At 45.4% G+C, this 44,898-nt stretch carries 45 protein-coding genes and 1 riboswitch; of the genes, 31 read left to right on the top strand and 14 right to left on the bottom strand.

The genetic code is table 11. From position 1 onward, the window contains the following. Positions 1-252: 252 nt before the first annotated feature. Genes murI through gmk form a run of 6 tightly spaced genes read right to left on the bottom strand, consistent with a single transcriptional unit; the run spans position 253 to position 6,733 of the window. Positions 253-1,047 (bottom strand): glutamate racemase, encoded by a 795-nt coding sequence (murI, locus tag HPC38_RS08240; RefSeq protein WP_208120813.1) that lies wholly within the window; start codon positions 1,045-1,047, stop codon positions 253-255. After that, entirely contained in the window at positions 1,044-1,538 is a 495-nt protein-coding gene (locus HPC38_RS08235) for a chorismate--pyruvate lyase family protein (protein ID WP_208120812.1), read from the bottom strand. The genes murI and HPC38_RS08235 overlap by 4 nt, the downstream gene beginning before the upstream one ends. Next, complete coding sequence (gene recG, locus HPC38_RS08230) at positions 1,525-3,606, bottom strand: ATP-dependent DNA helicase RecG (protein ID WP_208120811.1); 2,082 nt, start codon at positions 3,604-3,606, stop codon at positions 1,525-1,527. Before recG ends, HPC38_RS08235 begins: the two co-directional genes overlap by 14 nt. 7 nt (positions 3,607-3,613) lie before the next feature. Further along, positions 3,614-5,743, bottom strand: coding sequence for a bifunctional GTP diphosphokinase/guanosine-3',5'-bis pyrophosphate 3'-pyrophosphohydrolase (spoT, locus tag HPC38_RS08225; RefSeq protein WP_208120810.1), 2,130 nt, complete (start codon positions 5,741-5,743; stop codon positions 3,614-3,616). A gap of 23 nt (positions 5,744-5,766) precedes the next feature. Beyond that, the gene (rpoZ, locus tag HPC38_RS08220) at positions 5,767-6,051 is read right to left on the bottom strand and encodes a DNA-directed RNA polymerase subunit omega (RefSeq protein WP_208120809.1); all 285 of its coding nucleotides are present in this window, start codon (positions 6,049-6,051) and stop codon (positions 5,767-5,769) included. A 55-nt stretch (positions 6,052-6,106) separates the two neighbouring features. Further along, entirely contained in the window at positions 6,107-6,733 is a 627-nt protein-coding gene (gmk, locus tag HPC38_RS08215; RefSeq protein WP_208120808.1) for a guanylate kinase, read from the bottom strand. Positions 6,734-6,971: 238 nt separating this feature from the next. Between gmk and acs the strand changes: the two genes are divergently transcribed. Next, positions 6,972-8,939, top strand: coding sequence for an acetate--CoA ligase (gene acs, locus HPC38_RS08210; protein ID WP_208120807.1), 1,968 nt, complete (start codon positions 6,972-6,974; stop codon positions 8,937-8,939). A gap of 57 nt (positions 8,940-8,996) precedes the next feature. On the opposite strand, the gene HPC38_RS08205 is transcribed toward acs, so the two are convergent. From HPC38_RS08205 to ubiK, 3 genes are read right to left on the bottom strand one after another with little or no spacing between them, the layout of a single operon-like run. Continuing rightward, positions 8,997-9,683, bottom strand: coding sequence for a metallophosphoesterase family protein (locus HPC38_RS08205; RefSeq protein ID WP_208120806.1), 687 nt, complete (start codon positions 9,681-9,683; stop codon positions 8,997-8,999). Continuing rightward, the gene (nadR, locus tag HPC38_RS08200) at positions 9,684-10,949 is read right to left on the bottom strand and encodes a multifunctional transcriptional regulator/nicotinamide-nucleotide adenylyltransferase/ribosylnicotinamide kinase NadR (protein WP_208120805.1); all 1,266 of its coding nucleotides are present in this window, start codon (positions 10,947-10,949) and stop codon (positions 9,684-9,686) included. 17 nt (positions 10,950-10,966) lie between these two features. Then, positions 10,967-11,287 carry a ubiquinone biosynthesis accessory factor UbiK gene (gene ubiK, locus HPC38_RS08195; RefSeq protein WP_208120804.1) on the bottom strand — a complete coding sequence of 107 codons (321 nt, stop codon included), beginning with the start codon at positions 11,285-11,287 and terminating at the stop codon, positions 10,967-10,969. Between the two features lie 106 nt (positions 11,288-11,393). Continuing rightward, positions 11,394-11,524, top strand: a riboswitch (FMN riboswitch). 78 nt (positions 11,525-11,602) lie between these two features. Between ubiK and ribB the strand changes: the two genes are divergently transcribed. Next, positions 11,603-12,262, top strand: a complete 660-nt coding sequence (ribB, locus tag HPC38_RS08190) for a 3,4-dihydroxy-2-butanone-4-phosphate synthase (RefSeq protein ID WP_208120803.1) — start codon at positions 11,603-11,605, stop codon at positions 12,260-12,262. A gap of 38 nt (positions 12,263-12,300) precedes the next feature. Here the strand turns inward: ribB and cgtA are convergent, their stop codons facing one another. The 4 genes from cgtA to rplU form a co-directional block, all read right to left on the bottom strand. After that, positions 12,301-13,470: an Obg family GTPase CgtA gene (gene cgtA / locus HPC38_RS08185; RefSeq protein ID WP_208120802.1), complete on the bottom strand. Its 1,170-nt coding sequence runs from the start codon at positions 13,468-13,470 to the stop codon at positions 12,301-12,303. Further along, positions 13,467-14,420 (bottom strand): DMT family transporter, encoded by a 954-nt coding sequence (locus HPC38_RS08180; protein WP_208120801.1) that lies wholly within the window; start codon positions 14,418-14,420, stop codon positions 13,467-13,469. The genes cgtA and HPC38_RS08180 overlap by 4 nt, the downstream gene beginning before the upstream one ends. 120 nt (positions 14,421-14,540) lie before the next feature. Next, positions 14,541-14,798 (bottom strand): 50S ribosomal protein L27, encoded by a 258-nt coding sequence (gene rpmA, locus HPC38_RS08175; RefSeq protein ID WP_208120800.1) that lies wholly within the window; start codon positions 14,796-14,798, stop codon positions 14,541-14,543. Positions 14,799-14,815: 17 nt separating this feature from the next. After that, positions 14,816-15,127 carry a 50S ribosomal protein L21 gene (gene rplU / locus HPC38_RS08170; protein WP_208120799.1) on the bottom strand — a complete coding sequence of 104 codons (312 nt, stop codon included), beginning with the start codon at positions 15,125-15,127 and terminating at the stop codon, positions 14,816-14,818. Positions 15,128-15,357: 230 nt separating this feature from the next. Between rplU and ispB the strand changes: the two genes are divergently transcribed. The 7 genes from ispB (at position 15,358) to coaD (ending at position 22,780) form a co-directional block, all read left to right on the top strand. Further along, positions 15,358-16,350, top strand: a complete 993-nt coding sequence (gene ispB / locus HPC38_RS08165; protein WP_208120798.1) for an octaprenyl diphosphate synthase — start codon at positions 15,358-15,360, stop codon at positions 16,348-16,350. Beyond that, on the top strand, positions 16,350-17,072 hold the full coding sequence (locus HPC38_RS08160; RefSeq protein ID WP_208120797.1) for an epoxyqueuosine reductase QueH: 723 nt from the start codon (positions 16,350-16,352) through the stop codon (positions 17,070-17,072). The genes ispB and HPC38_RS08160 overlap by 1 nt, the downstream gene beginning before the upstream one ends. A 117-nt stretch (positions 17,073-17,189) precedes the next feature. After that, positions 17,190-17,711, top strand: a complete 522-nt coding sequence (locus HPC38_RS08155) for a hypothetical protein (RefSeq protein WP_208120796.1) — start codon at positions 17,190-17,192, stop codon at positions 17,709-17,711. Between the two features lie 77 nt (positions 17,712-17,788). After that, the gene (locus tag HPC38_RS08150) at positions 17,789-19,360 is read left to right on the top strand and encodes a glycosyltransferase family 2 protein (protein WP_208120795.1); all 1,572 of its coding nucleotides are present in this window, start codon (positions 17,789-17,791) and stop codon (positions 19,358-19,360) included. After that, complete coding sequence (gene waaA, locus HPC38_RS08145; RefSeq protein WP_208120816.1) at positions 19,360-20,649, top strand: lipid IV(A) 3-deoxy-D-manno-octulosonic acid transferase; 1,290 nt, start codon at positions 19,360-19,362, stop codon at positions 20,647-20,649. The genes HPC38_RS08150 and waaA overlap by 1 nt, the downstream gene beginning before the upstream one ends. Continuing rightward, entirely contained in the window at positions 20,642-22,291 is a 1,650-nt protein-coding gene (locus HPC38_RS08140) for a sulfatase-like hydrolase/transferase (RefSeq protein ID WP_208120794.1), read from the top strand. The genes waaA and HPC38_RS08140 overlap by 8 nt, the downstream gene beginning before the upstream one ends. A gap of 6 nt (positions 22,292-22,297) precedes the next feature. Further along, positions 22,298-22,780: a pantetheine-phosphate adenylyltransferase gene (gene coaD, locus HPC38_RS08135; RefSeq protein WP_208120793.1), complete on the top strand. Its 483-nt coding sequence runs from the start codon at positions 22,298-22,300 to the stop codon at positions 22,778-22,780. Between the two features lie 3 nt (positions 22,781-22,783). Here coaD and mutM read toward each other — a convergent pair whose 3' ends face one another. After that, positions 22,784-23,596, bottom strand: a complete 813-nt coding sequence (mutM, locus tag HPC38_RS08130; protein WP_208120792.1) for a bifunctional DNA-formamidopyrimidine glycosylase/DNA-(apurinic or apyrimidinic site) lyase — start codon at positions 23,594-23,596, stop codon at positions 22,784-22,786. 67 nt (positions 23,597-23,663) lie between these two features. Here mutM and trmL point away from each other — a divergent pair, with 67 nt between their 5' ends. The 22 genes from trmL to HPC38_RS08020 all read left to right on the top strand — a co-directional run. Further along, positions 23,664-24,140, top strand: a complete 477-nt coding sequence (gene trmL / locus HPC38_RS08125; protein ID WP_208120815.1) for a tRNA (uridine(34)/cytosine(34)/5-carboxymethylaminomethyluridine(34)-2'-O)-methyltransferase TrmL — start codon at positions 23,664-23,666, stop codon at positions 24,138-24,140. Positions 24,141-24,245: 105 nt separating this feature from the next. Next, positions 24,246-25,511 (top strand): DUF2254 domain-containing protein, encoded by a 1,266-nt coding sequence (locus tag HPC38_RS08120; protein WP_208120791.1) that lies wholly within the window; start codon positions 24,246-24,248, stop codon positions 25,509-25,511. Positions 25,512-26,211: 700 nt separating this feature from the next. Further along, positions 26,212-26,880 carry a TfoX/Sxy family protein gene (locus tag HPC38_RS08115; RefSeq protein ID WP_208120790.1) on the top strand — a complete coding sequence of 223 codons (669 nt, stop codon included), beginning with the start codon at positions 26,212-26,214 and terminating at the stop codon, positions 26,878-26,880. A 168-nt stretch (positions 26,881-27,048) separates the two neighbouring features. Next, a complete protein-coding gene (glpA, locus tag HPC38_RS08110) occupies positions 27,049-28,701 on the top strand; it encodes an anaerobic glycerol-3-phosphate dehydrogenase subunit A (RefSeq protein ID WP_208120789.1) in 1,653 nt (550 codons plus the stop codon). Next, entirely contained in the window at positions 28,691-29,965 is a 1,275-nt protein-coding gene (gene glpB, locus HPC38_RS08105; protein ID WP_208120788.1) for a glycerol-3-phosphate dehydrogenase subunit GlpB, read from the top strand. The genes glpA and glpB overlap by 11 nt, the downstream gene beginning before the upstream one ends. 1 nt (position 29,966) lies before the next feature. Beyond that, positions 29,967-31,226, top strand: coding sequence for an anaerobic glycerol-3-phosphate dehydrogenase subunit GlpC (glpC, locus tag HPC38_RS08100; protein WP_208120787.1), 1,260 nt, complete (start codon positions 29,967-29,969; stop codon positions 31,224-31,226). 103 nt (positions 31,227-31,329) lie between these two features. Continuing rightward, positions 31,330-32,118 (top strand): DeoR/GlpR family transcriptional regulator, encoded by a 789-nt coding sequence (locus tag HPC38_RS08095; RefSeq protein WP_208120786.1) that lies wholly within the window; start codon positions 31,330-31,332, stop codon positions 32,116-32,118. Beyond that, positions 32,108-32,779, top strand: coding sequence for a DNA-3-methyladenine glycosylase I (locus tag HPC38_RS08090; protein WP_208120785.1), 672 nt, complete (start codon positions 32,108-32,110; stop codon positions 32,777-32,779). Before HPC38_RS08095 ends, HPC38_RS08090 begins: the two co-directional genes overlap by 11 nt. 111 nt (positions 32,780-32,890) lie before the next feature. Further along, on the top strand, positions 32,891-33,331 hold the full coding sequence (locus HPC38_RS08085; RefSeq protein WP_208120784.1) for a hypothetical protein: 441 nt from the start codon (positions 32,891-32,893) through the stop codon (positions 33,329-33,331). 80 nt (positions 33,332-33,411) lie between these two features. Continuing rightward, the gene (gene mioC / locus HPC38_RS08080) at positions 33,412-33,849 is read left to right on the top strand and encodes an FMN-binding protein MioC (protein WP_208120783.1); all 438 of its coding nucleotides are present in this window, start codon (positions 33,412-33,414) and stop codon (positions 33,847-33,849) included. A 340-nt stretch (positions 33,850-34,189) separates the two neighbouring features. Continuing rightward, the gene (gene mnmG / locus HPC38_RS08075) at positions 34,190-36,082 is read left to right on the top strand and encodes a tRNA uridine-5-carboxymethylaminomethyl(34) synthesis enzyme MnmG (RefSeq protein ID WP_208120782.1); all 1,893 of its coding nucleotides are present in this window, start codon (positions 34,190-34,192) and stop codon (positions 36,080-36,082) included. A gap of 2 nt (positions 36,083-36,084) precedes the next feature. Beyond that, positions 36,085-36,702, top strand: coding sequence for a 16S rRNA (guanine(527)-N(7))-methyltransferase RsmG (gene rsmG, locus HPC38_RS08070; protein WP_208120814.1), 618 nt, complete (start codon positions 36,085-36,087; stop codon positions 36,700-36,702). A gap of 211 nt (positions 36,703-36,913) precedes the next feature. Then, positions 36,914-37,294 (top strand): ATP synthase subunit I, encoded by a 381-nt coding sequence (locus tag HPC38_RS08065; protein ID WP_208120781.1) that lies wholly within the window; start codon positions 36,914-36,916, stop codon positions 37,292-37,294. A 21-nt stretch (positions 37,295-37,315) separates the two neighbouring features. Further along, the gene (gene atpB, locus HPC38_RS08060) at positions 37,316-38,113 is read left to right on the top strand and encodes a F0F1 ATP synthase subunit A (protein WP_208120780.1); all 798 of its coding nucleotides are present in this window, start codon (positions 37,316-37,318) and stop codon (positions 38,111-38,113) included. 52 nt (positions 38,114-38,165) lie between these two features. After that, on the top strand, positions 38,166-38,420 hold the full coding sequence (gene atpE, locus HPC38_RS08055) for a F0F1 ATP synthase subunit C (protein WP_208118608.1): 255 nt from the start codon (positions 38,166-38,168) through the stop codon (positions 38,418-38,420). Positions 38,421-38,472: 52 nt separating this feature from the next. After that, positions 38,473-38,943 (top strand): F0F1 ATP synthase subunit B, encoded by a 471-nt coding sequence (gene atpF, locus HPC38_RS08050; RefSeq protein ID WP_208120779.1) that lies wholly within the window; start codon positions 38,473-38,475, stop codon positions 38,941-38,943. A gap of 13 nt (positions 38,944-38,956) precedes the next feature. Next, positions 38,957-39,490: a F0F1 ATP synthase subunit delta gene (atpH, locus tag HPC38_RS08045; RefSeq protein ID WP_208120778.1), complete on the top strand. Its 534-nt coding sequence runs from the start codon at positions 38,957-38,959 to the stop codon at positions 39,488-39,490. Between the two features lie 12 nt (positions 39,491-39,502). Then, entirely contained in the window at positions 39,503-41,044 is a 1,542-nt protein-coding gene (gene atpA, locus HPC38_RS08040) for a F0F1 ATP synthase subunit alpha (RefSeq protein WP_208120777.1), read from the top strand. A gap of 25 nt (positions 41,045-41,069) precedes the next feature. Continuing rightward, a complete protein-coding gene (gene atpG / locus HPC38_RS08035) occupies positions 41,070-41,936 on the top strand; it encodes a F0F1 ATP synthase subunit gamma (RefSeq protein WP_208120776.1) in 867 nt (288 codons plus the stop codon). A gap of 19 nt (positions 41,937-41,955) precedes the next feature. Then, positions 41,956-43,335: a F0F1 ATP synthase subunit beta gene (gene atpD, locus HPC38_RS08030; RefSeq protein ID WP_208120775.1), complete on the top strand. Its 1,380-nt coding sequence runs from the start codon at positions 41,956-41,958 to the stop codon at positions 43,333-43,335. A 32-nt stretch (positions 43,336-43,367) separates the two neighbouring features. Continuing rightward, positions 43,368-43,796 carry a F0F1 ATP synthase subunit epsilon gene (locus tag HPC38_RS08025; RefSeq protein ID WP_208120774.1) on the top strand — a complete coding sequence of 143 codons (429 nt, stop codon included), beginning with the start codon at positions 43,368-43,370 and terminating at the stop codon, positions 43,794-43,796. 608 nt (positions 43,797-44,404) lie between these two features. Continuing rightward, positions 44,405-44,898 (top strand): hypothetical protein (locus HPC38_RS08020; RefSeq protein WP_208120773.1); only part of this gene is annotated, 494 nt, incomplete at its 3' end.

Raw genomic sequence — 44,898 nt, 5'->3', positions numbered from 1 at the left:
CCACACAGATTGTCTGATATTTTGTTAAAGAACGTTTTGACATCAAAGTCAAGGCTTAGAATTATATAAGATATTCTCGCCACAGATCAAGCAGTTTTTTCAATTTTTTGATCTTTTCTGACCGCACTTTGCATTGCCGTGCGTCAGTGGGTGCGAATTATAGTGCCTAGCAAAACTTTCGCAAGTGTTTTTTTACAAAAAAATATTAAGTGCGGTTTTTATCGCCAAACTGGCGAAAAACCGCACTTTGTGTCAAAGCGGGAGATGGCGCAGCTGCTTAAAGCCCATTTGCGCTAAGCACTCCCGCAATGGCTGCTCGTCGCCAAGCACTTGAGTGTAATATACACAATTTTCACCCGCAGAATAAGGCTGTTGATCTTTGAGAAGATATTGCACCCGTGCGGCGATAGCTTTGCCTGAATCGATGAAATGCTTAACCTGTGGCAAGGCTTGTTGCAGTTCTTGTCTAAGGAAAGGAAAGTGGGTGCAGCCGAGAATCACCGTATCCAGTTGAGTCTTATCTGCCCAATCACGCACCGCACTTTGCACTTGCGCTTGAGTAACTCGCTTGCCGTGCAATTTATCTTCTGCCAACTGCACTAATTCGGTGGAACCTAAACGCAGTACGTCGCAATCAAGCGCAAATTGGTCGATCAACTGTTGCGTATAAGGGCGCTTGACCGTGCCTTTGGTGGCAAGCAAGCCAATTTGTTTGGTTTGCGATAATTTTGCGGCGGGTTTGATCGCAGGCACAGTGCCCACAATGCTAACGTCAGGAAAGGCGTGACGCAGCGTGGGAAGCACCACTGTGCTAGCGGTGTTACATGCAATCACGATAAGTTTAAGCGAATGAGTTTGCATAATGCGCTGACAAATCGCTAAAGTGCGGTCAATGATCGCCTGTTCGGGCTTTTCGGAATAGGGGAAAAAGGCGTTATCACTGCAGTAGAGATAATGCCACTCGGGCAAGAGGGCTTGGATTTCTTGGTAGATAGTCAAGCCACCCACGCCAGAGTCAAAAACAAGGATGCTGTTAGACTGTGTCATGCGGTAAAATCAAATTCAGGCAGAAAAAGCTCGCTGACTAGCAACGACTGGTGCGCCAGCATAAAGCAGGAGCGGCGAGCATACATGCTCTCTATTCTACCCCATTGCAGCGCGCCACGCACGCTATTGTGTTGAAATAAAAACTCGCCCAGCGGCGTTGTATTTAGTGCTAATAGGGGTGGAAAATGTTCGCTTGTTGTCAAAGGGATAACCGTGCGGGCGGCAACCCAAGGTGTGCCGTCGCCCAATAAAGTGACCTCGCGCACCCAATATTTTTTGTCTTTTGGTAAAAGTGCGGTTTCCTGCGGCAATATGGCGCGCTGCCAGCCCTCACAGCGCACATCAACGGTGAATTGACCGCACTTTTGTTTGAGCAAGGCAGTCAGTGAAGGAGTTGAAAAAAGCCAGTGTTGCACCGCGCATGGCAATGCGTCGCCGCCTATGTTGTGAGCTTGCCAGTGAATATGTGTAAATGAATTAAACATTGCCATAGATTGTTTTATCATCCAGCCAACGCTGAATCAGCGGCTGCGCTAGTTGTGGGTAGCGAGCCAGGAGTGTTTTAGCGTTGTGCTGCACCAGTGGGATCAGTTTACGATCGCGCATAAGATCAGCGATTTTAAACTCCGCGATGCCCGTCTGTTTCGTCCCAAGCACTTCCCCAGGGCCGCGAATTTGCAGGTCTTTTTCAGCAATCACAAAGCCATCTTGCGTTTCACGCATCACTTGCAGGCGCTGTTTAGACACCTTGCCCAGCGGCGTTTTATACAACAAAACGCAGTAAGAATCGACGCTGCCACGCCCCACGCGCCCGCGTAGTTGATGCAGTTGCGAAAGCCCCAAACGCTCGGCATTTTCAATGATCATCAAGCTGGCATTCGGCACATCGACCCCCACTTCAATCACGGTGGTCGCGACCAATAAATCCAGTTCATGCGCCTTAAATTGCTGCATAATGGTATGTTTTTCTTGCGCTTTCATTCGCCCATGCACCAGCCCAATGCGCAACTTAGGTAACGCACGCTGCAGATCGTCGGCGGTTGCCTGCGCTGCTTGCGCCTCAAGCACCTCACTTTCCTCAATCAAAGTACACACCCAATAGGCTTGGCGTTTGTCACTCTCGCAGGCAAGGCGGACGCGCTCGACAATCTCGTCACGACGCTGTTCGCTGACCACAATGGTTTGAATCGGGGTGCGCCCAGGCGGCAACTCATCAATAATGGAGGTGTCCAGATCGGCATAAACCGTCATCGCCAAAGTGCGTGGAATGGGGGTGGCAGTCATAATCAATTGATGCGGATAGGTGTTATTTTTCAACCCTTTTTCGCGCAGCATCAGCCGTTGATGCACGCCGAAGCGGTGCTGCTCATCGATGATCACCAGTGCTAAATCCGCAAATTCCACCTCATCTTGAAATAAGGCATGAGTGCCGATGACCACTTTCGCGTGACCGCACTTTATCTCTGCCAGTGCCTGAGCGCGCGCCTTGCCTTTCACTTTGCCCGCCAGCCAGCCAACCGTGATGCCCAGTGGTTCAAACCAACGGCGGAAGTTTTGCGCATGCTGCTCGGCGAGAATTTCGGTTGGCGCCATCAAGGCCACCTGCTTGCCGTTTTCCACCGCCACCAGTGCCGCCAGCGCCGCCACCAGCGTTTTACCCGAGCCGACATCCCCTTGCACGAGGCGCATCATCGGCTCGCTTTGCACAAGATCATGCAAAATCTCTTGGCTCACGCGCGTTTGCGCGCTTGTTGGTTGAAATGGCAATTGCGCCAAAAAAGGTTGGCTTAGTGCCATCGTTGCACAAAGTGCGGTTGCGTTGAGTTTGCGCATATGTGCGCGGCTTTGCAGCATCGCCACATTGTGTGCCAGCAGTTCTTCATAAATCAGCCGCTGCTGGGCTAGCAATTGCCCTTCTTCAAGCTGCGCGAGTGACACACTCGGTGGCGGACGGTGGAGAAATAACAATGCGTCTTTTAACGGGATAGGGTGCGGCGTCAATTCCGCTGGCAGCAATTCATGCACGGGTGTACTGATAAGCAATTTGAGCGCTTGATCGGTTAACTTGCGTAAGCTCGCTTGGCGCAGCCCTTCCGTGCTGGGGTAAATCGGTGTGAGAGTTTCCTCTAGCACTAATGGCTCATCGTTGTGGATAATTTGAAATTGTGGGTGGAGCATTTCCGCCATAAAGCGCCCACGTTTGATTTCACCAAAGGCTTTGACGCGTGCGCCCGCTTGCAAGCTGTTTTTCATTCCCGCATTAAAATTGAAAAAGCGCAGCATCAATTTACTTGTGCCATCAGAAATCACGCAGGTGAGCATGGCGCGCCGCCCAAAGGTGACGTCAGTGCTTTGCACAATGCCTTCGACTGTGGCATAGGTGTCAGGGGTAATATCACAAAGTGCGGTTACGCGCGTGCGGTCTTCATAGCGCATCGGCAGGTGAAACAACAAATCTTGCACATTGTGAATACGCAATTTGGCGAGCTTGTTGACCATTGCCACGCCCACACCTGAAAGTGCGGTCAGTGGCACGGCATCTAACAATTGACCCGCCATAACTTACCTATTCATTAATATTACGCACAATCTCGATCACGCCTGTCACGTTGGCGAGCTTTTTGATCACCACATTGAGCTTATCCACATTATGCACCGAGATTAACAGCGTGATGAAATACACTCTCCCTTCTTTTTCCTCTGTGGCAATGCTTTTAATGTTGCTGCCTGTACGAGCAATAGCATTGGTCAAGCGCGCTAAAATGCCTTGTTGATTCACGGCCTCAATGCGCAGCTCAGCATCAAATTCGACGATATTTTCGCTCTTTTCCCATTCAACGGGGGTAAAATGCGCTGGTTCATTTTGTTTTTCATGAACGATATTCGCACAGGATTCATGATGCACTACCAGCCCTTTGCCTGGGCTAACAAAGGCTACAATCGGATCGCCAGGAATCGGGTGGCAACATTTCGCACAGCTGATCAAAAGCCCCTCTGCGCCTTTGATGACCAACCCTTCCTCTTTGCTGTTATTCGGAATGCCGTCTGTGTCGATCTCTATTTTTTCACCCAGCAGTCGGTGCGCAATTACCGCACTCATGCGGTTGCCTAGGCCAATTTCCGCCAATAAGTCATCAAGATTGGCTAAGTGTAGCTCTTCGAGCAAGTCTGTCAGGCGCTGCCCGTCAATATCGGCGAGTTTATAAGGCGACAGCGAATGTATCAACTGACGCTTACCCAGCGTGATGGATTCATCACGTCGTAAATTTTTCAAGGTTTGGCGGATTTTCGAGCGCGCTTTGGCCGTCACCACAAAATTAAGCCAGCCCGCACTTGGGCGCGCGTAAGGTGAGGTGAGAATTTCCACTGTTTGACCACTTTCCAAAGGCTGAGAAAGCGGATAAGGCACACGATCGACTCGCGCACCAAAACAAGTTTGCCCAATATCTGAGTGGACTGCAAAAGCTAAATCCACCGCTGTGGCACCCGTCGGCAGCTCAACAATGCGGCCTTTTGGTGTGAACACATAAATTTCATCTGGGAACATATCGGATTTCACGCTGTCGATAAATTCCTGCGAGTTACCCGCACTTTGTTGTAACTCAATCAAACTTTGCAGCCAGCGTTGTGCTCGAATTTGCACCGTGGTGCCTTTGCTTTCTGCGCCTTCTTTATACATCCAATGGGCTGCCACCCCCATTTCTGCCATTTGATCCATGTCTTCGGTGCGGATTTGCACTTCCACTGGCACTCCGTGTGGGCCAATCATCGAGGTGTGCAACGATTGATATCCATTGGCTTTTGGCACCGCAATGTAATCTTTCACCCGCCCTGGGCGCGGTTTATACAGCCCGTGCATTTGCCCAAGCACCCGATAACAGGTGTCCACACTATCAACAATGGTGCGAAAAGCGTAGATGTCCATAATCGAGTGAAAACGCTGCTCTTTAAGGCGCATTTTTTGGTAAATTGAGTAAAGATGCTTTTCTCGCCCAAACACCCGTGCGTGAATGCCAGCCTCGGTTAGCCGCCCACGGATTTCATCGGCGATACTTAAAATCATCTCTTTACGGTTGCCACGCGCCGCTTGAATCACCTTTTGCAGCACGTGGTAGCGGTTCGGATAAAGCGCCTCAAAGCCGAGATCTTCGAGTTCGTTTTTGATATGTTCAATCCCAAGACGGTGTGCAAGGGGGGCATAAATTTCTAAGGTTTCACGAGCAATCCGTCGGCGTTTTTCGGGTCGCAATGCGCCAAGGGTGCGCATATTGTGCGTGCGGTCGGCAAGTTTGATCAATACCACGCGAATATCTTTGGTCATCGCCAAGATCATTTTGCGGAAATTCTCCGTTTCCGCCTCTTTGCGGGTGCGGAATTTGAGCTTATCAAGCTTTGATACGCCTTCCACAATTTCCGCTACGCTTTCACCAAAAAGTGCGGTCAGCTCTTCTTGCGTGATGGGAGTATCTTCAATAACATCATGCAACAATGCCGCCATCACCGCCTCGTGGTCGAGTTTCATCTCCGCAATGATAGAGGCCACGGCAACGGGGTGTGTAATGTAAGGCTCGCCACTCGAGCGTGTTACGCCCTCGTGGGCATCGCGTGCCACGATATAGGCTTGACGCACCAGCTCAATATCATCGCTTGGCAAGTAGCCTTGAATAATGCGATTTAAACTTTCAAAAAGATACAATCGACACCTACTTTTATTGCCAATTATGCTTCGTTTTCGTTATCCGCCGACAACAATGACACAGCTTGCAATTCAACGGCTTCTTGTTCTAACTGTTCAAAGCGTTCTTGTTTGTTCATAATTTCATTATTGATCAAGCCCTCTTCAATTTCACGCAGTGCGATCACGGTTGGCTTATCATTTTCAGGTGCCACCAAAGGTTCTTTGCCACTGGTTTGCAACTGACGCGCACGGCGAGCTGCGGTGAGGATCAAGTCAAAACGATTACCAATTTTTTCTACTGCATCTTGCACTGTAACACGTGCCATATCTCTTCTCCATTGAGGTCATTATTTTTTAGGATCTTATATCATACTAAAGCTGTTATGATTTCGCTAGCAATTGTGCAATTAAAGCGGCATGATTTTTTTGTTGTGCCGCGAGCGTAAGTTTTTCCGCCTGCAAAATCGCCTGCAATTGCCCTAACGCTTGTTGGAATTGATCATTAACCACGACATAATCATATTCTGCATAATGACTCATCTCAGCAATGGCTTTTTCCATTCGTTTGGCAATCACCTCCTCGCTATCTTGCCCACGGCGTTGCAGGCGCTGTTCAAGCTCGGCTAATGATGGCGGGAGAATAAAAATGCTTTTACACGCGAGCATTTTTTCACGTACCTGTTGCGCGCCTTGCCAATCAATATCCAAAAATACATCCATGCCTTGAGAGAGGCTTTCTTCAATCATCGGTCGTGAGGTGCCATAGTAATGATCAAACACTTGGGCATATTCCAAAAAGTGATCTTGAGCAATGTGCTGCTCAAAACGGGCCACGTCGCAAAAATAGTAATGCACGCCATCCACCTCGCCTGGTCGCGGCGCACGCGTGGTGTGTGAAACAGAGACTTTGGCCTTACCTTCACCTAAATTATTGAGCAATGCCGCGATAAGAGACGATTTACCCGCACCACTCGGCGCTGAAATGATGTATAACTGACCGTATTGCATAATGTATCCTAACTTGCTTGTCTTGTGCGCATTATGCCGTGAAATGAAGAAAAAATCAGTTAAAATCCGCCTGCTGACCGCACTTTTGTGTGTTGAAAGGGCAAATTTGCGATAATTTTTTCAAAAATGTGATCTTTATCTTTAACATTTTATTAACACATCTTGCAGCATGGATATACTTTCGATACTTTAAACGTACAAAAGATCAGCAAACCGCACTTTTATAAAGGAGATTACGATGCAACATTTAGACGCCATGCTTAAAGAGAATCGAATCTTTAAACCCAGTGATGAATTCAGCCAACAAGCCAACATCGGCAATTTGCAGGACTATCTAGCCCTGTGGGAGTTTGCCGATAAAGACTATTTACAATATTGGGCCGATTTAGCGCGCGATTTAATCACATGGAAAAAGCCGTTTATGACCATTTTTGACGACAGCAATGCGCCATTTTATCGCTGGTTCCCTGATGGCAAGCTCAACGCCAGCTATAACTGCCTTGACCGCCACCTACCAGACAAAGGGAATAAAACCGCACTTATCTTTGAATCGGACTTTGGGCAAGTGACCACATGGACGTATGCCCAGCTGCACAACCGTGTGTGCCGCTTTGCCAATGCGTTACGCGAGTTAGGTGTCGGCAAAGGCGATCGCGTGGTGATTTATATGCCGATGATTGTAGAAGCAGTCATCGCAATGCAAGCCTGCGCGCGCATCGGTGCCATTCATTCGGTGGTGTTTGGGGGCTTTTCTGCCAGCGCTTTGCGTGATCGCATTGAAGACGCACAGGCTAAATTGGTCATCACCGCTAATGGAGGGCTGCGCGGCGGCAAGATTATTCCACTCAAAGACACTGTGGACGAAGCGCTCGAAATGGGCTGCGACAGTGTGCAAAATGTGGTGGTGTATTACCGTTTAAACATCGACAACCACTGGCAAGCAGGGCGTGATTTGTGGTGGCACGAACTGTCGAAAGGCCAGCCCGATTTTTGCGAACCCGAGTGGATGGATTCAGAAGACCCGCTATTTATTCTCTATACCTCAGGCTCCACTGGCAAACCAAAAGGCATCGTACACTCCACCGCTGGCTACCTGCTCGGCGCGATTAACACCTTCCGAACGGTGTTTGATAACAAGCCAGACGATATTTACTGGTGCAGCGCGGATGTCGGTTGGATTACTGGGCATTCATACGTTTGCTACGGTCCGCTTGCCAACGGCGCAACACAAGTGATTTATGAAGGCGTACCGAGCTACCCTGATCCTGGGCGCATCTGGCGGATGATTCAGCGCCACAAAATCACGGTATTCTACACCTCCCCTACACTGATTCGCTCACTCACCCGCGTGGGAGATTGGATTCCTAACAAATACGATCTCTCCTCACTGCGCCTGCTCGGCAGCGTGGGTGAGCCAATTAACCCCGCGGCGTGGATGTGGTTTTATCAGGTCATCGGCAAAGAGCGTTGCCCGATTGTGGACACATGGTGGCAAACCGAAACTGGCTCGATTATGCTCTCCCCACTACCTGGCATTAACTCATTAAAACCGGGTTCCTGCACCTTGCCACTGCCTGGCATTATGGCCGATGTGGTGGATGACGACGGCACCCCTGTGCGTGATGAAAGCGGTGGCATGCTGGTGATCAAGCGCCCATTTCCATCTATGTTACGCACCATTTGGAATGATGATGAACGCTTTAAGAAAACCTATTTCCCAGCTACACTCGGTGGAAAATACTATGTAGCAGGCGATAGCGCCCACCGTGACGAAGACGGCTATTTCTGGATTCTTGGGCGCACTGATGATGTCTTGAACGTGTCAGGCCACCGCTTGGGCACCATGGAAATTGAATCGGCTTTAGTGGCCAACCCACAAGTCTCTGAAGCGGCGGTGGTGGGTAAACCGTGCGAGCTAAAAGGAGAAGCTGTCGTGGCCTTTGTGGTGCTTAACACGCCATTGCCAGACAACGATGACGAGGCCAAGTCCTTGGCGGAAGAGCTTAAAGCATGGGTATCAAAAGAAATTGGCAAAATCGCCCGCCCAGAAGACATCCGCTTTGCGGAAAACCTGCCAAAAACCCGTTCGGGCAAAATTATGCGCCGCTTGCTGCGTGCCATTGCCAAAAATGAGGTGATTTCGCAAGACATTTCCACATTGGAAAACCCGCACATCATCGGCCAGCTGCAACGCCAAGTGTTGTAAAGGCCAAAGTGCGGTCAACTCAAAGTGCGGTTTGACCGCACTTTGCTTTTTTAAGGCTTATTCCCTGTCGTCCACACCGACGAGTAAAAACTCGCCCTCTTGGGTGGCAAGGCTACGAAAGCCGACGTTAATAACATCAAACGGATCGCGGCTCGGATGCGCTTGGTAATCAAAACTGTCGTGATGATGCCCATGAAAGAGCTTTTTCACACCCATGTGTTGCGCCAACTGGTTAATCACCTGAAAGCCCGACGGATGCGGCTTGGGCGCTTCATGGCAAACCAGAATATCCGCCTGCTGGCGCTCAAGTGTTTCAATATCCGATAAAAAAATCGATGTGCGGTGGCGCAGTGGCAAGCCGCCTTGCCAAATTTTTTCCTGCGGGCAATATTGGCAATAGTGAATCGGGTCAAAAAAGAGCGGTTTATTCGGTGGCATCCACACTTGCCCGCGGAAAACGCCCCCGAGACCGGCCACGCGCAGGCCTTGAATTTCCACCACTTTGCCATGCAAATTGCGCTCACGCCAATGGCTGCCCCACAACGCCTCAAATGCCTGCACGGTTTTGCTGTCGTGATTGCCGTGGATAAACCACAAATCACAGAACTGCCCCAGCTCATCAAGCACGCTGCAATCGCGCAGCTGTAAGTCGCCAAGAATAATCAAGGCCACACCAGGCTGCGCTTTCACAAAAGACAGCAAGTGAGTGTAACTGCCATGAGGGTCGCCAGCAAAAAGTAACATCTAAGATCCTTTCACTTCGTCGTGATGCAACTGCGGTAAGTCTTCGTCATTCAATATTTTTTCCACAATCGCTTTGGCCGCATCATAACGTTCCAAATAACTTGGTGAGGTGATTTCAATGTACGGCACTTGGTATTTATCCAACAATTTTTTCAGCAAATCTTGAAAGCGCTGACGGGATTTTTTGTCGCCAAGGCTACGCAAGCCATCATCCACCCATTTGGTGTTATTGGAAAGCAAAATGGTGATGTCGAACGGATATTCTTTGATCATCGAATCCAAAAATGGGTGCGCTTTGCCTTCATATTGAATACAAAATGCCTGCGTGGTAATGAAATCGGTGTCCACAATCGCCACTTTGTGCGCGTGGCGCAAAGCGTAGTCCACATAACGCAAATGCCCGATAGCCATTAAAGGATAATCCGAAAATTGCATAGCTTGCTCATTGCCACCTAGCTGTTCAAACACATATTCACGCCCATATTCCCACGCCGATGTCGTATTAAATACTGTCGCCAATTTATTCACCAATACGGTTTTACCGCTGCTCTCACCACCTAAAATGGCGATGGTTTTGGCAAAGAATGGGCGCACTTCTTTTGGAATAAACTTCCAATAATGGAATGGATGGTTTCGAATTTTAGTCGCTGACACATTAAAAAATTTGCGTTCAGGATCCACCAAATGCACTTGCAAACCTAAATATTTCTCATAAGGGGCTTTATCTTGCGGTTCGCTGCTAAACACCATCGTTGGGCTGACATTTTTCTCTTTAAACAGCTGCTGCACACGTTGCGACCACGCCTCCCAACCATTCGGATAGCTCGGCAGCCCATCTTCCACCAGATGATGAATAAAAATGTGTTTTTGTTGGTATTTAAAAATCTGTTGCATCCAGCGTAGGCGATCTTGCGCCGTTGGCATTTTTTTCATTTTACTGTCATAAAACAGCTTGAGATCGCGCTCGCTTTCAGTGCATACCACCACATGAATTTCATCGACTTTACTAAAAGCCTCAAAAATCATATTAATGTGGCCTGTGTGGACAGGGTAAAATTTCCCAAAAATCACCCCCACTTTTTTATCCACCTGCGCGGTGATATTCAGGGCTTTATGCAGGGCTTGCAGCTTAATCGCACTGGGATTTTTGATTTTGCCACTGACAAGTTGATTGAAGTAAGCGCGCGTTACACCTGCTTGCTCACAGACTTCGTTCACTTTTAAGTTAAGCTGTTTGCGCTTTTGTTGTAAATAAGCAAATGACATCGCACACTCCTTAAGGTTTAATTGTCGCTCGACGCAGTTTCATTAAACACCGCTGGCGCAGGCTCTGAACTGCTTTCTTGTTCGGCTTGGGTTTTACCCAGCGCGCGTGAAAGTTCATCCACTCGCAACTCAAGTGCGGTCAGCTTTTCACGCGTGCGCACCAGCACTTGCGTTTGCACCTCAAAATCATCTCGACTAACCACATCAAGTTTGGTCAATTGTGCTTGGATCACCTGTTTAATTTTATGCTCCATATCTTCACCAAATGCTTTAATGCCCTTCGGCAGCGCATCGTGAATTTGCTGTGCAATCTGCTCCAATTTTTTCGGATTTAGCATAAACATTCCCCTTTTTCTCAATTTCAATGCTATATGCTCCATTTTACGAAATTGCCACCCTAAAGGGAAATTTTTTATCCATAACACACAATTTGGCGTATAATAATCTTGTTCTCAGGGCGGGGCGAAATTCCCCACCGGTGGTACAGCCCACGAGCGCTTAAGCCGAGCTTAAGGTCAGCAGATTCGGTGTAACTCCGAAGCCGACAGTGATAGTCTGGATGAAAGAGAACACAGTTGCCTGTGTTACGCACACCCGTTGTGCGCCTATCATCACGCCCTGATTCTAGTAACTTAACATTTAAGGATATTACTATGAATCAGCTTATTCTTTCTCAATTCGGCTCAAGTGAGCAACGTGTTTTACGCGCAATCGACGCATTTCGACAAGGTCAAGGCGTGCTCGTACTCGACGATGAAAATCGCGAAAATGAAGGGGATCTTATTTTCCCAGCGCAAACCATCACCAACGCACAAATGGCGATGTTAATCCGCTACGGCAGTGGCATTGTCTGCTTATGTCTCACAGAAGAGCAGTGCCAAACCCTTGAACTTTCCCCCATGGTGGCTCACAACACCTGCGTCAACCACACCGCATTTACCGTCACCATCGAGGCCGCACAAGGTGTCACCACAGGGGTCAGCGCGCAAGATCGCGTCACCACAATCAAAACCGCCATCGCTCGCAATGCCAAGGCAAGCGACCTCAACCGCCCAGGGCACGTTTTTCCCCTCAAAGCACAAAATGGCGGCGTGCTGACCCGCCGTGGGCATACTGAAGCATCGGTTGATCTCGCACGCTTAGCTGGCCTAACACCTGCTGGCGTGATCTGTGAAATTACCAACGACGACGGCACCATGGCGCGCACACCAGATATTATCACCTTCGCACAACAACACGGCTTTTGTGTATTGACAATCGAAGATCTAGTGCAATACCGCCTTGCCCACGATACCATCTCTCACTCAGCTTAAGTGCATATTGTGATCAATAAAAGTGCGGTTTTTTAGGGTTATGGTTTATAGATAATTTCAACACCTTCTTCGTCTTCATCGGACCAATCGTCCCAGTCATCGTCGTCATCGGTTTGGTGGGCAACGAGTTGTTCTTGATGATAGTCGTCCCATTTGAATTTGACTTCATCAGGTGCTTGTTCAGTTTGCATTTGTTCGCGTGGGTGTTCGTCTAAGAATTGCATAATATCCCAACACAATTGCTTAATGTTATCACCGCTGGCAGCAGAGATTTTGTAGGTTTTTTCCGCCAGACCTAGACGTTCGGTGATGTCTTGGACTTTGGCGTTGAGTTCATCGGCAGGCAATGTGTCGATTTTATTAAACACTAACCAACGCGGTTTTTCTGCCAATTTTTCGCTGTATTGTGCCAGTTCTTGCTCAATAATAGTGATATTTTCCGCGGGATCGCTTTCATCAATCGGGTTGATGTCAATCAAATGAATGAGTACGCGACAGCGCTCTAAATGTTTCAAAAAGCGAATGCCAAGCCCCGCACCGTCGGCTGCACCTTCAATAAGGCCTGGAATATCGGCGATGACAAAGCTGCGGGTGTCATCCACGCGCACCACGCCCAAACTTGGCACAAGCGTGGTAAACGGATAATCTGCTACCTTTGGCTTCGCAGCTGATACAGCGCGGATAAAGGTGGATTTACCCGCATTTGGCAGCCCTAGCATACCCACGTCTGCCAGCAGCATCAGCTCAAGCAATAAATCTCGTTTTTCCCCTTCGGTACCGTTGGTTTTTTGCCGTGGCGTGCGATTGACAGAGGATTTAAAACGCGTGTTGCCTAAGCCGTGATAGCCACCTTTTGCCACCAGCAGCCGCATGCCGTGTTCGGTTAAATCACCGACAATTTCTTTGGTGTCATTGTCGATTGCGCGTGTGCCGACAGGCACTTTTAAGGTGATGTCATTGCCGCGGTGGCCTGTGCAGTTAGCACTACGCCCGTTTTCGCCACGCCCAGCGCTGAAACGTTTTTCAAAGCGGTAGTCAATTAAGGTGTTGAGGTTTTCGTCGGCTTCTAAATAAATATCGCCGCCGTCGCCACCATCACCACCATCAGGGCCACCTTTCGGAATGTATTTTTCGCGGCGAAAGCTCACACAGCCGTTGCCACCATCGCCTGCTTCAATGCGAATCAGGGCTTCGTCAATAAATTTCATCTTTTCTCCTTTGCTCGATGATGGCGAGCATGCCATTGCATTTTGTTGCCTAAAACGGAATAGAGGGCGCCTGCGATCACCACCAGTGCGCCGATGTAGGATGTCATATTTAAACTGGATTGGCTAAAGGTGCTCGGGGCAAGGTAATGTGCCAGTGCGCTAAATAAAATAGTAAAAAGCGGGGTTAAGGTGATAATTGCGCTGACTTTGCTCACTTCCCAACGATTGAGGGCTTCGGCATAGGATCCATACGCCACAAGTGTGTTTAAACATGCATACGCCAAGCAACACAGCTCAAACACAGGTAAGCGCGTGATTTCATGGGGTGCGGCCATTGGGGTGATAAGCAGTGCGGCGGTGGCGTAGTAAATCAATAGGATCTGTTGTGAATTGAGCCGGCGCAGCATTACTTTCTGCGCCAGCCCATAGCCAACCCATACAACCGCTGCGCTGACGGTAAAAATCACGCCAATGGTGTAATCCGTTAAGCTGGTAAAAAGTTCAAACAGTTTTTGGTTAAAAAACAGCAACAACCCAGCGACCAAAAGCAACGCGCCGATTTTTTGCGGTGTGCCCATGGTTTCTTTTAAAAATAGGCTGCTCGCGATCATCATTAAAAACGGTGAAATTTGCCCCAATACTTGTGTAACATCAGGCGAGACGTATAAAAGTGCGGTATTAAACAGTACAAAATTCGCCCCGAGTGCAATGCCACCGAGCAAAATCAGCCAGCGATAGCTGCCTTTAAGCAGCAAGATAAAATTGGGCAGTTTTTTCAGCAGGGCTAAAATCACCAGTAAGCCGAGCGTGGCCGCCATAAAACGGAACCACACAATAGTGGTGCTGTCCATAAGCCGCACTACCTGCTGCAATGCCAGCGGCAAGCTGCCCCAACAGGCGGCGGTAGTGAGCGCGAGGAAAAATCCACTGATCGGTCTTGATGGTGTCATAGGTTTACTCAATAACATGTTTTTCTTATTGTACTGAACTCTTATGCTTTCGTAAAAGGCAAAGTGCGGTTAAACAAAAAACCCCGCAAAAGTGCGGGGTTTTCAATTCGAACCGTTAAATTATTCCGTTACAATACTGACAAATTTACGGTTTTTGTCGCCTTTCACTTCAAATTTAACTTTACCATCTGCAGTTGCAAATAGGGTATGGTCACGACCGATGCCAACGTTGCTGCCCGCGTGGAATTTAGTACCACGTTGACGAACAATGATGCTACCGGCTAAAACTGATTCACCGCCAAAGCGTTTAACACCAAGACGTTTGCTTTCAGAGTCACGACCGTTACGAGTTGAACCACCCGCTTTCTTATGAGCCATTTTCGATCTCCTCTAAATTAGGCACTAATACCAGTGATTTTCACTTCTGTGAACCACTGACGATGACCTTGTTGTTTACGACTGTGTTTACGACGACGGAACTTAACGATTTTGATTTTTTCGCCACGACCGTGTGCCACTACTTCAGCCACTACTTTGCCACCACTGACTAATGGGGCACCAATTTTTACATCTTCACCATTAACGACCATCAACACTGAGTCAAACTCAACGGTTTCCCCCGTTGCAATATCAAGTTTTTCTAAACGAACGACTTGACCTTCGCTCACACGATGTTGTTTGCCGCCACTTTGGAAAACTGCGTACATATAAAAAACTCCGCGAAAGTTGGCAGGAATAACGATTTAGTTTTCACTGCGCAAATTAAAATTCATATAGGGTGCGGATTTTACGCAAAAATCATGCAAATGGCAAGCAACTATTTTAGAGAAAGCGAAAAAAGATCCTTTTTCTTGCGATCCATTTTAGAATTTAGCGGTTTTCAGGTACAATCAAGGCAAATTTATCAATACATTATAGTAATAGTAGACAAACACTTATGAGTGAACAATCAAAACGCCTTGACATGGCAGCGATCCAGGCACTGTGTGCCAGTGATATGCAAGCCGTCAACGCGCTTATTCTCGCGCAGATGCGCTCCGATGTTGCACTGATCAACCAGCTTGGGCATTATATTATTGGTTCTGGCGGCAAACGCATTCGCCCAATGATCGCTGTGCTGGCGGCGCGCGCACTGGGTGTGAGTGGACAAGCGCATATCACGGCGGCGACCTTTATTGAGTTTATTCATACTGCCACGCTGTTGCACGATGATGTGGTGGACGAATCGGATATGCGCCGCGGGCGCGAAACTGCCAACGCCTTGTTTGGCAATGCCGCGAGCGTGTTGGTGGGCGATTTTATATATACGCGCGCCTTCCAGCTGATGACCGCACTTGATGATTTGCGTATTTTAAAAGTGATGTCGGACGCCACCAACGTGATCGCTGAAGGGGAGGTGCTGCAGTTGATGAATTGTAACGATCCTAATACGACGGAAGCGAGTTATATGCAGGTGATTTACAGCAAAACCGCCCGCCTGTTTGAAGTGGCAACTCAGTGTGCAGCGATTTCCGCTGGTGCTGAAAGTGCGGTTGAAAGCGCACTGGCAGATTATGGGCGCTACCTTGGTACCGCGTTCCAATTAGTGGACGATGTGTTGGATTACAGCGCCGATCAAACCCATTTAGGCAAAAATATTGGTGATGATCTCGCCGAAGGCAAGCCCACCCTGCCGCTGCTGCACGCTATGCACCACGGCGATGAAACTGAGCGTGAGATGATTAAAAGGGTCATTGAGCAAGGCAACGGGCGCGACAAGCTTCACGCTGTGCTCGGCGTGATGCAAAAGTGCGGTTCGCTAACATACGCCACGGCGCGCGCGCACGAAGAGGCACAAAAAGCGGTGGATGCCCTTGCGATTTTGCCCGAAAGTGAGTATAAAAATGCGCTTATTTCGTTAGCTTACCTTTCCGTGGACAGAACTTACTGATGAACACTCAACAAACACAAAGTGCGGTTGAATCCGTACGCGCAAAGCGGCGCAAACAGAAAAAAGATCCAAACGCCCCTTTTGTGCGCGAAAAATTAACCTTGCCTGATGGGCATACTCGTTTATTGTTGCACTCTTGCTGCGCGCCGTGCTCAGGTGAAGTGATGGAGGCGATCCGCGCTTCTGGGATTGACTTTACCATCTATTTCTATAACCCGAATATTCACCCGCTAAAAGAATATTTAATCCGCAAAGAAGAGAATATTCGGTTTGCCAAAAAATTTGGTATTCCGTTTATTGATGCCGACTATGACCGCGCCGAGTGGTTTGAGCGTGCCAAAGGCATGGAAGATGAGCCTGAACGTGGCATCCGCTGTACCATGTGCTTTGATATGCGTTTTGAAAAAGCCGCACAATACGCCCACGAACATGGCTTTCCTGTGTTTACCAGCTGCCTTGGCATTTCACGTTGGAAAGATATGAATCAGATCAACGGCTGTGGACACCGCGCGGCGGAAAAATATGACGACGTGCAGTATTGGGACTACAATTGGCGAAAAGGCGGTGGCTCGCAGCGGATGATTGAAATCAGCAAGCGTGAGCGCTTTTATCAGCAAGAGTATTGCGGCTGCGTCTATTCTCTGCGTGACACCAACCGCTGGCGCGAGGCGCAAGGGCGGCAGAAAATTGAGATTGGTAAACTTTATTATTCTGCTGATTAAAACTTTTGATAAAAAGTGCGGTCAAAGCAAGTAACGCTTTGACCTAAATGAGAAAAAGTCGTAAACTAAAAAAATCTACTTGCCCATTGGGGGCGACACTAAAATGAGGACATTTAAATGAAACGTTTTTATCAATTTTTAGCGATGATGTTTGCAGGCCTAGCCTTAGTTGCTTGTGATAAGGCAGACACCAAAAAAGCTGAAGCACCAGCTACTAATACTCAAGCTGATGTACAAGCTGATTTACAAAAAGATTTGGCGGCATTTGACCAAGCCACTGAGCAAAATGGCAACTTGGCGCAAATTCAAACCTTGCAATCAGATTTGCAGGCAGCGAAAACCCCTGAAGAACAAGCTGACATTTTCAAAAAAATCGCGGCTAAATACGAAGAAATTAAAGCCAGCGTTGAAGGCTTGGATGTAAAAACTGACGACGGCAAAGCATTGAAAAACCAATTCGTCTCTGGCTTTGGTGATTTCATCAAATTGATGCAAGATTCTGCCAAATATGTGATTGAAAAACCAACTGAAGCGCAAGCGAAAGAATTAATGGCGTTACAACAACAAGCCACCGAAAAACTCTCGCAAGCCGCGCAAAGCATCAGCGAATTAAAAGCGAAAGTACAAGAGAAAAAATAAGTTCTTTTAAATATTCAAAAGCCCCTAATAATGCTATACATTACTAGGGGCTTATTATTTGTGTCGAGAGAGATTAAATGACAGACAAACTTCCCATCAGTGTGACGATGTTGGTGAAAAATTCCGAAAAATACCTTCATCAAGTATTGACCGCACTTTCGCCTTTTGATGAAGTACTGCTGCTGGATAACGGCTCAAGCGATAATACATTAGCGATTGCGAGTGAGTTTGCCAACGTGCGCATTGAGCACTCCCCCTTTATCGGCTTTGGCCCACTGAAAAATCGCGTCGCCGAGCTTGCCAAGCACGATTGGATTTTAAATATCGACAGCGACGAAGTGCTGCCGAGAGCATTAATCGACGAATTAGCCCATCTTACACTCGACGACCCAACAACAGTGTATGCTCTCTTACGCCTCAACCACTACCGCGGGCGCGTGATTAAAACTTGTGGCTGGTATCCTGATTATGTCAAGCGCCTGTATAATCGCACTTTGGTGCAATTTAACGACAATCAAGTGCATGAATCTTTGATGCTACCAGCGCACGTGCAAACCGTACGCCTACAGCACAGTTTTGATCACTATTCTTTTGCTGGTAGCGATGATTTGATCCAAAAAATGCAGCAATACACCGCACTTTTTGCCCAGCAGCAAAAACACAAAAAACACGCTGGACTTGCCAGTGCCATCAGCCACGGCATAGCGGCTTTTTTCAAAAATTATGTGTTGAAAAAAGGCTTTTTAAGTGGCCGTGATGGCTTTGTCATCAGCGCAGCCAATGCGATGGGTGCGTATTATAAATACGTTAAACTGGCTGAAGCAAATGAGAATTTGACGGTATCCCTTATCATCACCACTTACAACCGTCCCGATGCACTACTGGCGGTGCTAAACTCGGTATTGCAACAGACGGTCATGCCGTGTGAAGTGATCATCGCTGATGATGGCTCAGACGAGCGTACGCGCGATGCTATTGCGCAAATCCAACCGCACTTTACTATTCCGCTCATTTACAGCTGGCAACCCGATGAGGGCTTTAAACTCGCACAATCGCGTAATTTGGCACTGGCAAAAGCGAAGGGGGATTATGTCGTAGTGATTGATGGTGATATGCTTCTCTCGCCGGCGTTTATTGCTGACCATATCGCACTGGCACAAAAAGGTGTATTTGTGCAAGGCTCACGTGTAGTGCTGCCTGAGACCAAAACACAATCTATTTTACAAAAGCCAATGCATTACCCTCACTTGAAGTGGTATCACAAAGGGATTGAATCACGCGTTGAAAAACGCCTCACCGCTATTCATCTACCGTGGCTAAGCCGCCTATTGTTCAAGCCAAAATTGGGGTCGTTTAAAGGTATTCGCGGTTGCAATATGGCGTTTTTCCGTGATGATGCGCTAGCGATTAATGGTTTTAATAATGACTTTGTCGGTTGGGGGCGAGAAGACAGTGAATTTGTTGCTCGGCTTTACAATAACGGCATCAAGCGCCGCGACGTGCGCTTTGCCGCCATCGCTTATCATCTCTGGCACCATGAAGCCAAGCGTGACGCACTGCCTGCCAATGATCAACTACTCAAGCGCGCCATGCAAGAGGGACTCACCTACTGCAAAAATGGCGTGGAACAATGTAAGGACAATGCATGATTTTTCGCTGGGTTTATACCGCACTTTTATATTGCCTGCAGCCGTTGGTATGGGTTTATTTGCTTGTGCGCAGTCGCAAAAACCCAGCCTACCGCGCGCGTATTGCTGAGCGTTATGGCTTTTATGGCAAGGCGGCTGCACCACGCGCAGGTGGCATTTTAATTCATGCTGTGTCGGTGGGGGAAACGCTGGCCGCCGTGCCGCTGATCAATGCGTTGCTGCAAGATTATCCTCATTTACCGATCACCATTACATCAGTCACGCCAACAGGCTCTGCGCGGGTGAAGGCGCTTTTTGGTGAGCGTGTGGCGCACTATTACCTGCCCTACGACCTACCCGATGCCATGGCGCGGCTGCTGAATTTTATTCAACCTAGGCTATGTTTGGTGATGGAAACGGAAATTTGGGCGAATTTTATCCACCAAGCGCACAAGCGTGATGTTCCCTTTATGATCATCAATGCGCGCCTCTCGGCCCGCTCGGCTCAGCGCTATGGTTATTTCAAAACCGCGCTAGCCAGTGTGTGGCAGGAAATCAGCCTAATTGCCGCGCAAGATGAGCAAAGTGCGGTGCGTTATCGCGCATTGGGCGTGGATGAGGCGAAAGTGAAAACCCTCGGCAACTTAAAATACGATTTTCAGCTGGAAAGTGCGGTTGCAGAAAAAATTCACGCATGGCGCAAAGCGTGGGCGTTGGGTGCGCGAAAGGTTTGGATTGCAGGTAGCACTCATCAAGGCGAGGATGAACTGTTACTACAAGCGCACCGCACTTTGCTACAAACTTTTCCTGATTTGCTGTTGATTTTGGTGCCACGCCACCCTGAACGTTTTGAACAGGTGGCTGAACTGATTGCGCGTGCGCAACTCAACATGGCACGCTTAAGCGCCCACCAATCCCCAACGGCTGAGACTCAGGTGATTTTAGGCGACACCATGGGCGAACTGGTGCCACTTTATGGCATGGCGGATATTGCCTTTGTCGGCGGCAGCCTACAACCTATCGGCGGACATAACCCGCTTGAACCGCTGGCATTTAAACTGCCTGTTATCAGTGGCGAGTACGTGTTTAATTTTGTGGATGTGTATAATAAACTTAGTGCTTTAAATGGTGTTATTATTGTTAAAAGTGATTCTGATCGGATCGCAGCATCTATCCGTACTTGCCTTAGCCAACCAGATTTTACATTACAATTAAGTGAGAATGGCTATCAGGTTTTGATCCAAAATAAAGGGGCATTAAGGAAAATTTTATCAAAAATTGATCTCTATTTGGATAAAAAATATGCTTGAGAATTTCTCTTTTTCAACGGTTGTTCTAGTTGTTGCATTGCTTTTGAATGTCATTTTTATCGTAAAAACACATTCAAAATCAGCTTGTTATATTTCTATTTTATTATGGTGTTTTATTTTTTCTATTATTTTATCTATTTCCTCAGGAATGATGTATTCCATTAATTTTACATCATTTATTTTTATAATATTTATGTTGCTTCATCGTTTAAAACTACACTATTACAAACAGCCATTATTGGCTACAGACTTTATTATTGCAGCGGATGTTAAAAATTGGGAAACGATATTTCATTATAAACTGTTAATTGTCAGTATGTTAGGTATTTTAGGACTGTTTATTTATGCCATGTTATCTTTCTGGGGGGATACATATTATTTCTTAAATCACTTTTTAGGGATAGGACTAGCGATATTATTCTTTTATTTAATCAATCAATACAGTGAAAAAAAGTATGTTCATAGACTGTGGATGAAGGATTTTCCAGAATGTAAAGATGTTTACTTTAATATCGTTATGTCTTGGAGGAGTCTCTTTTTTAAGGCACCTCAATATAATGATAGCAGTGCTGTTTTTATTAAAGATTTACCCAAGAAAGCAAGTATTTCTATCAATAAGATAAAGCCAGATATTGTGGTTTGGTTGCAAGAATCAACCTTTAATCCTATTAACTATGCAATAGACATCCAAAATAGACCAACTATTAATATGTTTCAACCTAATGATATGAGTGTTTTTACTTCGTATGTTAGAGTGCCGACATTTGGCGGGGGAACGTGGAAGTCAGAATTTGCATTCTTGACAGGGGTTGAACCTAATCATTTTGGCGTATTAGAGAATGCTGTTTTCTATTCTGTTGTATCTCATATTAAAATGGGATTGGTTCAAAATTTACACGATCAAGGCTATTTCTGTGTTGCATTAACGCCATTTACCAAAACAAATTATAATGCAAAATTTGCCTATGATCATCTTGGATTTGATTTAATTCTCCAACCTCAGGAACTTGGTTATCCAGCACCTATTACCAAAAATTTATGGGATATTAGTAGTGAATATATGGCTAGTTGTGCTCATAAAATTATGAATAAAGGTCATCCTAAGTTAAAGGATATTTCACAGCCTATTTTCCTCTATCTTTTAACCATGAAAGAACATGGCCCTTATGATAAAAAAGCACAAAATGATTATCACATTAAAAATGAAGGTATGCCATCGGGATTAATTGGGCAGTTAAATGATTATATTCATAGAATCACTTTGCTAGACAAGGCTATGATGAAATTTGAGCAAGTTATGATGGATAGGGATCGTCCTTTTGTTTTAGGCTATTTTGGCGACCATCAACCGCACTTTGATTATCATATTGATTATAATTTAAAGTATGCTAAGCCAGACTACATCACACAATGCCAAATTAAAACGAATATTCCTTTTGCAGATAAACAGCAAGGCGGCTGCATATACCTTTCTCAATTGGGTGGCGTTATTCTGGAAGTAGCAGGCGTTCAACCAAATGATTTTTTTCATGCTAATATATTTTGGCGGAAGAAACGGGTAGAATTGGATGACGAACAGCGTAAAGCATTTGATTTAAGCTACTATCATTACATCTATCATGATTTAAACATTTTGAAATAATATTTTATGCAAACAACCGTAATTTACCCAGGTACATTTGACCCGATTACTAATGGGCATTTCGACATCATTACTCGTGCAGCAGCGTTGTTTCCACGCGTGGTGGTGGCGGTGGCGGCTAGCCCGAGTAAAAAGCCGCTATTTAGCCTTGATGAGCGTGTTGCGCTGGTGCAGCAATCCTGCTGTGAGCTTCAGAATGTGGAGGTGATCGGCTTTTCTGGATTGTTGGCGGATGTGATTTTAGATCGCAAGATTAAAGGCATTGTGCGAGGCGTTAGGGCGGTGGCAGATTTTGAGTACGAATTGCAACTTTCTCACCTTAACCGCCTGCTCACCCACGGGGTGGAGAGCCTATTTTTTCCGCCGTCGGATCGCTGGTCGTATGTGTCATCAACCATGATTCGTGAAATTACGCTGCATGGCGGCGATGTGTCAAGCCTGGTGCCTGCGCCAGTATTAACCGCACTTTCAGCGAAAAAACGCCCGTAGCGACTATTTTTTCTGGCAGTGCGGGCAGAAAAAACTGTTGCGTTGGGCGATGACCGCACTTTGGATTTCCCTCCCGCACACTTTGCACTGCTCACCTGCGCGCCCATAAACCCACAGCTGCTGGGCAAAATAGCCAGGCGTGCCGTCAGGTTGTACGAAATCTCGCAGCGTGGTGCCGCCTTGTTCAATCGCTCGAGCAAGCACCGTTTTAATCATGCCAGACAAGGCGTGGCATTGTTTGCGAGTGAGTTTGCCTGCCACTTTGGCGGGGTGAATGCCACATAAAAAGAGGCTTTCGTTCGCATAAATATTGCCCACGCCCACCACCACTGCGTTGTTCATCAAAAATCCTTTGACCGCACTTTGCTTTTTGCGACTTTGGGTAAACAGATAATCGCCATCAAATGCCTCACTTAATGGTTCAGGTCCGAGTTTTTGAAACAGTGGGAAAGCGGCGATATCATCACACCACAGCCATGCGCCGAAGCGTCGCGGGTCGTTGTAGCGCAGCTGTTTTCCGCCTTTGAGTTGAAATAAAAGATGGTCGTGTTTTAGCAGTGGGGTGGTATTTCCCACCACTCGCAACGAGCCCGACATCCCCAAATGGCCGATAAGGGCGCCGTGGTCAAACTCAAACACCAGATATTTCGCCCGTCGCGTAATTTTGCGCACACGCGCGTTGCAAAGTGCGGTCAGCTCATCGCTTACAGGGTAGCGTAGTTTGGGCTGGCGAACGATAATGGATTCAATCACTTGGCTTTCAACATAGGGGGCGATGCCACGGCGGGTGGTTTCAACTTCAGGTAATTCAGGCATAATCTCGTTTTGCTTAAGGTTGGCTTCGTTGTATTATAGAGCCAATTTTACGTGATTGGAAAAAATGATGTTAGATATTGTGTTATATGAGCCTGAAATTCCGCAAAATACAGGTAATATCATCCGCCTGTGCGCCAATTGTGGTTTTCGGCTGCATTTGATTGAGCCGCTTGGCTTTGACTGGGACGACAAAAAATTGCGTCGCTCGGGGCTGGATTATCACGAATTTGCCGAAATTCACAAATACCCATCTTACGAGGTCTTTTTAACGCAAGCCAAACCAAAACGGCTATTTGCGTTGACCACCAAAGGCGGGCCAAATCATACCGAAGTGCGGTTTCAACTCGGTGATTTTTTGATGTTTGGGCCAGAAACCCGTGGCATCCCTAAAGCGATTTTAGACACCATGCCCATGAGCGAAAAAATCCGCCTGCCGATGGTGGCGAATAGTCGCAGCATGAATTTGTCCAACTCGGTGGCGGTGACGGTTTATGAAGCGTGGCGTCAGCTTGGCTTTGAAGGGGCGGTCAATCCTAACGTATAATTAAACCAAAGGCTAAAAAATCGATTATAATAAGATCAACTTTACTTACTGAAGTTTGAATAAAAACCTTTTATAATGGCACAAATTAATTGGCTTGAGTAAATTATGACGTTAAAAGATACGTTCTTTAATGCGCTGTTATGGCTTAAAAAACCGAGCAACGCCTTGTGGGTAACGCCTGTTTTAGGTGCGATTGTGGCGGTAGTGTTTGCGTTTGCCGCCGCATGGGCAAATCGTTTTTTCCCCGAAGATTTTAGTATCAACATTGAAACCGATACGCTTGATTCCCTGCTCGGTATTATTGCCTCGAGTATGTTGGCGGTGAGTACTTTTTCTTTATCAATTATGGTGTCCGCCTTTGCCTCAGCCTCTAACGGCGCAACACCACGCGCCACAGAGCTAGTGATGGGGGATGACAACACCCGTGTAGCAATTGCCAGCTTTATTTCTGCTTTTGTATATGCCGTGATCGCCAAAACCGCACTTGGCATTGGGTATTACGGGCAGGCGGGGCGCTTTGTGCTGTTTGTCGGGACAATCGGAGTGCTGCTGTATTTAATTTACACTTTGATCAACTGGGTCAAAACACTCTCTCAACTCGGGCGTCTGAACAACACGCTGGATAAAATTGAACTTGCCACCGAACAAACATTGATTAATTACCGCAAACGCCCCAACATGGGTGCCAAAGGTATCGACAAAGTGCGGTATAAACACGCTATTCACGCCTGTTTTAGTGGCTATTTAACCCACATCAACATGGGCAAATTGCAAACCTTTGCCAGCAAGCACGAGTGCGAAATAGACATTGCTGTCCGTCCAGGCGTGCTAGTCTATAATGGCATGGCGATGGCGTATATCAGCAAAAAAATAGATGATGCACAAGACAACCTTTGCCCTGCTTTTGTGGTGGAAGATAACCGTAGCTACGCGCAAGATCCAAAATTTGGCATGATTGTGCTCAGTGAGGTAGCGCAACGCGCACTCTCACCCGCGGTGAACGATCCAGGCACCGCCATCAAAGTGCTCACCGTACTCATGCGATTGCTACTTGATGCGAAAACGGAGGAAGAGCCACTAGAATACGAAAACTTAAGCATCGTAAAACTCGATGAAACAGATTTAATTTCTCAACCCTTTAGCCCAATCTCACGTGATGGTGCAAGTATTATGGAAGTGCATATTCGCATGCAAAAAATTCTGCACGTCATTTCCATGCACGCTAAAGAAACTCGCATACGCCATGCCGCGCGATTACAGGCACAAATTGATTTGGATTATGCTAAACAAGGTCTTAATCTTAACTCGGAATTTGAGCAAGTGCAGCAAATTCACGACAAATTATTCAACCAAAGCATTCGTTTCGCTTAAATAAAACCGCACTGATCAATAAAAGTGCGGTTTTTATTTTATGCCACTGCTTTGACGTGTTGATAAAGTGCGCGAAAACGTGTCAACTATCTTCTTCCAAAATTGAACCACACAGATCTGTTAAAAATGATTCTCTCCTTTCACCAAATTATGATATTTGAATCAGTAAGATTCATTACCCGATGAATCAGCCTATCTAAAAGCACTTTAATTATCCTTACTTCAGTAAATAATATTCCCTGCCCGAAAATTCAAGGCTCATAGTTATTATCACACTGGTATGTTCATGAAGTTAACTCATCAGATGAAATAGTAATGCACAGCTCTTTTGTGCTAAAGTGTAATTACTCTAGTTCATCCAACTTATATCTCTAGAACAGTTAATAAATATTACCTGTTCTAGATTTACCCACTAAAATAGTAACAAAATAGATAACTTTTTGATGGTCAAACTACATCTATATGATCTATTTTTACATGATCATTAACATATAACTTCTAATCTCAAAAACTGGTTAACATCCTTAAAAGAGGTCAACATCTATAATTTTTGATTAAGAAATAACCAAAAAAGCTAAAATTTTTCCTATTTTAGGAATGAACTTCACATTTTTTACAATTAGCTTTGCAATTCAACCTTATTTTTCGCTACTATAAATATAGGCTTAATTTGTTAATCAATTAAATCAAAGGAGTACCAATGACATATCCATTAAGCCCTCAAAAGCAGTCAAATAATGACAAGCTAAACAATATAAAAAAGTATGTTGACAACGTGATCAGTGATGTCATTGTCAAAAGCCTTTTTTCAGGTTACGGATTTTACCAAGATAGTAACATGTTTGCTATTTTTCAATCCGGCGCCTTTTATCTTCGAGCAGAAGATAATCTGGCTACACAGCTTGAAAGACTTGACTGTAAGGCATGTACTAAAAGCGAAAATCAAGCACTGTCTAGTGATTATTACTGCCTACCTAATAGCATTATTGAAGATGATAAGTTACTAAAATCTTTAATTGAAGCCTCAATTAAGCAATTAGTTGACAAAAAATCACGTATCAAACAGATTGAGCGAATGCGCATCAAACAGTTAATTAATCTTAGCTACAAGCACGAGCGCTCACTCAGTCAAGTAGGTATTGATTCTATTTCTCGTTTACAACGAGTTGGAGCAGAAAAAGCCTATGCATTGCTAAAGCAAAACGGGATATCAGTTAATCTCCAATTTTTTTGGAACCTTTACGCTGCATTACTGAATATCCCTGTAGGCTTGCTCACGAAAGAGCAACAATATGCGGCATTTAATAAACTTCAAATTGAGCTAGCTAAAAGTGGTTTAAGACCAGAAAAGTTTCGCTCACCTTATTAAGCAGTTAAACTAACCTTGGAAACAAGGTTAGTTTATTGCCATTATTTCAATAAAAATGTGATCCAGGTTTCATTTTAATGTTTGTTTTTGTGCTTTTTAGTGCAAACGTATCATAAATCCCTTACAATATGTCTAGTTATTTTCTAAAACGAACATTTGGAGGGTGATATGCAGCGGACACAAACTGATGTGATTATCATTGGTGGGGGTGCTACTGGCGCTGGCATTGCGCGAGATTGCAGCTTGCGTGGTTTAGGCTGTGTGTTGCTTGAGCGACGTGATATTGCAACAGGGGCAACAGGGCGTAATCACGGGTTATTGCACAGCGGTGCTCGCTATGCAGTGAACGATCCTGAATCCGCTCGCGAGTGCATTGAAGAAAACAATGTTCTAAAACGAATTGCAAGCCACTGTATTGATGATTCCAAAGGGCTGTTCATCACGCTGCCTGAAGACGATCTTGATTTTCAAAAACCCTTTATTGAGGCGTGCCAAAAGGCTGGAATTGATGCCTTGGCAATTGATCCTGCGCTTGCTCGTCGGCTTGAACCGTCAGTTAATCCTAATTTAATTGGTGCTGTCGTGGTGCCTGATGGCAGTATCGATCCTTTCCGCCTAACCGCGGCCAATATGCTCGATGCCAAAGAACATGGCGCACAGATCTTTACTTATACTGAAGTACGTTCGCTTATCCGCGAAAGCGATCGCGTCATTGGCGTGCGGGCAGTAGATCATAAACATAAAGTCGAACATGAATTTTTTGCCCCAGTTGTGATTAATGCGGGTGGCATTTGGGGGCAAGGCATTGCGGAATATGCCGATTTAAAAATCAAAATGTTCCCTGCCAAAGGGGCTTTGCTGATCATGGGCCATCGTTTAAATAATATGGTGATCAACCGTTGCCGTAAGCCTGCCGATGCCGACATTTTAGTGCCTGGCGATACCATTTGTGTGATTGGCACCACCTCAAGCCGTATTCCATATGATCAAATTGATAATATGGTCGTTACGCCAGAGGAAGTGGACATTTTGATGAATGAAGGGGAAAAACTCGCACCAAGCCTGCGTCATACCCGTGTGCTGCGCGCTTATGCGGGAGTCCGCCCGCTGGTAGCCAGTGATGATGATCCATCAGGGCGCAATGTCAGCCGCGGCATTGTGTTAATGGATCATGCTGAGCGCGACGGTTTAGAGGGCTTTATCACTATCACGGGCGGCAAGCTGATCACCTACCGTTTGATGGCGCAATGGGCAACGGATTTAGCCTGTAAAAAACTTAACAAAACTGCCGTTTGCAAAACGGCAGATAGACCACTGCCAGGCTCAAATGAAAGTGCGGTTAACACCCACCAAAAAGTGATTTCCCTGCCAACTCCGCTGCGCCTTTCCACTGTCTATCGCCATGGCTCACGGGCAACAAAACTGCTCGAGCAAGAGCGATTAGATAGTAGCTTAGTGTGTGAATGTGAGGCGGTGAGTGCAGGCGAAGTGCGCTACGCGGTGGATGAATTAAATGTGAATAATTTGGTAGATTTACGCCGGCGTACGCGTGTTGGCATGGGCACTTGCCAAGGGGAACTTTGTGCTTGTCGCGCGGCGGGGTTAATGGCACGTTTCAAGGTTGCCAGCGCACAGCAATCGACCCAGCAGCTAGCTTCCTTTATGGAAGAACGTTGGCGCGGTATTGAACCAATTGCGTGGGGTGATGCACTACGTGAGGCGGATTTTACCTCGTGGGTGTATTACGGTTTAATGGGCCTCAACGACGTGCCAAGCCTGCACGCCGACCAACTACAAGGAACTGATAGCAATGAAGTTTGATAATGTGATTATTGGCGGCGGGCTTGCAGGGTTAATCTGTGGCATTCGCCTGCAACAAGCTGGGCAACGCTGCGCCATCATTTCAACGGGGCAAAGTGCATTAGATTTTTCATCTGGGTCATTTGATTTTCTCAATCAATTGCCCAACGGCGACCTTGTGTTTGATTTTGCTCAAGGTGTGCGTGCATTAAGTGAGCAACACCCTACGCACCTTTATAGTGTGATCGGTGAAAGTGCGGTGATGCGTGCACGCAGCCAGTTTTTAGCCATGAAAGAGGCGCTTGACCTTAATTTACACGGGCAGGCTGAGCAAAATCACCTGCGCCTAACGCCTCTTGGTGCATTGCGCCCAACATGGCTTACCCCGCGCAGTGTGCCGACATTCAGTCAGAATAACGAGCCACTTGAGAAAAAACGTGTTGTAGCGCTTGGCATTGAAGGCTTTAATGATTTTCAACCGCACTTATTATGCGACAATATGCAGCGCCTAGCACCATTTTCTCGTTGGGATATTCACCATGCTTATTTGCATATTCCAGAACTTGACCATCTCAGACGCGATGCGCGTGAATTTCGCAGCATTAATATTTCACAGGCGCTGGAGCATAAATTAAACTTTGATCAACTCGTACACGAAATCAAAAAAGCCGCCAACGGCGCTGATCACGTATTCTTGCCCGCCTGTTTTGGGCTGGACAACGATCACTTTTTATACCAACTGGCACAAGCCTGTGGACTAAATTTGCACGAATTACCAACCTTGCCGCCATCTTTGCTCGGTATTCGCCAAAACCGCACTTTACAAGCCCATTTCGAGCGTTTGGGTGGCATTTTGATGAAAGGTGATAAAGTGCTCAGAGCCGAATTTGAGCAAAGTGCGGTCAGCGGTTTAAAAACGCAGCTCTCTGACGGCTTATTAATTAAAAGCACGCGTTATGTGCTGGCCTCAGGCAGCTTTTTTAGCAATGGCCTAATTGCCCATTTTGATCAGATTATTGAGCCTGTGTTTGGGCTGGATTTGGAAAAAAGCGATCAACGCACCGATTGGACACATCATCGCTTTAGCGCACCGCAGCCGTATCAACAATATGGCGTAAAAATTAACGCCCACTGCCAAGCCTTCAAGCAAAGTGCGGTTTGCAACAATATTTATGCCATTGGCGCCGTGGTGGCTGGCAGTGACGCCATTCATTTAGGCTGTGGCTCAGGGGTCGCGGTGGTGAGTGCATTGAATGCCGCTGAGCATATTTTGCAGGAGGGATAATATGGATTTACAACAACTTATTCGCCAAGCTGAGCAAACTCAAACCCATGCTTATCAAGACAACAGTTTTGAAAGCTGTATCAAATGCACCGCCTGCACCGCCGTTTGCCCTGTGTCTCGACAAAATCCACTTTATCCTGGCCCAAAACAATCTGGTCCTGACGGTGAGCGATTGCGACTAAAAAATGCAGCTTTCTATGATGAGGCATTGAAATACTGTACCAACTGTAAACGCTGTGAAGTGGCTTGCCCGTCGGATGTCAAAATCGGCGACATTATCGTGCGCGCACGCAACCGCTATGGGCAAGGTAAAGATAAATCTGCTATTAAAAAATTGCGTGATGCAGTGCTGTCTAATACCGACATTATGGGATCATTGTCCACCCCATTCGCACCTGTGGTTAATGCTATGACGGGTTTAAAAGCCACCCGCTTTTTGCTGGACAAAACGTTAGGTGTGGCCAAGCAGCGCACCTTACCACGCTATTCATTCGGTACATTTCGCCAATGGTATAAAAAAGTGGCCAAAGCTCAGCTGCAATTTAGCGAAAAAGTGGCTTATTACCACGGCTGTTACGTCAATTACAACAACCCGCAACTCGGAAAAGAGCTTATTGACGTGTTCAACGCTATGAACATTGGCGTGGTGTTGCTCGAAAAAGAAAAATGCTGCGGCGTGCCGTTGATGGTCAACGGTTTTCCTGAACGTGCCAAAAAACAAGGCGAATTTAATATCCAACAATTAGAAAGTGCGGTTTGCAATAACCACTTAACCGTGGTGGGCACCTCCTCCACCTGCACCTTAACGCTACGCGATGAATATCATCATATTTTAGGGTTAAATAATAGCAAAGTGCGGTCAAGCGTGCATTTGGTCACCCGTTATCTCTACCAACTGCTCGATGAAGGCAAAACGCTGCCTCTCAAACCGCTGCCATTGCGCGTGGCTTATCACACTGCCTGCCATATGGAAAAAAGTGGCTGGGTGCCTTATACCATCGAATTATTGCATAAAATTCCAGGACTTGAAGTGATAATGCTAAATTCTCAATGCTGTGGCATTGCAGGCACTTACGGCTTTAAAAAAGAAAATTATGACACAGCCCAAGCTATCGGCAATAGCTTATTTGCACAAATCGAAGCTGGTGGCTTTGATTATGTGGTATCAGATTGTGAAACCTGTAAATGGCAAATTGAGATGTCCACTTCTCGCCAATGTTTGCACCCGATCACACTTTTAGCAATGGCGTTACAAAAATAGACAAAAAACGGACGGATTTTCACTGAAAACGCATACACAATAGTTTTTTTCGGGTAAAATAATAATAACTCGATGTGAGCAAACGTGCACAGGAGAAAGGAAGATGAAACAGTCCGTCCGTCATAGCAAAATTATTGATTTGGTCAAACAACGGGGCTACATCAGCACTGAAGAATTGGTGAGTGTATTTAATGTCACCTCGCAAACAATTCGGCGCGATCTCAACGAACTGGCGGAAAAAAATCTTATTCGGCGCCATCACGGCGGCGCAGCATCACCTTCCACTTCCGAAAACAGTGATTACAGCGAACGCAAAAGTTTTTTCTCACAAGAAAAACGTGCCATTGCATTGCAAACAGCCAAACTCATCCCTAATGGTGCTTCGCTGTTTATTGATATTGGCACCACCCCTGAAGCCGTAGCCCATGCGTTGTTAAGCCACAAAAATTTACAAATTGTCACCAACAACCTCAACGCTGCGCACATATTGATGCAAAATTCTGAGTTTAAAATCATTGTCGCAGGTGGCAACTTGCGCGCTGACGGTGGCATTATTGGTGAAGCAACAGTGGATTTTATCTCTCAATTTCGTCTTGACTTCGCCATTCTCGGCATCAGCGCAATTGATGAAGACGGCGCGCTGCTTGATTACGATTTCCACGAAGTTCAAGTCAAAAAAGCCCTGATGCGTAGCGCACGGCAGAGTTTTTTAGTCACCGACCACTCGAAATTTAGCCGCCAAGCCATTGTGCGCTTAGGCTCCATTGCCGATGTAGATATGCTACTCACTAATGCCACACCGCCTGAAGCCATCATTCAACTGATGTTCTCCAAGCAGCGTAATATCGCCATTTGCGACAGCCTAGATAGTGAGCTAACGTGTGATTATTGAACCTTTTGCCCAAATTTATCAAAGAGCGGTTGCCAACAAAGGCAGTGAGCAGGTCTTGACAGACAAATTGTGCTCGCTAAAAACCCCCGAGCAATTACGCGCCATTCCAAGCGATCGCTGGCTGGCAGAATTTACCCGCAAAGTGTTTCAATGTGGCATGGTGTGGCGAGTCATCAACAATAAATGGGCGGGGTTTGAAGAAGTTTTTTGGCAGTTTGACGTTGAAAAATTACTCATGATGCCTGACGAGCTGTGGGAAGAAAAAGCACGCGATCCTCGCATTGTGCGCTGTTTATACAAAGTGATGACCATCAAAGCCAACGCCCAAATGATCTTTGAAGAAGACCTAAAGTGCGGTTTCAGCCAACTGATCGCCAACTGGGATTGCAGCAACATCACCGCACTTTGGCATTATTTAAAAAAACACGGCAGCCGACTAGGAGGCAACACAGGGCCTTACGCGCTGCGAGCCATGGGAAAAGACACCTTTTTCCTCACCCACGACATTGAAGCCTATTTGCGAGCTCACAACCTCATCGACGGCGGCTTACATAGCAAACGCAACCTAAGCAAAGCCCAAAACGCCTTCCTCGAATGGCAACAACAATCCCAACGCCCCCTAAGCCATATCAGCCAAATTGTCGCGTGGAGTGTGGGATAATATTCTGATCGACTATACTCAACATTCATCAAAAATAAATACATCACAAAACAAGAACCTTTTCCTTTTTTAGGACTCTAATTGATTACTTAGCAACAAAAGGAACTTATGATGAAATTTAATTTAAAAAATGCTTTTGTATTAACTGTGATTGCATCAAGTGTGGCGCTTGTTGCCTGTTCTGATAAGGAACAAGTAAAACCTGCTGCGGCAGAGCAAGAAAAACCAGCACAAGTGGAAACTCAAAAAGCGATTGAACAAGCTCCTGCAGTGCAGGCGGCAGAAAGTGCGGTGACCAAATATTCAGGCACTATTGAAGGTGAAAAATTTGATACTTACCACTTCAAGGGGGAAAAAGGTCAAAAAGTGTTGATTAATGTCACAGGGCAAGGCCATGCGGAAGCAGTGCTTTACGGCTATGATGATTTTATGCAAAACGAGGCCTACACACTACCAGAAAGCGGTGATTATGAAATTCGTGTAGTGCAGCCACGCACTTTCGCGCGTGAAGGGAAAAAATCAACTTATGAGTTGACGATTGAAATTAAATAATTTAACGAGATGAACAGCAGCCTTTGGGCTGCTTTTTTTATGCTAAAATTTCACTATGTTCAATAGAAATGAGGATAGTTATGGAAAAATCTGTTTGTATTATTTCAGGCAGTACGTTAGGTGGCGCTGAATACGTTGCGGAGCATTGTGAAGGCATTCTTAACCAAGCGGGCATAAAAACCGCACTTTGTCATGGGGCGCAGGAGGCTCAAAATGAAGCCCATCATCACGACGTTTGGCTGTTTGTCAGTTCAACCCACGGTGCTGGTGATTTGCCTGATAATCTGATGCCTTTTTTTGACGATCTCCATGTGCCTGAAGGGCTGCAATTTGGCGTGATCGGGCTAGGTAATTCAGATTATGACACCTTTTGTTTTGCCGTGGATAAAATTGAAACCGCACTTTTAGCTCAAGGCGCCAAGCTGCTTTGCCCATCATTAAAAATTGATGTGTTGCAAACCCATGATCCTGAAAGTGAAGCACAAGAATGGCTGCCAACATTGATCACCGCACTTTGAGGCCTGTGGATAAAAGCGATCTTTTTTGTATAAATCCCGTGATAATGATCTGAATAAAAGTATTCGATCCATTGACTGTGGATAAGTGAAGGTATTATCCACAGTATTCCAAGATGAAAAGATCCTATTATACACAATTAAAAAACGCGCTAAGATCTTAAAAACACATTAAAAAAAGATCTTCTTAACAAAAAATCTCGTCCTTATAAAAAGAATAATCAAGATCTCTATATAAAAAGATCTTTATCTATAAGCACGATCATTTTCATCAATTCCTTTTTACCCTGCCTTGAAATTACAGTAGAATAAGCAACAATTTTTTAAAGATCTGAAGGTTTCTATGATTTACAACACAACCTATGACGTTATCGTTGTTGGTGGCGGCCATGCGGGCACAGAAGCAGCGCTTGCGCCAGCGCGTATGGGGCTGAAAACATTACTATTAACACATAATATTGACACTCTCGGGCAAATGTCATGTAACCCTGCCATTGGTGGAATTGGCAAAGGACACTTGGTTAAAGAAATTGATGCTATGGGTGGGTTGATGGCCACCGCTGCTGACCAAGCTGGGATCCAATTTCGTACATTGAATAGCTCAAAAGGCCCTGCTGTACGTGCCACTCGTGCTCAAGCTGATCGCGTGCTTTATCGTCAAGCCGTGAGAATCGCATTGGAAAATCAAGATAATCTTGATATTTTTCAACAAGAAGTGGTGGATATTTTATTAGATCAAGATAAAGCCGTTGGTGTTGCCACTAAAATGGGGTTGACCTTTAAGGCGCGATCTGTGGTGCTGACAGCAGGTACATTTTTAGCGGGAAAAATTCACATTGGGCTAGAAAATTATGCAGGCGGCCGTGCAGGTGATCCAGCCTCTACGCGGTTGGCGGATCGTCTGCGTGAGTTGAAATTGCGTGTTGCACGCCTAAAAACAGGCACGCCGCCGCGATTAGATGCCAGAACCATTGATTTTTCCGTGTTACAAGCACAGCATGGCGATCCGATTTTGCCTGTTTTTTCATTTATGGGATCGGTTGAACAACATCCTCGACAAATTCCGTGTTACATCACGCACACCAATGAAAAAGCGCACGATCTTATTCGCGCTAATCTCGATCGCAGCCCGATGTATGCAGGCGTGATCGAAGGGATCGGCCCGCGTTATTGCCCATCGATCGAAGATAAAGTAATGCGCTTTGCCGATCGCACCAGTCACCAAATTTATTTAGAGCCTGAAGGGCTAACAAGCAATGAAATCTACCCTAATGGCATTTCAACCAGCTTGCCATTTGATGTGCAAATGGGCGTGGTAAATGCAATGCAAGGGCTGGAACACGCGCGCATTGTTAAGCCAGGCTATGCCATTGAATATGATTATTTTGACCCGCGGGATCTTAAGCCAACCTTAGAAACAAAAGTGATCAAGGGGCTCTTTTTTGCAGGTCAAATTAATGGTACAACAGGTTATGAAGAGGCGGCAGCGCAGGGACTGTTGGCAGGCATTAATGCAGGGCTTTACGTACAAGGCAGTGAGCCTTGGTATCCACGCCGTGATCAGGCGTATCTTGGTGTGTTAGTTGATGATCTGTGCACTCTCGGTACAAAAGAGCCGTATCGTGTCTTTACCTCCCGTGCGGAATATCGCTTATTACTGCGTGAAGACAATGCCGATAGCCGTTTAACGCCAATTGCACATCAATTAGGGTTAATAGATCATGCGCGCTGGGATCGTTTTCAACAAAAACAAGAGAATATTGCGCGCGAGCAACAACGTTTGCGTGAAATTTGGATCCACCCACAATCGCCACACCTCGATGCAGTCAATCAGTTATTGAAAACCCCGTTGACCCGTGAGGCCAGTGGTGAAGATTTGTTGCGCCGCCCTGAGGTAAATTATCAAAACTTGACCGCACTTGATGTTTTTGCGCCAGCCTGTGGCGATCAACAAGCGGCTGAACAAGTTGAAATTTCAATTAAATATCAAGGTTATATTGAACATCAACAAGAAGAAATTGCGCGCCATAAACGTCATGAAAGCACAATGATTCCTGCGCATTTTGATTATGATAAAGTCACAGGGCTTTCAAATGAAGTGCGCGCGAAATTACTACAACATCGCCCTGTCTCCATTGGGCAAGCCTCACGCATTTCTGGTGTAACACCTGCGGCGATTTCTATTTTGTTGGTGAATTTGAAAAAACAAGGCATGCTTAAGCGTGGTGATGAATGAGTTTGCGCAAACATTTAGATAACTTGTTAAATCAGACCGCACTTTCGGTTTTGGATTCTCAGCGTGATCAGCTGGTGGCGTATGTGGAATTGCTTCACAAGTGGAACAAGGCGTATAACCTTACTTCCGTGCGTGATCCACAAGAGATGCTGGTTAAACATATTATGGACAGTCTTGTTGTAAGTGAACACTTACAAGGGAAAACTTTTATTGATGTTGGGACAGGCCCTGGGCTGCCTGGCATTCCGCTTGCAATCATTCAGCCCGATTGCCAATTCACATTGCTCGATAGCCTTGGAAAAAGGGTGCGTTTTTTGCAACAGGCGATTACGCAGCTTGGCTTAACCCATGTTGAAGCAGTGCAATCGCGGGTTGAAGATTATGACAAAGTGCGGTTTGATGGCGTGCTGAGTCGGGCGTTTGCTTCGCTATCGGATATGATCAACTGGTGTGCGCATCTGCCGAATGAACAGGGACATTTTTATGCACTTAAAGGGCATGTCAACGCAGTAGAGCTAAATACGCTACCGCACTTTATTAAAGTAGATAAAAAAATATCGTTAAATGTGCCAGAATTGATAGGTGAAAGAAATTTAATTGTGTTATCAAAAGTTGCATGATTATATGAAAAAGGTCAATTTTGCTATTTTTGTGACACAGTCGTAAAAATTTTTTAATAAATGTTATCTAGGTAACACTTTTCGCGCCTTTAATCATTGCAATAATCAATTCTAACCGTATAATTTAACGTAATTTGTTATCCATTTTGCAAGATTATCTTTTGCATTGTGGGGGTTGAGTAGGTATAAAAGATCGGTTAAGGGTCTTACAATGTCGACAGTGATGGCAAAAAGCCAACAATTATACAAAAAAGTTTTGTTTATAACCTTACTGCTGATATTAGGATTGACCGCACTTTTGTGGGGCTTTGAATTTCAATCAGGCTCGTTTTTGTTGGGTTGTGCCATTGCTTGGCTTGCACAAGTAGCGTTTGTGGTGTTTTTGTTTGCTCGCCAGCAAACATTATTGCTCAATGCTAAAGTTAAAGCGCTCTATCAAGCGCAGGGCCTCAAGTTTGGCGTAACAGTGGTGTTATTTATCGTTGTATTACGCACGGTTAATATTCACGCTGGGGCGTTTTTTAGTGGGTATTTGCTCGTTGTTTTGTTTAATGGTTTATTGCCTTTTTTACTCTCAAAAGGCAAAAATTAATTCACTTAAGTAGGAAATTGTATGTCTGCCGAAGGTTCGCTAACATCTAATGAATATATTCAACACCATCTTACCTTTCTTACTACAGGTGATGGGTTTTGGTCTTTCAATATTGATTCCATGTTCTTTGCTATTCTCACTGGCGTGTTGATGTCTTTGGTGCTGTATTCAGTGGCGAAAAAAGTATCTCATGGCGTGCCAGGCAAACTACAATGTGCCGTTGAGATGCTCGTTGAATGGGTTAATGGTATTGTAGTGGAAAATTTTCAAGGCAGCCGTAATTTCATCGCGCCACTCGGCTTGACCGTTTTTCTTTGGGTGTTGATGATGAACACCATTGACTTAATCCCAGTGGATTACTTGCCACAAGTGGCCCATTTATTGGGGCTTGAGCATTTGCGCGCAGTGCCAACAGCGGATATTAATATCACTTTAGGCATGTCGTTAGTTGTTTTTGTATTAATTATTTTTTACACGATTAAATCGAAAGGTGTGGGTGGCTTCGTGAAAGAATATACCATGCACCCGTTTAATCACCCACTACTCATTCCTGTCAACTTGTTACTTGAAAGCGTAACCTTAATCTCAAAACCGATTTCACTGGCACTGCGGTTGTTCGGTAACCTTTATGCGGGTGAATTAATCTTTATTTTGATCGCTGTAACCTATTCTGCAGGCTATCTGATCGCCAGCTTAGGTGCAGGTTTGCATTTGGTATGGGCAATTTTCCACATTTTGATTGTGGTGTTACAAGCCTTTATCTTTATGATGTTGACCATTATTTATGTGAGTATCGCTTATAACAAAGCGGATCACTGATGTTTTTAACCTAGCATTTTGCTAACTTTTAACTTAACTATGGAGAAAATCAATGGAAACTGTAATTAGTGCAACAATTATTGCCTCTGCAATTATGCTTGCTTTTGCTGCGTTAGGCACCGCTATTGGCTTCGGTCTTTTAGGGGGTAAATACCTTGAGTCAGCTGCACGTCAACCAGAACTGGCAAACTCATTGTTAACTAAAATGTTCATCGTGGCAGGTCTTTTGGATGCGATTGCGATGATTGCGGTTGGTATCGGTTTGTATTTCGCGTTCGTAAACCCATTTGTTTCATTGCTAGGCTAATCCAACAGCTACTCGTAGTGAGTTACAAACCACTTTTTAAGGAGGTAGCGTTGTGAATATTAACGCAACACTTATTGGACAATCTATTGTATTCCTCATTTTTGTGTGGTTTTGCATGAAGTTTGTCTGGCCACCCGTGATCAAAGCTATTGAAGCACGCCAAAGCCAGATCGCCAATGCTTTAGCATCTGCTGAAGAAGCGAAAAAACAACAAGCTGACACCAAAGTCTTAGTCGAGCAAGAGTTGGCGGAAGCGAAAAAACAAGCACAAGAAATCATTGATTTGGCAAATAAACGTCGCAATGAAATTCTCGATGAAGTACGCGGTGAAGCGGAAGCTGTCAAAGCGAAAATCATTGAGCAAGGCTATGCTGAAGTGGATGCTGAACGCAAACGCGCACGTGAAGAATTGCGTGTACAAGTGGCATCACTGGCACTGGCGGGTGCTGAAAAAATTGTTGGACGCAATGTGGATGAAGCGGCCAATAACGATATCATCGATAAACTAGTTGCAGAACTATAAGAAGGTGGGGCTAATGTCAGAATACATCACAGTAGCACGCCCCTATGCACATGCCGCATTTGATTTTGCATTAGAACATAATGCGTTAGACAAATGGCTTGAAATGCTTAAATTTGCCTCAGCGGTGGTAGCCAATGACGATATGCAGCAGTTTTTAAAAGCAGCTTCGTCAAGTGAGAAAGCAGCCAACACAGTCATTGAGATTTGTGGTGAGCAACTCTGTCAACACGGGCAGAATTTTATCCGTGTATTGGCTGAAAATAACCGTCTGCTTGCATTGCCTGAGGTGTTGTCTCTATTTGAGCAGCTCGTAGATGAGCAAAATGCCTTAGTGGACGTTGAGGTCATTTCAGCCAAACCGCTTAGCGAAAAACAGCAGCATGATATTCTCCAAGCAATGGAAAAAAGGCTTGCTCGAAAAGTTAAATTGAATTGTCGCATTGATGAAAGTTTAATCGGTGGTGCCATTATTAAAACCCAAGGGTTCGAAATTGATGGCTCCAGCCGCGGTCAGCTTGATCGTTTAGCCAATGCGTTACAATTATAAGAGGAATCGAAAATGCAACTAAATTCAACAGAAATTAGTGACTTAATTAAAAAACGCATTGCTGATTTTGATGTCAGTAGTGAAGCGCGTAATACGGGTACGATCGTATCAGTAAGCGATGGTATCATCCGTATTCACGGCTTAAGTGATGTAATGCAAGGGGAAATGATCGCCCTACCAGGCAACCGCTACGCCATTGCACTCAACCTTGAGCGTGATAGTGTGGGTGCGGTGGTTATGGGGCCGTACATTGATTTAGCCGAGGGCATGCAAGTAGAATGCACAGGTCGTATTTTAGAAGTGCCTGTTGGCCGTAACTTACTCGGTCGTGTGGTTAACACACTCGGTGAGCCAATTGATGGTAAAGGCGAAATTGAAGCTGAAGGATTTTCTCCGATTGAAGTGATTGCACCAGGTGTTATCGATCGTAAATCCGTTGACCAACCTGTGCAAACTGGCTATAAAGCGGTTGACTCTATGGTGCCAATCGGCCGTGGACAACGTGAGTTGATCATCGGTGACCGTCAAACAGGTAAAACCGCACTTGCTATTGATGCGATCATTAATCAGCGTGATTCAGGCATTAAATGTATTTATGTCGCAATTGGTCAAAAAGCCTCGACTATCGCCAACGTAGTGCGCAAATTAGAAGAACACGGTGCATTAGCGAATACCATCGTGGTGGTTGCTTCTGCGGCTGAATCTGCTGCATTGCAATATTTGGCGCCGTATGCAGGTTGCGCGATGGGTGAATTTTTCCGTGATAACGGTGAAGATGCACTGATTGTTTATGATGATTTGTCAAAACAAGCAGTTGCATATCGTCAAATTTCTTTGTTGTTGCGCCGTCCACCAGGTCGTGAAGCCTTCCCAGGGGATGTATTCTACCTTCACTCTCGCTTGCTTGAACGTGCTGCTCGCGTCAATGCAGAGTATGTTGAAAAACGTACGGAAGGTCGTGTAAAAGGCAAAACAGGTTCTTTGACTGCGTTACCAATCATTGAAACTCAAGCAGGGGACGTTTCTGCATTCGTACCAACCAACGTGATCTCCATCACTGATGGTCAGATCTTCCTTGAATCAGATTTATTTAACTCAGGTATTCGCCCAGCGGTAAACCCAGGTATTTCTGTCTCACGGGTAGGGGGCGCTGCACAAACAAAAGTGATCAAAAAACTTGCTGGTGGTATCCGTACCGCACTTGCACAATACCGTGAATTGGCGGCGTTTGCACAATTTGCGTCTGATTTGGATGAAGCAACACGTAAACAGTTGTCTCACGGACAAAAAGTGACCGAATTACTCAAACAACCACAGTACAGCCCGTTAAGTGTGGGTCAACAAGCGTTATTGTTGTTCGCGGTTGAATTTGGTTACCTTGACGATGTGGAAATTGAGCGCATTGGTGCGTTTGAAGAAAGTCTATTAAATTTTGCCCAACACAATGAAAGCGAGTTCTTAAAAGAACTTTCTCAATCGGGCGATTACAACGACACTATCAAAGATAAATTGAAAGCTATCTTAGACACCTTTAAAGCGAAAGGGTCGTGGTAAGTCAAGACTTTCAACGGAGGATTAAATGGCTGGAGCAAAAGAAATAAGAACCAAAATTGCCAGTGTGAAAAGCACTCAAAAAATCACCAAGGCAATGGAAATGGTTGCTGCTTCAAAAATGCGTAAAACGCAAGAAAGAATGTCGCACTCGCGGCCTTATTCATCTGCTATACGCAATGTGATAAGCCACGTATCCAAAGGTAATATTGAATATCACCACCCTTTTTTACAAGAGCGTGATATCAAAAAAGTCGGCGTGTTGGTCGTTTCTACTGACCGTGGTTTGTGTGGTGGTTTAAACATCAATATGTTTAAAACCGCACTTAACCAATTTAAACAGTGGAAAGATAAAAAAGTCAGCGTAGAAATTGCCCTTATTGGCTCAAAAGGCATTAGTTTTTTTCACTCTCTTGGCCTAAAAGTTCATGGACAAACTTCAGGCATGGGGGATACACCATCGGTTGAAGAGATCATTGGTATCGCCAATACTATGTTTGATGCCTACAACCAAGGTGAAATTGATGCCATATACGTGATTTATAATAAGTTTATCAATACGATGTCGCAAAAACCTGTGGTACAACAACTCGTGCCGTTGCCAGAGCTTGAAGAAGACAAAGTTAAACCTCAAGCTAACTGGGATTACATCTATGAGCCAAATGCAAAATTCCTACTTGATAACTTGCTCACTCGTTATTTGGAGTCGCAAGTGTATCAAGCTGTGGTGGAAAATTTGGCTTCAGAGCAAGCAGCACGAATGGTGGCAATGAAGTCTGCGACCGATAATGCAGGCAACTTAATTAGTGATTTGCAGCTTGTTTACAACAAAGCGCGTCAAGCTAGCATTACAAATGAATTGAATGAAATTGTTGCCGGTGCGGCCGCAATTTAGAGAATATAAGAGGAACGGTATGGCAACAGGTAAAATTGTACAAATCATCGGTGCCGTCATTGACGTTGAATTCCCACAAGATAGTGTGCCAAAAGTGTATGATGCACTGAAAGTGGAGGGCGAAAATGGGCTAACATTGGAAGTACAACAACAACTCGGTGGTGGTGTTGTGCGTTGTATTGCAATGGGCTCATCAGATGGTTTAAAACGTAACCTTAAAGTAGACGACTTAGGTCACCCAATTTCTGTACCCGTAGGTGTGCAAACTCTAGGTCGTATCATGAATGTGCTTGGTGAACCGATTGATGAATTAGGCCCAATTGGTGAAGAAGAACGTTGGTCAATCCACCGTGAAGCACCGAGCTACGAAGAGCAATCTAACAGTACAGAGCTCCTAGAAACAGGCATTAAAGTTATCGATCTCGTTTGCCCTTTTGCGAAAGGGGGTAAAGTCGGTCTGTTCGGGGGTGCGGGTGTAGGTAAAACCGTTAACATGATGGAGCTTATCCGTAACATTGCGATCGAGCACTCAGGTTACTCTGTATTTGCTGGGGTAGGTGAACGTACCCGTGAAGGTAACGACTTCTACCACGAAATGCAAGAGTCTAACGTATTGGATAAAGTATCCCTCGTTTACGGGCAAATGAATGAACCACCAGGTAACCGTTTGCGTGTAGCATTAACAGGGTTAACCATCGCAGAAAAATTCCGTGATGAAGGTCGTGATGTATTGTTCTTCGTGGATAACATCTATCGTTATACTTTGGCAGGGACAGAAGTGTCCGCGTTATTAGGTCGTATGCCATCAGCGGTGGGTTATCAGCCAACCTTGGCGGAAGAAATGGGTGTGCTGCAAGAGCGTATCACTTCCACCAAAAAAGGCTCTATCACCTCTATTCAAGCGGTATATGTACCTGCGGATGACTTAACTGACCCGTCACCGGCCACCACCTTTGCGCACTTGGATGCCACCGTGGTATTAAGCCGTCAAATCGCCTCATTGGGTATTTATCCGGCGGTGGATCCATTGGATTCAACATCACGTCAATTAGATCCACTGGTTGTGGGCAAAGAGCACTATGATGTGGCGCGTGGTGTACAGTCAACCTTGCAACGTTATAAAGAATTGAAAGATATCATCGCCATTTTGGGTATGGATGAACTTTCAGAAGAAGATAAACTCGTGGTAGCGCGCGCACGTAAAATTGAGCGCTTCTTATCACAACCATTCTTCGTGGCAGAGGTGTTTACTGGTAGCCCAGGTAAATATGTGTCATTAAAAGACACTATTGCTGGCTTTAAGGGCATCCTTGATGGGCAATATGATGAAATCCCTGAACAAGCGTTCTATATGGTTGGCTCAATTGATGAAGTCTTGGCGAAAGCCGAGAAAATGTGATTGTCCCTTTAACTTAACAATAGGAGGGAAAAATGGCATCTTCATTTGAGCTGAATGTAGTGAGTGCGGAAAAGCATATTTTCTCGGGCACGGTCAACAGCATTCAAGTTTCAGGTATTGAGGGGGAGCTTGGGATTTTGCCAGGCCACACCCCATTGCTGACGATGATTAAGCCGGGTGTGTTGAAAATCAATGCCGAAGGTGGCGCGCAAGTGATCTACGTTTCAGGTGGATTTCTTGAGGTGCAGCCGAAGGTTGTAACGATTTTAGCGGATACGGCGATTCGTGGTGAAGAGCTGGACAAAGATCGCATTCTTGCTGCCAAACGTCGTGCAGAAGAGAATGTAAGCTCTCGTCATACAGATTCGGATTATTCACTGATGTCGAGTAAATTATCTCGTGAGCTGGCAAAACTGCAGGCTTACGAGTTGACGGAAAAACTATCGAAGAATCGTCGTTAGTCACAATACATCTTCACTCACTTAAAACCGCACTTTTGTTAAAGTGCGGTTTTTTATTTTTGCTCACCGCACTTTTGCTTCTATAACAACGTGATATAAACCCCATTGATGTTTCATCAACACTAAAAGTGCGATAATGAACATTTTAGCACCATTCTCTATGTGAAAACCAAAAACAAAATGACAAAATAAAAATAATCACGAAAAATTTACATAAAAGTTATATTTACTTCTTTTAATATAAATATCAATATGTTAACAACAACAACAACAACAACAACAACAACAACAACAACAATAATAATAATAATAATAATATAATAATATTTGAGTTTACAAAATACATACATTAAAATTGACCAACTTTGCAGTAATGTAGATAAATATTGCCTATTAAAGTAAAAGGTTACAAAGTGATCAGTATATAACACATTGATTTTTAAATCATATTATTTTTTATGTGAAAAAGCCCTAAAAAATAGGGGTTATAAAAATAAATTTACCGTTGATTTTACATTTTTTTAAAAGTAAACTGCGCGCTTTGTTTTAAATCGAAAATTTAATTTAACATTATATAACTGGGCGAATGCCAATCTCTAGGAGTACTTATGACATTTTTTTCACGCAAATGGCTTTTAGCACTTTTGCCATTCTTTACCACTGCCTGTGTCTACCACGATCCACTCACATGGACCGACACCAAAAACGTAGGCTACAGTGAAGCCGTGCCAGAAGGCCGCTCTTCCGTGGTAATTTATCGCCCAAGTGATGCTATCGACGGTTCAACTGTGAACGTGTATATCAACGGTGAATATTTGGCCTCATTGCAGCCAAACGCATACCGTCAAGAAACCGTGTGCTCAGCCAACCAACGTTTATTTGCTGAGTTCACTCAACAAGACCCAGCCTATCGTGAAAAAGCGACCAAAGGCCAATACTACAACTTGCCTGAAAATCACGTGGCATTCTTCAAAGTGGTTAATCAAAACGGCAAGCCCGCCCTTGCGCAAGTGAGCGAAGAGACAGCAAAAGAAGAGCTGAAAAACGTGAAACGCCAAAACCACACCCTCCCGCGTGTAGACAAAGTGGCACAATGCTCAAA

The sequence above is a fragment of the Spirabiliibacterium pneumoniae genome, from assembly GCF_014884995.1.
GTDB classification, from domain to species: Bacteria; Pseudomonadota; Gammaproteobacteria; order Enterobacterales; family Pasteurellaceae; genus Spirabiliibacterium; species Spirabiliibacterium pneumoniae.
This window is presented reverse-complemented; position numbering and strand designations above follow the sequence as displayed.

Excerpts from the sequence above, each read along its gene's own strand:
- murI (WP_208120813.1), bottom strand. The coding sequence starts at position 1,047 with ATGACACAGTCTAACAGCATCCTTGTTTTTGACTCTGGCGTGGGTGGC.
- HPC38_RS08235 (WP_208120812.1), bottom strand. The coding sequence starts at position 1,538 with ATGGCAATGTTTAATTCATTTACACATATTCACTGGCAAGCTCACAAC.
- recG (WP_208120811.1), bottom strand. The coding sequence starts at position 3,606 with ATGGCGGGTCAATTGTTAGATGCCGTGCCACTGACCGCACTTTCAGGT.
- rpoZ (WP_208120809.1), bottom strand. The coding sequence starts at position 6,051 with ATGGCACGTGTTACAGTGCAAGATGCAGTAGAAAAAATTGGTAATCGT.
- gmk (WP_208120808.1), bottom strand. The coding sequence starts at position 6,733 with ATGCAATACGGTCAGTTATACATCATTTCAGCGCCGAGTGGTGCGGGT.
- acs (WP_208120807.1), top strand. The coding sequence starts at position 6,972 with ATGCAACATTTAGACGCCATGCTTAAAGAGAATCGAATCTTTAAACCC.
- HPC38_RS08205 (WP_208120806.1), bottom strand. The coding sequence starts at position 9,683 with ATGTTACTTTTTGCTGGCGACCCTCATGGCAGTTACACTCACTTGCTG.
- nadR (WP_208120805.1), bottom strand. The coding sequence starts at position 10,949 with ATGTCATTTGCTTATTTACAACAAAAGCGCAAACAGCTTAACTTAAAA.
- ubiK (WP_208120804.1), bottom strand. The coding sequence starts at position 11,287 with ATGCTAAATCCGAAAAAATTGGAGCAGATTGCACAGCAAATTCACGAT.
- ribB (WP_208120803.1), top strand. The coding sequence starts at position 11,603 with ATGAATCAGCTTATTCTTTCTCAATTCGGCTCAAGTGAGCAACGTGTT.
- cgtA (WP_208120802.1), bottom strand. The coding sequence starts at position 13,470 with ATGAAATTTATTGACGAAGCCCTGATTCGCATTGAAGCAGGCGATGGT.
- HPC38_RS08180 (WP_208120801.1), bottom strand. The coding sequence starts at position 14,420 with ATGACACCATCAAGACCGATCAGTGGATTTTTCCTCGCGCTCACTACC.
- rpmA (WP_208120800.1), bottom strand. The coding sequence starts at position 14,798 with ATGGCTCATAAGAAAGCGGGTGGTTCAACTCGTAACGGTCGTGACTCT.
- rplU (WP_208120799.1), bottom strand. The coding sequence starts at position 15,127 with ATGTACGCAGTTTTCCAAAGTGGCGGCAAACAACATCGTGTGAGCGAA.
- ispB (WP_208120798.1), top strand. The coding sequence starts at position 15,358 with ATGAGTGAACAATCAAAACGCCTTGACATGGCAGCGATCCAGGCACTG.
- HPC38_RS08160 (WP_208120797.1), top strand. The coding sequence starts at position 16,350 with ATGAACACTCAACAAACACAAAGTGCGGTTGAATCCGTACGCGCAAAG.
- HPC38_RS08155 (WP_208120796.1), top strand. The coding sequence starts at position 17,190 with ATGAAACGTTTTTATCAATTTTTAGCGATGATGTTTGCAGGCCTAGCC.
- HPC38_RS08150 (WP_208120795.1), top strand. The coding sequence starts at position 17,789 with ATGACAGACAAACTTCCCATCAGTGTGACGATGTTGGTGAAAAATTCC.
- HPC38_RS08140 (WP_208120794.1), top strand. The coding sequence starts at position 20,642 with ATGCTTGAGAATTTCTCTTTTTCAACGGTTGTTCTAGTTGTTGCATTG.
- coaD (WP_208120793.1), top strand. The coding sequence starts at position 22,298 with ATGCAAACAACCGTAATTTACCCAGGTACATTTGACCCGATTACTAAT.
- mutM (WP_208120792.1), bottom strand. The coding sequence starts at position 23,596 with ATGCCTGAATTACCTGAAGTTGAAACCACCCGCCGTGGCATCGCCCCC.
- trmL (WP_208120815.1), top strand. The coding sequence starts at position 23,664 with ATGTTAGATATTGTGTTATATGAGCCTGAAATTCCGCAAAATACAGGT.
- HPC38_RS08120 (WP_208120791.1), top strand. The coding sequence starts at position 24,246 with ATGACGTTAAAAGATACGTTCTTTAATGCGCTGTTATGGCTTAAAAAA.
- HPC38_RS08115 (WP_208120790.1), top strand. The coding sequence starts at position 26,212 with ATGACATATCCATTAAGCCCTCAAAAGCAGTCAAATAATGACAAGCTA.
- glpA (WP_208120789.1), top strand. The coding sequence starts at position 27,049 with ATGCAGCGGACACAAACTGATGTGATTATCATTGGTGGGGGTGCTACT.
- glpB (WP_208120788.1), top strand. The coding sequence starts at position 28,691 with ATGAAGTTTGATAATGTGATTATTGGCGGCGGGCTTGCAGGGTTAATC.
- glpC (WP_208120787.1), top strand. The coding sequence starts at position 29,967 with ATGGATTTACAACAACTTATTCGCCAAGCTGAGCAAACTCAAACCCAT.
- HPC38_RS08095 (WP_208120786.1), top strand. The coding sequence starts at position 31,330 with ATGAAACAGTCCGTCCGTCATAGCAAAATTATTGATTTGGTCAAACAA.
- HPC38_RS08085 (WP_208120784.1), top strand. The coding sequence starts at position 32,891 with ATGAAATTTAATTTAAAAAATGCTTTTGTATTAACTGTGATTGCATCA.
- mioC (WP_208120783.1), top strand. The coding sequence starts at position 33,412 with ATGGAAAAATCTGTTTGTATTATTTCAGGCAGTACGTTAGGTGGCGCT.
- mnmG (WP_208120782.1), top strand. The coding sequence starts at position 34,190 with ATGATTTACAACACAACCTATGACGTTATCGTTGTTGGTGGCGGCCAT.
- HPC38_RS08065 (WP_208120781.1), top strand. The coding sequence starts at position 36,914 with ATGTCGACAGTGATGGCAAAAAGCCAACAATTATACAAAAAAGTTTTG.
- atpB (WP_208120780.1), top strand. The coding sequence starts at position 37,316 with ATGTCTGCCGAAGGTTCGCTAACATCTAATGAATATATTCAACACCAT.
- atpE (WP_208118608.1), top strand. The coding sequence starts at position 38,166 with ATGGAAACTGTAATTAGTGCAACAATTATTGCCTCTGCAATTATGCTT.
- atpH (WP_208120778.1), top strand. The coding sequence starts at position 38,957 with ATGTCAGAATACATCACAGTAGCACGCCCCTATGCACATGCCGCATTT.
- atpA (WP_208120777.1), top strand. The coding sequence starts at position 39,503 with ATGCAACTAAATTCAACAGAAATTAGTGACTTAATTAAAAAACGCATT.
- atpG (WP_208120776.1), top strand. The coding sequence starts at position 41,070 with ATGGCTGGAGCAAAAGAAATAAGAACCAAAATTGCCAGTGTGAAAAGC.
- atpD (WP_208120775.1), top strand. The coding sequence starts at position 41,956 with ATGGCAACAGGTAAAATTGTACAAATCATCGGTGCCGTCATTGACGTT.
- HPC38_RS08025 (WP_208120774.1), top strand. The coding sequence starts at position 43,368 with ATGGCATCTTCATTTGAGCTGAATGTAGTGAGTGCGGAAAAGCATATT.